The sequence below is a fragment of the Streptomyces corchorusii genome, assembly GCF_001514055.1.
Lineage (GTDB): Bacteria > Actinomycetota > Actinomycetes > Streptomycetales > Streptomycetaceae > Streptomyces > Streptomyces olivaceoviridis.
In genome coordinates this window covers 1-57,671 of sequence record NZ_KQ948381.1, presented here as the reverse complement: position 1 = coordinate 57,671, position 57,671 = coordinate 1, and the positions used below count along the sequence as shown (strand labels likewise).

Annotated in this window: 46 protein-coding genes and 5 pseudogenes; 33 read left to right on the top strand and 18 right to left on the bottom strand. The window is 69.5% G+C overall.

Annotated features, from left to right (window positions below):
- Positions 1-184: 184 nt before the first annotated feature.
- The gene (locus AQJ11_RS43425; RefSeq protein ID WP_208616764.1) at positions 185-1,399 is read right to left on the bottom strand and encodes a cytochrome P450; all 1,215 of its coding nucleotides are present in this window, start codon (positions 1,397-1,399) and stop codon (positions 185-187) included.
- 972 nt (positions 1,400-2,371) lie between these two features.
- On the opposite strand from AQJ11_RS43425, the gene AQJ11_RS43420 reads away from it, so the two are divergent.
- Genes AQJ11_RS43420 through AQJ11_RS45185 form a run of 3 tightly spaced genes read left to right on the top strand, consistent with a single transcriptional unit; the run spans position 2,372 to position 5,051 of the window.
- Positions 2,372-3,583 (top strand): cytochrome P450, encoded by a 1,212-nt coding sequence (locus AQJ11_RS43420; protein ID WP_059267168.1) that lies wholly within the window; start codon positions 2,372-2,374, stop codon positions 3,581-3,583.
- A gap of 53 nt (positions 3,584-3,636) precedes the next feature.
- On the top strand, positions 3,637-3,831 hold the full coding sequence (locus tag AQJ11_RS43415) for a ferredoxin (RefSeq protein WP_059267167.1): 195 nt from the start codon (positions 3,637-3,639) through the stop codon (positions 3,829-3,831).
- Positions 3,828-5,051, top strand: coding sequence for an NAD(P)/FAD-dependent oxidoreductase (locus tag AQJ11_RS45185; protein ID WP_063807759.1), 1,224 nt, complete (start codon positions 3,828-3,830; stop codon positions 5,049-5,051). The genes AQJ11_RS43415 and AQJ11_RS45185 overlap by 4 nt, the downstream gene beginning before the upstream one ends.
- 103 nt (positions 5,052-5,154) lie before the next feature.
- Here the strand turns inward: AQJ11_RS45185 and AQJ11_RS43405 are convergent, their stop codons facing one another.
- Positions 5,155-5,934 carry an NAD(P)H-dependent oxidoreductase gene (locus AQJ11_RS43405; protein ID WP_058084445.1) on the bottom strand — a complete coding sequence of 260 codons (780 nt, stop codon included), beginning with the start codon at positions 5,932-5,934 and terminating at the stop codon, positions 5,155-5,157.
- Between the two features lie 138 nt (positions 5,935-6,072).
- Between AQJ11_RS43405 and AQJ11_RS43400 the strand changes: the two genes are divergently transcribed.
- A complete protein-coding gene (locus AQJ11_RS43400; RefSeq protein WP_059267166.1) occupies positions 6,073-6,921 on the top strand; it encodes a helix-turn-helix transcriptional regulator in 849 nt (282 codons plus the stop codon).
- Between the two features lie 165 nt (positions 6,922-7,086).
- Positions 7,087-7,212, top strand: a pseudogene (locus tag AQJ11_RS51985) (IS5/IS1182 family transposase); the annotation flags it as partial.
- A gap of 55 nt (positions 7,213-7,267) precedes the next feature.
- On the opposite strand, the gene AQJ11_RS43395 reads toward AQJ11_RS51985, so the two are convergent.
- Together AQJ11_RS43395 and AQJ11_RS43390 are read right to left on the bottom strand one after the other, a co-directional pair.
- Positions 7,268-8,017 carry an SDR family NAD(P)-dependent oxidoreductase gene (locus AQJ11_RS43395; protein WP_059267165.1) on the bottom strand — a complete coding sequence of 250 codons (750 nt, stop codon included), beginning with the start codon at positions 8,015-8,017 and terminating at the stop codon, positions 7,268-7,270.
- A gap of 147 nt (positions 8,018-8,164) precedes the next feature.
- Positions 8,165-8,686 (bottom strand): cupin domain-containing protein, encoded by a 522-nt coding sequence (locus AQJ11_RS43390; RefSeq protein ID WP_059267164.1) that lies wholly within the window; start codon positions 8,684-8,686, stop codon positions 8,165-8,167.
- A 284-nt stretch (positions 8,687-8,970) separates the two neighbouring features.
- Between AQJ11_RS43390 and AQJ11_RS43385 the strand changes: the two genes are divergently transcribed.
- Entirely contained in the window at positions 8,971-9,657 is a 687-nt protein-coding gene (locus AQJ11_RS43385; RefSeq protein ID WP_059267163.1) for a TetR/AcrR family transcriptional regulator, read from the top strand.
- A 36-nt stretch (positions 9,658-9,693) separates the two neighbouring features.
- Here the strand turns inward: AQJ11_RS43385 and AQJ11_RS43380 are convergent, their stop codons facing one another.
- From AQJ11_RS43380 to AQJ11_RS43370, 3 genes are all read right to left on the bottom strand, one after another.
- Positions 9,694-10,707, bottom strand: a complete 1,014-nt coding sequence (locus AQJ11_RS43380; RefSeq protein WP_059267162.1) for an alpha/beta hydrolase — start codon at positions 10,705-10,707, stop codon at positions 9,694-9,696.
- An 89-nt stretch (positions 10,708-10,796) separates the two neighbouring features.
- A complete protein-coding gene (locus AQJ11_RS43375) occupies positions 10,797-11,582 on the bottom strand; it encodes an SDR family oxidoreductase (RefSeq protein ID WP_079082697.1) in 786 nt (261 codons plus the stop codon).
- A gap of 38 nt (positions 11,583-11,620) precedes the next feature.
- Positions 11,621-11,983: a nuclear transport factor 2 family protein gene (locus tag AQJ11_RS43370; RefSeq protein WP_059267160.1), complete on the bottom strand. Its 363-nt coding sequence runs from the start codon at positions 11,981-11,983 to the stop codon at positions 11,621-11,623.
- 78 nt (positions 11,984-12,061) lie between these two features.
- Between AQJ11_RS43370 and AQJ11_RS43365 the strand changes: the two genes are divergently transcribed.
- From AQJ11_RS43365 to AQJ11_RS48915, 18 genes and pseudogenes are all read left to right on the top strand, one after another.
- The gene (locus tag AQJ11_RS43365) at positions 12,062-12,856 is read left to right on the top strand and encodes a MerR family transcriptional regulator (protein ID WP_059267159.1); all 795 of its coding nucleotides are present in this window, start codon (positions 12,062-12,064) and stop codon (positions 12,854-12,856) included.
- 176 nt (positions 12,857-13,032) lie between these two features.
- A pseudogene (locus AQJ11_RS43360) lies at positions 13,033-13,295 on the top strand (transposase); the annotation flags it as partial.
- A gap of 90 nt (positions 13,296-13,385) precedes the next feature.
- A complete protein-coding gene (locus tag AQJ11_RS51980) occupies positions 13,386-14,045 on the top strand; it encodes a cation transporting ATPase C-terminal domain-containing protein (RefSeq protein ID WP_244218655.1) in 660 nt (219 codons plus the stop codon).
- A 127-nt stretch (positions 14,046-14,172) separates the two neighbouring features.
- A complete protein-coding gene (locus AQJ11_RS49595) occupies positions 14,173-14,334 on the top strand; it encodes a hypothetical protein (protein ID WP_159061809.1) in 162 nt (53 codons plus the stop codon).
- An 81-nt stretch (positions 14,335-14,415) separates the two neighbouring features.
- Positions 14,416-15,387, top strand: a complete 972-nt coding sequence (locus AQJ11_RS43355; RefSeq protein ID WP_079082696.1) for an arginase family protein — start codon at positions 14,416-14,418, stop codon at positions 15,385-15,387.
- 5 nt (positions 15,388-15,392) lie between these two features.
- Positions 15,393-16,676: a tetratricopeptide repeat protein gene (locus AQJ11_RS43350; RefSeq protein ID WP_059267156.1), complete on the top strand. Its 1,284-nt coding sequence runs from the start codon at positions 15,393-15,395 to the stop codon at positions 16,674-16,676.
- 5 nt (positions 16,677-16,681) lie between these two features.
- Positions 16,682-18,046: an MATE family efflux transporter gene (locus tag AQJ11_RS49590; RefSeq protein WP_059267155.1), complete on the top strand. Its 1,365-nt coding sequence runs from the start codon at positions 16,682-16,684 to the stop codon at positions 18,044-18,046.
- Positions 18,036-19,256 carry an outer membrane protein assembly factor BamB family protein gene (locus tag AQJ11_RS43340; protein ID WP_059267154.1) on the top strand — a complete coding sequence of 407 codons (1,221 nt, stop codon included), beginning with the start codon at positions 18,036-18,038 and terminating at the stop codon, positions 19,254-19,256. Before AQJ11_RS49590 ends, AQJ11_RS43340 begins: the two co-directional genes overlap by 11 nt.
- Before the next feature lie 2 nt (positions 19,257-19,258).
- On the top strand, positions 19,259-21,094 hold the full coding sequence (locus tag AQJ11_RS43335; RefSeq protein ID WP_059267153.1) for a M3 family metallopeptidase: 1,836 nt from the start codon (positions 19,259-19,261) through the stop codon (positions 21,092-21,094).
- Positions 21,091-21,735: an O-methyltransferase gene (locus AQJ11_RS49585; RefSeq protein ID WP_059267152.1), complete on the top strand. Its 645-nt coding sequence runs from the start codon at positions 21,091-21,093 to the stop codon at positions 21,733-21,735. The genes AQJ11_RS43335 and AQJ11_RS49585 overlap by 4 nt, the downstream gene beginning before the upstream one ends.
- A gap of 2 nt (positions 21,736-21,737) precedes the next feature.
- Positions 21,738-22,490 (top strand): SDR family NAD(P)-dependent oxidoreductase, encoded by a 753-nt coding sequence (locus tag AQJ11_RS43325; protein WP_059267151.1) that lies wholly within the window; start codon positions 21,738-21,740, stop codon positions 22,488-22,490.
- Between the two features lie 23 nt (positions 22,491-22,513).
- Positions 22,514-23,593, top strand: coding sequence for an aldo/keto reductase (locus AQJ11_RS43320; protein ID WP_059267150.1), 1,080 nt, complete (start codon positions 22,514-22,516; stop codon positions 23,591-23,593).
- A 15-nt stretch (positions 23,594-23,608) separates the two neighbouring features.
- A complete protein-coding gene (locus AQJ11_RS43315) occupies positions 23,609-24,457 on the top strand; it encodes a JmjC domain-containing protein (protein WP_059267149.1) in 849 nt (282 codons plus the stop codon).
- A 138-nt stretch (positions 24,458-24,595) separates the two neighbouring features.
- Positions 24,596-25,054 (top strand): annotated as a pseudogene (locus AQJ11_RS53015) (transposase family protein); the annotation flags it as partial.
- A gap of 849 nt (positions 25,055-25,903) precedes the next feature.
- On the top strand, positions 25,904-27,172 hold the full coding sequence (locus AQJ11_RS43300; RefSeq protein ID WP_059267147.1) for a glycosyltransferase: 1,269 nt from the start codon (positions 25,904-25,906) through the stop codon (positions 27,170-27,172).
- Between the two features lie 132 nt (positions 27,173-27,304).
- The gene (locus AQJ11_RS43295) at positions 27,305-28,501 is read left to right on the top strand and encodes an MFS transporter (RefSeq protein ID WP_059267146.1); all 1,197 of its coding nucleotides are present in this window, start codon (positions 27,305-27,307) and stop codon (positions 28,499-28,501) included.
- Between the two features lie 1,159 nt (positions 28,502-29,660).
- Positions 29,661-31,496 (top strand): glycoside hydrolase family 15 protein, encoded by a 1,836-nt coding sequence (locus AQJ11_RS43290; protein ID WP_059267145.1) that lies wholly within the window; start codon positions 29,661-29,663, stop codon positions 31,494-31,496.
- Between the two features lie 500 nt (positions 31,497-31,996).
- A pseudogene (locus AQJ11_RS48915) lies at positions 31,997-32,146 on the top strand (IS256 family transposase); the annotation flags it as partial.
- A 128-nt stretch (positions 32,147-32,274) separates the two neighbouring features.
- Here AQJ11_RS48915 and AQJ11_RS43280 read toward each other — a convergent pair.
- On the bottom strand, positions 32,275-32,991 hold the full coding sequence (locus AQJ11_RS43280; RefSeq protein WP_244218654.1) for an HAD family hydrolase: 717 nt from the start codon (positions 32,989-32,991) through the stop codon (positions 32,275-32,277).
- Positions 32,992-33,103: 112 nt separating this feature from the next.
- On the bottom strand, positions 33,104-33,475 hold the full coding sequence (locus AQJ11_RS43275) for a hypothetical protein (RefSeq protein WP_341846324.1): 372 nt from the start codon (positions 33,473-33,475) through the stop codon (positions 33,104-33,106).
- An 84-nt stretch (positions 33,476-33,559) separates the two neighbouring features.
- On the opposite strand from AQJ11_RS43275, the gene AQJ11_RS43270 reads away from it, so the two are divergent.
- The gene (locus AQJ11_RS43270; RefSeq protein WP_059267171.1) at positions 33,560-34,330 is read left to right on the top strand and encodes an IS5/IS1182 family transposase; all 771 of its coding nucleotides are present in this window, start codon (positions 33,560-33,562) and stop codon (positions 34,328-34,330) included.
- Positions 34,331-34,515: 185 nt separating this feature from the next.
- Here the strand turns inward: AQJ11_RS43270 and AQJ11_RS43265 are convergent, their stop codons facing one another.
- The 4 genes from AQJ11_RS43265 to AQJ11_RS43250 form a co-directional block, all read right to left on the bottom strand.
- Positions 34,516-35,517: an MDR/zinc-dependent alcohol dehydrogenase-like family protein gene (locus AQJ11_RS43265; RefSeq protein WP_244218653.1), complete on the bottom strand. Its 1,002-nt coding sequence runs from the start codon at positions 35,515-35,517 to the stop codon at positions 34,516-34,518.
- A complete protein-coding gene (locus AQJ11_RS43260) occupies positions 35,514-36,788 on the bottom strand; it encodes an aspartate aminotransferase family protein (protein WP_059267140.1) in 1,275 nt (424 codons plus the stop codon). Before AQJ11_RS43260 ends, AQJ11_RS43265 begins: the two co-directional genes overlap by 4 nt.
- Before the next feature lie 23 nt (positions 36,789-36,811).
- On the bottom strand, positions 36,812-38,305 hold the full coding sequence (locus AQJ11_RS43255) for a trehalose-6-phosphate synthase (protein WP_059267139.1): 1,494 nt from the start codon (positions 38,303-38,305) through the stop codon (positions 36,812-36,814).
- An 89-nt stretch (positions 38,306-38,394) separates the two neighbouring features.
- Positions 38,395-39,279, bottom strand: coding sequence for an SDR family oxidoreductase (locus AQJ11_RS43250; RefSeq protein WP_244218652.1), 885 nt, complete (start codon positions 39,277-39,279; stop codon positions 38,395-38,397).
- A gap of 1,541 nt (positions 39,280-40,820) precedes the next feature.
- On the opposite strand from AQJ11_RS43250, the gene AQJ11_RS43245 reads away from it, so the two are divergent.
- From AQJ11_RS43245 to AQJ11_RS43225, 5 genes are all read left to right on the top strand, one after another.
- On the top strand, positions 40,821-42,059 hold the full coding sequence (locus tag AQJ11_RS43245) for a sedoheptulose 7-phosphate cyclase (RefSeq protein ID WP_244218651.1): 1,239 nt from the start codon (positions 40,821-40,823) through the stop codon (positions 42,057-42,059).
- Positions 42,060-42,063: 4 nt separating this feature from the next.
- Entirely contained in the window at positions 42,064-43,185 is a 1,122-nt protein-coding gene (locus AQJ11_RS43240; protein WP_059267136.1) for a sugar phosphate nucleotidyltransferase, read from the top strand.
- Positions 43,182-44,237, top strand: coding sequence for an ROK family protein (locus AQJ11_RS43235; RefSeq protein WP_059267135.1), 1,056 nt, complete (start codon positions 43,182-43,184; stop codon positions 44,235-44,237). The genes AQJ11_RS43240 and AQJ11_RS43235 overlap by 4 nt, the downstream gene beginning before the upstream one ends.
- A gap of 804 nt (positions 44,238-45,041) precedes the next feature.
- Positions 45,042-46,334 carry a VOC family protein gene (locus AQJ11_RS43230; RefSeq protein ID WP_244218650.1) on the top strand — a complete coding sequence of 431 codons (1,293 nt, stop codon included), beginning with the start codon at positions 45,042-45,044 and terminating at the stop codon, positions 46,332-46,334.
- Positions 46,335-46,778: 444 nt separating this feature from the next.
- A complete protein-coding gene (locus AQJ11_RS43225; RefSeq protein WP_107120974.1) occupies positions 46,779-47,876 on the top strand; it encodes an isopenicillin N synthase family dioxygenase in 1,098 nt (365 codons plus the stop codon).
- A gap of 397 nt (positions 47,877-48,273) precedes the next feature.
- On the opposite strand, the pseudogene AQJ11_RS48900 reads toward AQJ11_RS43225, so the two are convergent.
- A pseudogene (locus AQJ11_RS48900) lies at positions 48,274-48,357 on the bottom strand (IS5/IS1182 family transposase); the annotation flags it as partial.
- Between the two features lie 645 nt (positions 48,358-49,002).
- Here AQJ11_RS48900 and AQJ11_RS43215 point away from each other — a divergent pair.
- The 3 genes from AQJ11_RS43215 to AQJ11_RS52320 all read left to right on the top strand — a co-directional run bounded on the left by AQJ11_RS43215 (position 49,003) and on the right by AQJ11_RS52320 (position 51,554).
- Entirely contained in the window at positions 49,003-49,617 is a 615-nt protein-coding gene (locus AQJ11_RS43215; protein ID WP_059267134.1) for a DUF1326 domain-containing protein, read from the top strand.
- On the top strand, positions 49,614-50,387 hold the full coding sequence (locus AQJ11_RS43210; protein WP_244218649.1) for a DUF2182 domain-containing protein: 774 nt from the start codon (positions 49,614-49,616) through the stop codon (positions 50,385-50,387). The genes AQJ11_RS43215 and AQJ11_RS43210 overlap by 4 nt, the downstream gene beginning before the upstream one ends.
- Before the next feature lie 183 nt (positions 50,388-50,570).
- Entirely contained in the window at positions 50,571-51,554 is a 984-nt protein-coding gene (locus AQJ11_RS52320) for a prenyltransferase/squalene oxidase repeat-containing protein (RefSeq protein ID WP_059267132.1), read from the top strand.
- Positions 51,555-51,774: 220 nt separating this feature from the next.
- On the opposite strand, the gene AQJ11_RS43200 is transcribed toward AQJ11_RS52320, so the two are convergent.
- The 4 genes from AQJ11_RS43200 to AQJ11_RS43185 form a co-directional block, all read right to left on the bottom strand.
- Entirely contained in the window at positions 51,775-52,041 is a 267-nt protein-coding gene (locus tag AQJ11_RS43200) for a hypothetical protein (protein ID WP_059267131.1), read from the bottom strand.
- Positions 52,042-52,116: 75 nt separating this feature from the next.
- Positions 52,117-53,691 (bottom strand): long-chain-fatty-acid--CoA ligase, encoded by a 1,575-nt coding sequence (locus AQJ11_RS43195; protein ID WP_059267130.1) that lies wholly within the window; start codon positions 53,689-53,691, stop codon positions 52,117-52,119.
- Positions 53,692-53,699: 8 nt separating this feature from the next.
- Positions 53,700-56,807: a type I polyketide synthase gene (locus AQJ11_RS43190; protein ID WP_059267129.1), complete on the bottom strand. Its 3,108-nt coding sequence runs from the start codon at positions 56,805-56,807 to the stop codon at positions 53,700-53,702.
- Positions 56,808-56,896: 89 nt separating this feature from the next.
- The gene (locus AQJ11_RS43185) at positions 56,897-57,232 is read right to left on the bottom strand and encodes an acyl carrier protein (protein WP_208616763.1); all 336 of its coding nucleotides are present in this window, start codon (positions 57,230-57,232) and stop codon (positions 56,897-56,899) included.
- Between the last annotated feature and the right edge of the window lie 439 nt (positions 57,233-57,671).

Sequence of the window (57,671 nt, the reverse complement as noted above, 5' to 3'; positions counted from 1 at the left end):
GGGCTGCTGGGCCGGGGGTCCGCGGGGGAGTTGCGGCGGTCTGTCGTGGGTGGTCGGCCGGCATGGGGCAGGTGTTCATGGGTTCTTCCTGGACGGGTGCGGGCTGTGCGTCGGTACGTGCCGGGTGCGCGGGCCGCGAGGAGCATGGAGGTGGCGGGGCGCGCAGACGGCGGGGGGTTCCGGGTCACCAGGTCACGGGCAGTTCGTGTACGCCGTAGGCGATCATGTCGTGTTTGAAGCGGATGTCCTCGTCCGGGAGGGTGGTGCGCAGTCCGGGGAAGCGGCGCAACAGGGCCGGGTAGGCGAGTTGGAGTTCCTTGCGGGCCAGGTTCTGCCCCAGGCACTGGTGGACGCCGTAGCCGAACGCGAGGTGTCCGCGTACGTCCGGCCTGTCGATGTCGAACCGGTCGGGGTCGCGGAACACAGCCGCGTCGCGGTTGCCGGAGGCGTTCGGCACGATGACGCCCTCGCCCGCGCGTATGAGCCGGCCCGCGATCTCGACGTCCTCCGTGGCGACCCGGGAGAGCCCGTTCTGGGTGATGGACAGGTAGCGCAGCAGTTCCTCGACGGCCGACGCCACCCGGGCGGGATCGTCGCTGTCCCGGACGACGGCGAGCTGGTCGGGGTTGCGCAGCAGCACCAGTGTTCCGAGGGCGAGCTGGTTGGTGGTGGTCTCGTGCCCCGCGACCAGCAGCGTTATCGCGGTCTCGACGAGGAGCGCGGGAGTGAGTTCGCCGGTGCGCAGGCGTGTGACGACCAGGGAGCTGAGCAGGTCGTCGCCCGGATCGGCGTCCTTGCGCCGGATCAGGTCGCCGAGGAACCCGGCGAGTTCGTCGCGGGCGGCGGTGAACTCCCGCACGGTGCTCTCCCGGGAGATCATCGTGCCGGCCACGCGCTGGAAGAGGGCGTGGTCCTGCCGGGGGACGCCGAGCAGTTCGCTGATGACCAGGGAGGGCATGGGCAGCGCGAAGGCTTCGACCAGGTCGGTCGGCGGCCCGGCGGCCTCCATCCGGTCCAGCAGGTCGTCGATGATCTGCTCCAGCCGCGGAGTCATCGCGGCGATCTGTTTGACCGTGAAGCGCCCGATGAGCATGCGGCGTTGACGCGCGTGCTCCGGATCGTCCTGCATGCTCAGGGCCTGCACCTCCTGGCGGCCCTGGGCCGCGAAGCCCTCGGTCGGTGCGGGAAAGCCGGGTTTGCTCGGGTCGGCGCTGAAGCGCGGGTCGGCCAGCACGGCGCGCTGGTCCTCGTAACGGGTGACGAGCCAGGGTGTCTGTCCGTCCCAGATCCGCACCCGGACGAGCGGGGCCTGCGCGCGCAGGGCGGCGTAGTGCGGCGGTGGGTCGAAAGGGCAGCCGGGAGCGCGGTCCAGGGGGAAGTCGGGAGTGGTCTGCGGCACCGGTGTCTCTCCTCATGACTCGGAGTGTGATGGGGGGAAGCGGCCGACTGCGGTGGCCAACGCCGGCCCTGTTGGGACGCTTGGTGGACCGCAGCGGGCGGGCGGACAGGATCGCCTCCGGCAGCCGAGGCCGACCGGGGCAGACCCGCACGCAGAGCAACAGGTTCGAAAGTTCAAAGGCGGAGGGGCGCCCCACGGCACCGCACGACGTGCGAGTCCGGTCGTGTTCCGTGAGGGACCGATCGATACTGCGAGGCGCGGCTGACGCGGTACGGAAAGGAGCGGCTTCCACGAGAGGACCGATGGCCACGAGAGGACCGAGGCCATGAGAGGACCGAGGCCACACTCACGGCCCGGAAAGAGGGTGACGGCACGCACGGAAGCGGCCCCGCGCCAAGACGCGCGGTACAGCACGCTCACCACACTCGGTGAACACGCACCCGGAGTACGCCGCCTTCGAAGCGGCTACAGTCTGTCAACCTCGATGAACACGCAGGCATGGTAGCACCGCCCCGCACGGCACCCGCCCGCATCCGCCCGCCGTCGCCCCTCGGGTCGGCGCGTCTCCACCCAGGTCTCGCCACCTCCGTACGCGCTCACACGTATCGATGCCGGGTCGCCACACATGCCTGCAAGCCACCGAGTCGTCCCGTACCCGAAAGGCGACAATCAGCCGTTCCGGTGACCCGGCACCCTCGGGCCGCGCATCCGCCCTGACCGGCGCGGGCACCCCGTGCACACGCCCTCGGCCCTGAGGTGACGGACCACTCCGCTGACAAAAAACATGCGGTGTACACACATCTGCTCTTCCGGGAAGGGCGCCCACGTCGTAGCGTGCGTCTCGGTTCGCTCCCGGCACGGCAGGCGGCGCCGGAAGCCGAGCACCACGCGTCCGCCCTCCCCTCCCCCACACCCGCCCACCGCGCGCCGACGCCCTGACGCCCCGACGCCGAACCGTCCGAAGGATCAGGTATGCCACAGCCCTCCCCCACCGCCCTGTCCTGGCCCGCGGAGCGCACCCCGGGCTGCCCGTTCGACCCGCCACCCGCCGTGACCGGTCTGCTGACCACCGCCCCCGTCCAGCGCGTCGCCCTGTGGGACGGGACCGCCTGGCTGGTCACCCGGCACGCCGACCAGGTCGCCCTGTTGCGGGACAGCCGCGTCAGCGCCGACACCAGCCACCCCGGTTACCCCGCCCTCAGCGCCGGCAGCCGGGCGATGCGCTCCCACAGCCGGTCGTTCATCGCCATGGACGACCCCGAACACGCCGACCGCCGCCGCGTCTACACGGCCGACTTCACCGTCAAGCGCACGCGCCGGCTCGCCCCGCGCGTCAAGAGCCTCATCGATGATCTGCTCGACGCCATGGAGCGCAAGGGCCCGCCCGCCGACCTCGTCGCCGACTTCGCCCTGCCCCTGCCGTCCCTGGTCATCTGCGAACTGCTCGGCGTGCCCTACGCCGACCACGACTTCTTCCAGCGGGCCGGCGCCGTCATCGTCGACACCCGAAGCACCCCCGAGGAAGCCCTGGAGGCGTCCCGCCGGCTCATCGACTACCTCGGCGACCTCATCGAGCACAAGGTGGACCACCCCGGCGACGACCTGCTCAGCCGGGTGGCGGCCGAGCAGCTCGCCACCGGACTCGGCACCCGGGAGCAGTGCGCCGACGAGGCCCGTCTGCTGCTGATCGCCGGGCACGAGACCACCGCCAACATGATCGCCCTGGGCACCTGCGCCTTCCTCCAGCACCCCGAGCAGCTCGCCGCCGTGCGCGACGGCTCCCCCGAGCGGGTCGAGGGCGCCGTCGAGGAGATGCTCCGCTACCTCACCATCGCCCACATGGGGCGCCGCCGGGTGGCCCTGGAGGACATCGAGATCGGCGGCGTACGCATCGCGGCGGGCGACGGGATCATCTTCGCCAACGACGCCGCCAACCGCGATCCGGAGGTCTTCGAGCATCCGGAGCGGCTGGACATCGACCGGTCGGCCCGGCGGCACCTGGCCTTCGGCTCCGGTCCCCACCAGTGCCTCGGCCAGAACCTCGCCCGGGTGGAGCTGCAACTGGCCTACCCGGCGCTCTTCCGCCGCTTCCCCGGCCTGCGCCTCGACCGCCCGCTGGAGGAGATCCCGTTCCGAACGGCGATGGCGGTCTACGGCGTCCACGAACTCCCGGTGTCCTGGTGACACCCGTCCCCCACCACCCCGAACGGCAGACGACACACAGGAGCACGAGCACGATGCACATCACCGTCGACGAAGAGAAGTGCTGCGGGGCCGGCCAGTGCGTCCTCCTCGCCCCGGACGTCTTCGACCAGCGCGACGAGGACGGCATCGTGGTGCTCCTCACCCCGCGGGTGCCCGCCGGCCAGGAGGTCGCCGTGCACGAGGCCGCGGCGGTCTGTCCCGCCGCGGCCATCGAGGTCCGGGCGTGACCACCTCCCCCGGCGTGGTCGTCGTCGGCGCCTCGGCGGCGGGCCTGTCCGCCGCCGAGGGCCTGCGGCGGTCCGGGTACGACGGGCCCGTGACCCTGGTCGGCGACGAGCCGCACCTGCCGTACGACCGGCCGCCGCTGTCCAAGCAGCTGCTGGCCGGCGAGTGGCCGCCGGAGAGACTGTCGCTGCGCTCCGCGCGGGACTTCACCGACCTGGACCTGCGGCTGCGGCTCGGCGTCCCGGCCGTGTCGCTGCGTACCTCCGCACACCTGCTGCACCTGGCGGACGGCAGCCGTCTGCCGTACGACACGCTCGTCGTCGCCACCGGCGTCCGGGCCCGGACGCCGGACGGCGCGGCGGCCGGCGCCGGAACGCACGTACTGCGCACCCTGGAGGACGCCCTCGCGCTGCGGGAGGAGCTGAGCGGACACCCCCGCCTGGTGATCGTCGGAGGCGGTTTCGTCGGCGTCGAGGCCGCCGCCGTGGCCCGCGCGCTCGACTGCGAGGTGACGCTCGTGACCGGCGGGGACGCGCCCCTCACCGACGTCCTCGGGGAGACCGTCGCCCAGGTGCTGGCCGAGGTGCACCGCGAGCACGGCGTACGCCTCGTCACCGGGTCACGGGCGGTCGAGGTGCTGCGCGAGCGGGGCCGTACCGTCGGCGTCCGTCTCGCCACCGGCCGGGTGGTCCCCGCCGACGCGGTGCTGGCGGGAGTCGGCGCCCGCCCGAACACCGAGTGGCTCGCCGGCAGCGGTGTTCCCGTCGGCGACGGTGTCGACTGCGACGTGTGCCTGTACGCCGGGGACGACGTGTGGGCCGCCGGGGACGTGGCGTCCTGGCCGGACGCGGTCTCCGGAGAGCGGCTGCGCGTCGAACACCGCATCAACGCCACCGAGCAGGGCCAGGCCGTCGCCCGGAACATCCTCGCCGGCCGGGCCTCGGCGACCGCCTTCCGTACCGTGCCCTACTTCTGGTCGGACCAGTACGGCCTTCGGGTCCAGGTGTACGGGCGTACGCGCGGCGCCGACGCCGTCCACGTCGTCGACGGCAGCACGCGGCAGCGGAGGTTCACCGCCGTGTACGTCCGCGACGGGCATGTCGTCGGTGCCCTGGGCATCGGCATGTTCCGCCCGCTGCGCGCCCTGCGGGAGCTGGTGGCCGCCCACGCGCCCTGGCCCGCCCCGCACGCGGAAGCGGCCGTCCTCGACCGGCGGGGGTGACTACGCGGCCGAGGTGACGCGTCGGCCGGGTCGCCCCGCGTGCCGGGCCGCGACCGCAAGCCGCTCGGGTTCGCGCCCCGGCTCGTCGTGTCCGCCGCCGGCGTCAGCCGCGCACGTGCAGCCCGAAGCCCGTGCGGCCCGCGGGCTCCAGCCCCTCCTTCAGGTGCAGCGAGGGGATCTCGTAGTCGCCGAAGTTCTGCCGCCGGAACGGGATCGGCTCGGCCGACTCCAGGGTGAGCAGGCGCTGTTCCCAGGCCTTGGCGACGTCCGGGTAGTCCTCGTCGGTCATCCGGTCGGCACCGTACAGCACGAACGGGGGCAGCACCTCGATGCCCGGGTAGTAGAGGATGCCGTGGTGGATCGGGAACAGCAGGTCGTCGATGGGGCCGTTGATCCCGCGAGCGGCGTAGTGGGGCTCCGGGCCGCCGACGGTCACCGACAGCAGGGCCCTCCTGCCCATGAGGGTGCCTTCGCCGAAGCGCTCGCCGTACTTGGTGTCGCTGTGCTCGCCGACGCCGTAGGCGAAGTGGAAGGTGAACACCCGGTCCACCCAGCCCTTGAGGATCGCGGGCATCGAGTACCACCACAGCGGGAACTGGAAGATGACCGTGTCGGCCCACAGCAGCTTCTCCTGCTCGGCCAGGACGTCCGGTGTGAGCGCTCCGGCGTCGAAGGCCCGGCCCGAGTCCCGGGCGACCTTCAACGGACGTGAGGCGTGGGGGCCGTAGTCCGCGGCGTCCACGACCGCCTTCCAGTCCATCGCGTACAGATCGCTCACCCGTACCTCGTGCCCGGCGCTCTCCAGCGTGGACACCGCGAGGTCCTTCAGCGAGCCGTTGAGCGACCTCGGTTCCGGGTGGGCGTAGACGATCAGCGTCTTCATGGGAACTCCTTCGGATCGGACGCCTTCGATCCTGGACGCCGCGGCGCCCGGCGTTCAGGGACGCCTCTTCCGTCGGACGGGACTTCCTGGTATCGGCAGGGCCACCTTCACGGGCACGACCGAGGCGATACTGGGGGCATGGACGATCTCGCGGGCTTTCTGCGGACCCGGCGTTCCCGGGTCGACCCGGCCGCCGTCGGTATCCCCACCGACAGCCGCCGCCGGGTCGAAGGGCTGCGCCGCGAGGAGGTCGCGCACCTGTCCGGAGTCAGCGTCGACTACTACGTACGCCTGGAGCAGGGCCGTGCGACCCAGCCCTCCGAGCAGGTCCTCGACGCGCTCGCCCACGTCTTCGGCCTCGACGAGACCGAACGCGAGCACCTCTACCGGCTCGCGCGGCAGCGCCGCCGCCGCGCGAAGGCGCCGGGCGGGCGGGTGCGGCCCGAGTTGCTGCGCGTCCTCGACCTGGTCACCGACGCACCCGCGCTCCTCATGGACCACCGCCTGGACGTGCTCGCCGGGAACCGTCTCGCCGGGCTCCTCTACGGCCGGCCGATGCCGGGTCTGAACACCGCCCGGCACATCTTCCTGGAGGAGACCGAGCGCGGCCTGTACGCGGACTGGGAGAAGTGCACCCTCGACGTGGTCGGGCACCTCCGCCTGGCCGCCGGCAAATACCCCGACGACCCCCGTCTGGCCTCGCTCATCGGGGAACTGGCGATGGGCAGCGAGCGCTTCCGCCGTCTGTGGGCCCGTGCGGACGTGCGGGCCCGCACCCATGGACGCAAGGCGTACCGGCACCCGCTCGTCGGACTGCTGGAACTGCACCAGGAGAACTTCGCGCTGCCGGACGAATCAGGCATGGAGCTCCTGGTGCTGTCCGCGCCCCCCGGCAGCCCCGCCGAGGACGGACTGCGCCTGCTCGCGGGCCTGGGCGCGGACAGCGGCGACGCGCCGTCCACGGTGGACGCCCAGATCCGCCGGTGACGCAACGCCGCCCGCGCATCGCCGGAACGTCTCGGCGCTGACGGTTTCGCGGTCCCCGGGCTGTGTCGCGGCTGGTGCCGCGTTCCTCACCGGCACACGTGCCAGGTGGCGCGGTGGGCCGGCTCTGCTGCCGGCAGGGGCGCCTCGGCCGGTGATGCCTCCCGTCCTCGCTGGGTCGTGGAACGTGCCTTCGCCCACCTGCACTGGTTCCGCCGCCTGCGCATCCGCTGGGGGATCCGCGACGACATCCACGAAGCCTTCCTCACCCTGGGATGCGCACTCATCTGCTGGCGACGCCTGAAGTCATTCCATAGGAGTTCTTACTGCGGGAGGCCCTGGGGAGTTCTTACTGCGGGAGGCCCTGGTAATTGGCCTGCCCGGCGCTCTGACCGCCGTCACCGGCCACATCGCTGCCGGTGACGAACTGAGAGTCGTCGCTGGCGAGGAACAGTACGATGCGGGCGATGTCGTCCGGTTGGCCGACCCGTCCGAGGGCGATGTTGCTGGTATCGAAGACGACGCCCTCGGTCATGGGGGAGTTGATTTGGCCCGGGTGCACCGCGTTCACTCGGATCCCATACACGCCCAGTTCCAGAGCAGCGGCTTTGGTCAGTCCGCGAAGGCCCCATTTGGAGACGACGTAGCCGGACATCCTCGGCACTCCTTGCAGGGCGCCCACCGAGCCGATGTTGATGATGGAGCCGCCGCCGGCCCGCTTCATCGCCGGGACGACGGCCTGGATGCCGTTGAAAACGCCGATCAGGTTCACGTCCAGAGTGTGTTGTAACCGTGTGGTGTCCCACTCCTCCAGGGGGGCCGGATCGGCGATGCCCGCATTGTTTACGAGGATGTCTACGGAACCGAATCGTTCCTCGGCGTGCCGGACGACGTCGGCCCATTCCTGCTCCGACCGGACATCGAGCCGTTCGACGGAGGCAGCCTTTCCAAGGTCCTTGGCGAGGGCCTGCGCGGACTCCACGTTCACGTCCGCGATGACCACGTTGGCGCCTTCGGCGGCCAACCGGCGGACCGTTGCGGCTCCCATGCCCATCGCGCCACCCGTGACCACGGCTGTCTTTCTTTCCACTCGCGCCATCGTGAGCTCCTTCCCGCCCGGAACACAGGTCCGGGACGATCAACTTGTCGTGCCTCTTGTGGCCTGCTCGCGGTTCGGTTCAGTCGTCGATGTCGGTGCACCAAGCCCACCGGGGATAAACGTCAGGCTCAGGGGGAGAGGGAATGCCTAGTGCCAGTCGCCCGCCGGGAGCAGCACCATGTTGTGAGCGTCCAGGATGTCCACCATCTCGTTGAGCTTCTCGGTCGGCCAGGGCTCGGGGCGGCGGCCCTGGGCGTCGCCGTGTTCGAGAAAGAAGTTCTCCGGACCGGCGGGTGTGTAGAAGACGAGGAGCCGGGACGGCTCCGGGCTGGTGTTCTTGAAGGCGTGGCGCGTGCCCTTGGGGACGTAGATGAAGTCTCCGGCCTGGGCAGTGATTCTCTTGCTGCCGTTGAGGAACTCGAACTCTCCGGAGACCACGTAGAAGGCCTCATCCTCCTTGGTGTGGATGTGCGGGACGTTGCCGTGGTCGGGCTCGATGAGGCCGTCCATGAAGGCGAGTGCGCCGTCGGTCTGCTCGCCGGTCACCTTGACCGCGAACGTTTCGTGACCGGTGAGCCGTACGACACCTCCGTCCTTGCGCACGACGAAGCCGTGGGCTGATGTCCAGACCGGGTCGTCCTTGTCGGGGAGCGGCAGTTCGAAAGTCATGGCGTGACTCCTACTCGTGTGGTCTCCCGTGCGGTGCTATGGGTTCGGCTCGCCGCATCACGGGGGGAACCGTTAGGCGCCCCTGGTCGGCATCTCCCGCGACAGCGGAGCCGGCGCAGCCGGGGCGTCATCGGTCTGCGCGTGCCCGGCTCACCGGCTCGGCCCCCTCGCTGACTGTAGGTCATTGAACGGCAATCAACAAGAGGGAGTCGGGGTGTGACCGGTGTCAGACCCTCGCCTAACCTGGTGAGAGTCCGACACCGGTAGGTGAGGAAGGTTCAGACGTGCCTCAATCCATCACGGGCAAGCCGCCGACCAAACGGCAACTGGCTGCCGAGCAGACACGTCAAAAGCTGCTCCGTTCCGCGATCGAGAACTTCTCCCGGCGGCCTTACGCGGCAGTGACCGTCAGCGACATCGTCCGGTCGGCCGGAGTCGCTCACGGTCTTCTGTCTCATCACTTCAACGGCAAGGAGAACCTTTACGCGGAGGTGGTGCTTGAGATCAGCCGCCGGCTTCGCGCAGCGACGACCATCACCTCCGATGGAGCGACCAGCGAACGCCTGCGCAGGCACTTCGCCGCACATCTGAACTTCCTCGCCGACCACGAGGATGCCGCCTTGAACATCATCCTGCGCAGAGGCGAAGCCACGGACCTCGCCTGGGAGACCTTCGAAGCGGTCCGGTACGAGGGACGCAAGAGCATCTGCGCGTTGCTCGACCTCGACGCCGACGCCCCCGAACTGCGGCTGCCTGTGCGGGGATTCAGTGCCGCCTGTGACGAAATGACCCGCCAGTGGCTGAGAGACGGCCGCCCGATACCGGTCGAAGCACTCGTCGAGAGTTTCATGGCTTTCCTGGCAGGCGCCATCCAAGCTGCCCACGGACTTGCGCCCGCACCCGCCCTACGCCGGGCGCTCAAGGTGCTCAGAGACGGGGACCCCCACCCGCGGAACACGCTGCAGGCTTGAACGTACAAGTACCGATTACCCGGCCGAGGCTGCGTGTCAGACCAGGAGCTGACGGCGCAGCCATGCCACTCGGGCGGCGATGGCGTCCTGCGAAATCACGGCATGCGGGGCCACGACGTCGAACCCGTGGAACCCACCGGGCCAGACGTGCAGTTCGAGGCGGCCGCCCGCTTGCCATATGCGGCTTGCGTAGGCGACGTCCTCGTCCCGGAACGTTTCGGCCGACCCGACGTCGAGGAACGTGGACGGCAGGCCGGAGAGGTCTGCCGCACGGGAAGGCGCAGCGTACGGGGACACGTCCGGTCCTCCGCGAACGCCGTCGCCGAGGAGCGCGTTCCACCCGGTCTCGTTCGAGGAGCTGTCCCAGATACCGGCGCCGCGCATCTGCTGGGCAGAGGGCGAGTCGTTGTGGTCATCGAGCATCGGCGACAGGAGCAGCTGGGCCAGGATCGCCGGGCCGTTGCGGTCGCGTGCCATCAAGGTGACACCTGCCGCGAGGCCACCGCCGGCGCTCGCACCGCCGATGACGATGCGTTCAGGGTCGATGTTGAGTTCGTGGGCGTGATCCGACACCCACACCAGGCCCGCGTAGCAATCCTCGACGGGGCCCGGGTGGCGTGTCTCGGGTGCGAGCCGGTACTCGACCGAGACCACGGCCATGCCCATCGGCTCGGCCAGGTTCAGCATCTCGACCAGGCCGAACCGGTTGTCTCCGATGATCATGCCGCCGCCGTGAATGTGGTACATCGCCGGGGCCGGGGTCGCCGCCTGCTTCGGGAGACAGATCAGCAGCGAGATATCCGGTTCCCCGTCCGGCCCTGGCACCGCCCACTCCCCCACGCTGTAGGTGCCACCGCGCGAGAGGACCTCGTCGGTCGGGGTCTCCACCCCGGGGACGGGCCTGCGCATCTCAACGATGTTGTCCAAACGGTACGCGTCGGGGGAGCGCAGGCCGGTCAGGACCTCGATGACGGGAGCGAGCTCCGGGTCGAAGGGCGGGGGCGGTCCGACCGGTGGGGCGGATGGCCGGTCTGTGATGTGTGTGGTCATGTGTTCTCCCTGGCAAGCGCGTCGACGGCGCCGTCGACGCGCTTCTCGGTGTTGCCGAGGCGAGTGGCTGCTCGGAGCCGGTGCCTGGCTCATACGGTCGGGACGGTCCCGCCGTCGATCACGTACTCGGCTCCTACGATCGCCGAGGCGCGGTCCGAGACCAGGAACCCGACCAGGTCCGCGATCTCCTCGGTGTTCGCGAATCGTCCCAGGGGTACTCCTCCGAGGGAGTCGTAGATGGTCTGCTTGGCTGCTTCACGTGTGAGTCCGTTGCCCTCGGCGATCCGGTCCACGAATCTCTCGTAGGCTTCGGTCTCGATTCCGCCGGGGCTGATTGCGTTGACCCGTACGCCGCGCGGCGCGAGCTCATTGGCAAGTCCCTTGCTGTATGTGCGCAGCGCGGCCTTCGCCGCCGCGTAAGCCAAGGACGCGTCATACAGGGGCAGCTCACGCTGGATCGAGGTGAAGTGCAGCACCACGCCCGCCCCGGACGCGATCATTGCCGGGAGAAGAGCTCGATCCAGCCGTACGGCTCCCAGGAGGTTGAGGTTCAGCTCGGTGAGCCACTGGTCGTCGGTGATGACCGCGAATCCGCCAGGCGGCGTCGACGCCCCTCCGACGACGTGCACCAGGATGTCGAGTGCGCCGGCCTCTGCGATTCGAGCGGCCACGGCGTTGGTGCCTTCTGTCGTCAACACGTCCGCTTCGATGAATCGGTCAGGGTGCTCGTACCCGTCGGGCATCGTTCGCGCCGTCACGTAGACGTCGGCACCCATCTCTCGCAGCCTCTCTGCGACGGCCTTGCCCGAGCCCTTCGAACCGCCCGTGACCAGCGCCCGGCGACCGTCGAGGCGATCACGATCTGAACTAGACATTCTTCTCTCCACTGAAGATCGAGATGGCGCGGGTTCGGTCAGGCCGGGTGGTTGGCGATGACGAGTTCGGTGACGAGGTCATCCCGCAGCGCGAACCGGTAGTCGAGCTCGGCGACGCCACCCGGGAAGGTGCCCTCCAGCCGCACGGTGACCACCCAGTGGGCGTCATCGACGCGGTGAGCGCCGATCTGCTCGGTCGTGTATTCGAACTCGGACCCGGCGTCCCGCAGGAACGCGTGGGCCTCCTGTCGGCCGCGGAAGGTCTCGCCCTGGTCGACGACCACCGCATCCTCGGCGAGGAACGACGAGGCGGTGTCGGCGTCGCGGACGACATGGGCGGCAAAGAACTCGCGCACGGTGGCCGGGAGCAGATCGGACGGGAGATCGGTGTGCTGTGTCATGAGCCCACCGTGTGACCTCACGGCGCGGGAGGGTCAAGCCGTGGACTCTCCCCCAGGGAGAGCGTTCAGAATGAGGGGATGCTGACCATCGGGGAGTTCTCGCGTCTGACCCACTTGAGCGTACGGACCCTGCGCCGGTATCACGAGGCGGCCTTGCTGGAACCCGCCGTGGTGGACGAGACCACCGGTTACCGCTACTACGGCGTCGACCAAATCCCAACCGCGCAGGTCATCCACCGGCTCCGCGAGCTCGACGTCCCCCTGAGCGATGTGCGGCGGATCCTGCGGACCCCCGACCCCGATGTCCGGGCGGCCCTGGTCACGGACCACCTGCAACGCCTTGAGGACGTGCTCGACCGCACCCGGGCCGCGGTCGTGTCGCTGCGCCGCCTGCTCCGGCCCGACCCCGCGCCGATCGACGTCGAGCTGCGTGCGGAGCCCGCCCGGACGGTCGCGGCGGTGGAGGCCGTGGTCGGGCATCGCGACGTCGCGACCTGGTACGCAGGCGCGATGGCCGAATTGGAGGCGGCCGTCGGCGCAGCCGTGACCGGACCGCCGGGCGGTAGCTACGACAACGCCCTTTTCGAGCAGGAGCGCGGTCGCGCGGTCGTCTACCTGCCGACCGCTGCGCCGCCTCGCACCGGGCGCGTGCACCCCGCGATTCTGCCGGCCGCGGAACTGGCCGTCACCACCCATGTCGGCGAGCACGACGGCATCGAGGTCACGTACGGCGAACTCGGGACCTGGGTGGTGGAGAACGCAATGTCGGTGGCCGGGCCGGTGCGGGAGGTCTACGTTGTCGGCCCTCGCGACACAAGCGATCCCGCTGCGTGGCGCACCGAGATCGGCTGGCCGGTCTTCCGTGTCACCTGAAGCGGTCAGTGCGGTGCGGAGTCCTGGAACGACGGGGCGCATGCCTTAGAGGACGTCTGGTTCACGCGACAAGGCCCGGGGGGCTCACGGCCGCAGCGCGGAGCCCACCGCGGCCGTAGTGGACGCGCAGAGCGTGAAGACCTCGGCAAACGTCGTCGCCGAGACCAGCCAGGGCATTGCTCGTCTGCGACGGCCTCAAAGGACTGCCGGACGCGGTCGAGACCGTCTGGCCCCGCACGGTGGTGCGGACCTGCGTGGTCCACCTGCTGCGGAATTCCTTCCGCATGCCGCCCGCCAGGACTGGGACAAGATCGCCAAGCTCCTCAAGCCCGGCTGCACCGCGTCGACCGAGGAGGCCGCACTCAAGCGGTTCGCCGAGTTCGCCGACATCTGGGGCAAGAAGTATCCGGTGATCGTGAAGCTGTGGGAGAACGCGTGGAAACCGCCCTGAACGCCTTCGACATCACCTTCGACGGCCGACTCTCCGCAGCCCGTCAGTAATCCCAACCACCCTCGTTACAGTGTCCGGTTGGCAAACCCCGTCATGGACGGGCCATCCGACATGGCCCTGGCTGTGGACCCGGTCCGTGACGACCTCATGCGCCGTCCACCACGCGACCCGCAGAAACGGATCCTCAACGCCCGCAGGCTCCTGGCCGTCCTCCGGGCAGAAGCCGTGATGGCGGGCGGAACCGTGGTCCTGCTCGCCGTAATCCTGTCGTCGCTCGGCCACGCCACGGCCGTGACCATGAGCGTTCACCTGAGCGCCGAGGACGCTGCGTTGTTCGGCCGCCACCAAATCCGCAACCGCGTCCTGTGGTGGTGCCTCGGGGGCGTGCTGGCCGTACAGGTGGCTGCGGTATCTGCCCTGGGCCCGTTCTGTGTTCGGCACCGTCCCACTGGAACCGGGCCAGTGAGCCGTCTGCCTCGGGACCGCGTCAACGGTGCTGCTGGCCGAACTGGCCGCGTACGGCGGACGAGGGGCGGCTTCCCGGCCGTAGTGGCCAGGCCGACGAGCGAGCGGATCGGGCCCACTTGCGCCGGGGCGCCGATCGTCGCCCGCGTGAGCCGGAAGACGGCCCGTGCCGAGGTGCAGGTCTTCGATTTGAGACAATCGCACCCTTTCAGTATGGCGAAAAATAGACGCTTGAAGTGGCGGCAAACAGCCCGGCCGGTTCGTGATCCTTGACGGCCGGACAGGTGATCGCCAACGCTTTCTTCGTCGCATCCGCGGCAAGTACGTGCAGCACATGGGCCGCCGATCGCCGATCGGCAAGGCCTTTTCCTCTGTTTGCCCGACAGTAAGGAGTGCAGCCATGTCGAAGTACACCCTGGAAAAGAAGCCCGCCTTCTTCCGCGCCGCCAACGCGGAGGTCTTCTTCGAGGCGGAGGCCATGGAGACCGAGGCCGTGATCAGCAGCCTCGGCGAGGAGCTGGAGGTCGACGCCGAGCTGGACGCGATCCTCGGCGAGCGCTGACCAAGGCACCCAGGAGGGAGCGGCTCCGGCCGCTCCCTCCGTCCGCGAACTGCTCCGGATTCCCGAAGGAATTGTGCTGACGTGCCAAGACTGCGGACGAAAACCGCGTTCGCCGGGCTGAGAACGGTCGCGCCCGACGCAGTGCCGCTGGACGCCGCCGCGGCGGTCGTCGGTTCCGGCTATTCCCTCGGCAGCGCCCACCAAGGGGCCGAAAACGGCCCCTTCTTTCTCCGGACGCTTTCCAAAGCGCATACCTGGGGTACGGAACAGCCCGGAATCGTCCAACTGCGCAACGGGCGCGTCCCCCTGGAACGCGCGGTCGACATCGGCGACGTGCTCTTCGACGGCATGACGCTCGCCGACGCCCAGGAGGCACTCGCCCAGGTGATCGCCGCACTGCCCGCCGGCACCGTCCCCGCGGTGATCGGCGGCGATCACACGGTCACCCTGCCGGTCGTCCAGGCGCTGTGGAAGCGGCGCCGGCGCCCCTTCACGGTCGTCCAGTTCGACCATCACCTGGACCTCCAGATCTGGGACGGCGCACCGACCCGGGACGTCCCCCGGGACCCGGTCTTCAACACCAACGTGATGTCCCACGTGTCCGACCTGGTCGGACCCGAGCGTCTCTTCCAGGTCGGGGTGGCGCCGTACGCCACGGTGGAGGCCGACAGCGCCGACGGCCTGGACGGCTACCTCCACGGCGTCGGACTGCAACTGCCGCTGCTGGCCCCGGAACTCGACGACCTCGAAGCCTTCCGGGCCGCCCTCGGCACCGGCACCGACGTCTACCTCACCGTCGACATCGACGTCCTGGACCGTTCGGTGATGTCCTCCACCGGCTATCCGGCGGAGGCCGGCCTGGGCACCCGGGACCTGTTGCGCCTCATCGACTGGGTGCTCCGGGACAACCGGCTCGTCGGCTTCGACCTGGTGGAGTTCGCCGCCCCCGCCGACGCCCGCGACGCCACCACGCTCTCGGATGCCGGCCGCGCCGTACTGGTGTTCCTGCATCTTCTCAACTGGGCGTGCCGCCAAGCGGCAGAGAGGGCGTGACGACGATGAGCGGAGCAACCCCGGACCGGATCGCGTTCGAGACGGTCGAGGTCCAGGCCAACACCTTCCAGGAAACCCTGCTCGGGCTGGAGTACACCACCGGCCCCGGCCGGCCGGCCGACCTGTTCTCCCGGGCCTGTGCGGAGCAGTACGCCGACCTGCGGCTCGATCGCTTCGGCTACCTGCTCGCCCAGGTCTTCGAACCCAACGTCCTGCACGAGGCCGCCCTCCTCGCCGGCCTGTCCTACGACTCCCTGGCCGACCTGAGCCACCGGCCGACGGAACCGGTCGAACGGCTGGCCGCACTCGTCCGCGACGCGGCCGACCTCCCGGTGACCGCCCTGGTCAACACCGCGGCCGCGCTGATCAGCGTCTCCCGCTTCGACCCCGCCGAACGCCTGCTCGCCGACGCCTACGCCAGGGCCGCCACACCGCGCGAGCGGTTCGAAGCCTCCATGCTCGCCTTCGTCGTCACCAACCGGCGCGACGACGGCGCCGACTCGCCCCGCCAGTTCGACCGCATGCGCGAGGCCGCCGAGACCGGCGAGGTGCCCGAGGACCGCGTCCTGGACGCCTGCTCACAGGCCGTCGTCTGGTACCTCAAGCGCAAGGAGCTGCCGGAGGCGGAGTACGAGTGGTTCCACGCCACCGGTGCCCGGCTGGCCGAGACACACGACCGGCTCGACCCCGGAGCGATCTCCTCCTGGTACCGCGCCCTCGCCATGGTCCCGGCCGCCGTCGGCGAGGCGGAGACCACCCGCCGCTACATGGAGTACGCGCGGGAGGCCGCCGAGGACACCATGGCGCGCCGCCCCCGCGCCTACGAGACGCACTTCCTGAAGACGTACCACGAGTCCTCGCTCAAGGAGCACATGTACCTCACGCGCGACCTCGACCGGGCCGAGGAGGCGGGGCGGGCCTTGATCGCCCTCGACCCGGCCTGGGCCCCCAGCTACGGCGAACTCGCCGAGGCCTACGCCGCCTTCGGCCGACCCGAGCAGGCAGCCGAGCTGTACGAGCAGGCGGTCGCGGCCGGTCCCCCGTACGTCGGCCACCACATGCTGCGCGCGGCAGGCTGCCACCGGAAGGCCGGCGCCGCCGACCGCGCCCTCGCCCTCCACCGGGACCTGGCCCGCCTCGCCCCCGACGACGAGCAGGTACTGCGCGACGGCCTCGACCTGGCCGACGGCTTGGGCGACGACACCTCCCGCCACCAGTTCCAGGCCGCGCTGGAGCGGCTGGGCCACGACGGCACCCGCGGCGCCGGCCCACAGGCGGGGGACCGGTAGCCGCCATGGAGCACACCCGGTTCACCGTACGGAACTACACCGGCTACACCTCGGTCGTCTTCGGTCTGGGCGTGGTCTCGGTGGGGTTCGGCGCCCTCGACCTCATCATGGTCGCGCCGAAGGGCCTGGACCAGGCGGCGGCCGTCGGCCAGGCGGATGTGCTGATCTCGGCCATCTACGCCGTCTTCATCGGCGTCGTCGACGTCTTCAGCAGCCGGCTCGCCATGGCCGAGGGCGAGCAGCGGACCAGCCACCGCCTGCCGGTGCTTGGCACCGCCCTGCTGCTGTTGCTGATCCCCTGCCAGCTCCTCGGCATCGCCCTCGGCCTGGGCATCGAGCCGCTGATGCGGGCCACCGGGCAGAAGGCCGAACTGATCCCACTGGTCGGCGACTACGTTCAGGTCCGCACCTACGGCATCGCCCTGGTCCTCGGCTACATCGTCATCAGCGAGTCGCTGAAGATCTGCGGCCTGAAGAACCTGTCGGCCGTCAACCTGGTCTTCGGCCTCGCGGTGAACGCCCTGTTCAACTGGGTCTTCCTGGACACCGGTGCGGCCCGCCTGTTCGCCTCCCCGGCCCAGGCCGTCGCCGCGTCCACCCTGGTCGCTCAGGCGGCCATGGCCACCACCGGCGGCATCGTCCTGGTCCGTCGGCTGCGCACCCGACCAGACCGCTTCGTACGTCCCCGACGCCTGGAGGTCCTCACCGAGTTCCGCTCGATGGCCCGCACCGCACCCGGCATCGGACTGCGCCACTTCAACGACTACCTGGGCACGACCATCCCACTGCTGTTCATCGGCACGCTTGGCGTGGTTCAGTTGGCCGCCGCCGCCGTGGCCACCAAGATCTACACCCTGTTCTGCCGGGTCCCGCAGGCCTGCTTCGCCGGGTCCTTCGTCTTCTACGGCTACGCCCTGGGCCGCGGCGCGGACGACCTCACCCGCACGGTGCGCAAGATGCGCCTGTACGCCGCCGTACCCACCGCGGTGGCGACCGCCGTCACCGCGCTGGCCGCGCCCTGGCTGGTCGACGCCTTCGCCAGCCCCGGCCTCGACCGGGACCTCGCGCGCAACCTGCTCCTCGCCTATCTGCTGTACGTCCCCGCCTACTTCTTCGAGCAGATCTTCGGCGAAATGCTCACGGTCCAGCAGCGCGGCGGGCTGCTGTTCGTCTCCTCGACCGCGGTGACGTACCTGCTGACCATCCCCCTCGCCTGGTACTCGGTGTTCGCCCTGGACTCCACCTTCCTCGCCGTCGCCTGCAAGGGCATCCCCACCGCCGTCCTCGCGTTCGTCTTCTGGCGTGCGCTGCGCCGCACCGGCCGGCCCGGTGCGGACCGAGCGGAAAGCGAGATGAGCCTTGCCCAGTAGCCTCCCGGCCGGCTCGCCCGGCCTGCCGGCCGACTCGTCTCCTCTCCCTGCCTTCCGGCACGACCCGGTCAAGTCGGTGCTGCCCGGCCGCGGCGGCGGCGCCTTCCACTGGGACCGGGAGCCCGCCGTCTGCGCACACCGGCGCCTCACCCACGACAGCGCCCACCTCGGTCAGACCGTCCCCGTTCCGGTCAGCTCCACGCCCGCCGTTGTCGCCGGCGTCGGCGTGGTGGTCGCCAGTGACGACGGGCGGCTGCGGTTCTTCGACACCGGCCTCGGCAAGGTCTACTGGGAACGCCGCCTGGACCGCTCGGTGTACGCCTCCCTCGTCGTCGACCAGGCGCGCCGCCATGTCATCGTCGCCACGACCAGCGGGCTGATCACCTGCTTCGATCTGCGCGGCACCCTGGTGTGGTCGCGCAAGGCCGAGTCCCCCGTCTTCGCCACGCCCACCGTGCTGCCGGGCGCCGACCTGCTCGTGGTGGCGGCCTTCCACAGCCGCTGCCTGGGCCTCGCCCTCGGCACCGGCGAGCTCGTGTACGACCGCCCGCTGCCCCGCCCCTGGTCGGCGGCCCACGGCGGCGTCGCCGCCTACCGCGACCCCTACGCCAGCCCCGTCCCCGCCGCCGACGACACCGCCGTACTGTGCAGCGGGGAACACGTCGTCGCCCTGGCCGCGGACGGCACCGAGGTGTGGCGGCAAGAGATCGGCCACCCCGTCAAGGCGTCGCCCGCGCTGCTGCACGAGACCGGCCGGCTGGCCGTCTGCCCGGTCGACGGGCGCTGCGTCCTCCTCGACGCCAAGACCGGCCGCCCCGAGGCGGAGGTCCGCCTCGGAGCCAAGATCACCGGCAGTCCGGCGGTCTCCGGGGACGTCCTGGCCGTCGGCACCCAGCTCGGCACGGTCACCGGTCTGACCTCCTCGGGCGAGATGCGGTGGACCTCACCCCAGGGCGCGCCCCGCTCGTACACCTCGCTCACGGTGCTGCCCGACGGGAACTTCGTGGCGACGGCCGAACGCGGCAACATCGTGTGCCTCGCTCGCGAAGACGGCCGGTTCCTGTGGGAGAGCAGCCAGGTGCTCGGCCTGCCCGACCACGAACCGGCCCTGGACATCACCCCGATCGCGGCCGCCTCGGGCAGCATGTACGCCGCGTCGTACGGGGGCGACCTCTACCAGTTCCTGTTCCAGCCGTGCGACGAGGAGTGACCATGTCCGTAGACCCCGTTCTGGCGCCGGACCGGGAGAGCCTCACCGCCATGGAGGGGGCCTTGGAGGCGATGATGAGCCGGCTCCGGGAGATCGTGGCCGAGCCGCGGCTGACCCAGGAGACCCTGGTCGAGATCACCTCGATCTACAACAACGTCGCCTACATCTTCCTCTACCTGGAGGCCAACGACGAGTTCGTCGACTTCGAGCGCCTGCTGCCCTGGCGTGACGCCTTCCACAAGGACCCGGAGCTGGACCGGCGGATCCTGGAGAAGCTGTTGCTGTTGCGCTGCCCGGACCCGGAGGCGGAGGAGTCCCGACTCGCCTACGTCGCCCAGCTGAGCGCCAAGCAGGAGCCCGCGGACATTGCCATCGAGGAGGAGCTCGACGGCCTGCTCACCGAGGCCAAGGGCGTCCTCGACGACGTCCAACGCGACCAGGCCCGGCTGCTGGAGCGCCTGGGCACACCCGCCGGATCGGGCACCCCGTCGGCCGTGTTCTACAAGCTCTCCAGCCAGGTCGGCAGCCCCGCCACCCGCGGCAAGCTCGCCCGGGCCTGGCAGGGCGCGCGCGACGCGCATCTGCCGCGGCTGCTCGGCCTGGTCGACGGGATGATCGAGGCGCGGCGCCGGCAGAGCGCCGCGCAGGGCCACCCCAGCGTGCTCGCGCGGACGTTCACCAAGTGCGCCGTCGAGGAGGCCGACGTGGCCGCCTTCCTGGAGCGCCACCTGGCACGTGCGTTGACCGCCCACACCGAACTGGAGAAGGAGATAAGGCAGTTGTGCCCCGATGCGGGCGACGAGCCGTTCGCCCACTTCGCGCACAGCGTCCGTACGGCGACCGGCGGGGCCAAGCCGCCGATGTTCGACCTCGACGACTGCCTCGACTACATCTTCACCGTCGCCCGGCACGTCTTCGGCCTCACCCTCACCCGGCAGGCGACCGGCGCCGCCCAGGTCGTCACCGTCGCCGTCCGCTCCGAGCACGGCGAGGTCGGCTACATCAACTTCGATCTGTGGGACACCGGGAACAAGACGATCGGGGCCAACCACACCAAGGGCATCCGCAACCGCACCGACTGGAGCGGCGTGGTGCAGCGGCCGGTCGCCTACGTCTCCTGCCGGTTCCGGCCGGGAGCCGACGGCGGGGGACGGATCACCTTCCAGAACATGCACAGCCTCTTCCACGAGTTCGGGCACGCCCTGAACCACCTGCTGATCCGCAAGCGGATCTCCAACCGGTCCGGCCTGGAGTACCTGCCCCTGGAACGGCTGGAGCACCTCAGCATGTGGTGCGAGAAGTGGGCCTACCACCCCGACCTGGCCCGGTACCTCTCCCTCACCCCGGCCGCGGAGGACGGACTGGCCCTGTGCCGCCGCATCAAGATGATCGAGTACCGGCGCACCTACCTGGAGCGCGCCGTGCTGGCCCTGCTGGACTTCGACGTCCACCGGCGCGCCGACGGCGGCCTCGCGGACTCCTTCCGGCGCCTGGACGAGCGGTTCGGCATCGGCCGCCACTGCACCCTGGGCGACTTCCCCGGCTACTTCACCTGGCCCATGTTCACCGCCAACCCCGGCGCCAACTTCGCCTATCTCTTCGGCGCCGCGGACAGCGCCCAGAAGTTCGCCCCCTTCCACCGCACACCCCTCGCGGACGTCACGCCCGACCAGGCACCCGAACTATTCCTGCCCTGCTTCGACTTCGAGGCACCCACCACCCGGCCGGACAGCGAGGCCCTGTTCGCCTTCTACGACGCCGCCCGCCTCCACGACGGCACCGCGCCCTCGGCGCCGGCCGGGACCCGCGGCGCCCAGCACCCGGGAGCAGACGCGTGACGACGATCCCGCACGGCTACATCCGCGCCGTCCTCGGCCCCCGCGAGGAGGTGCTCGACGGCATCCTGCGGCGCTCCCTGCTCGACGACCGGCTGCCGACCATCCAGGTCGACGACAACGCGGGCCGCGTCCTGCAACTGCTCACCCTGCTGCGCCGGCCCCGGCAGGTGTTGGAGATCGGGACGCTGTTCGGCTACTCCACCATCCACCTGGCCCGCGGCCTGCCCGAGGGCGGGCGGGTGACCACGCTGGAGATCGACCCGCGGGCCGCCGAGGCCGCCCGCCGCAATCTGCGCACCGCCGGGGTCGAGGACCGGGTGGACATCGTCGTCGGCGACGCCTGCGCCTACCTGGAGACCGTGCCGCCCGGGAGCGTCGGCCTGGTCTTCATCGACGCCGACAAGAAGTCGTACCCCGACTACCTCCGGCTGTGCTACCCGCTGCTGGAACCCGGCGGCGTGCTGATCGCCGACGACGCCTTCGCCCAGGGCGACTTCACCGCCGAACGCACCGAGGGGTCCGAGGAGGACCGCGAGGCGAAGGCCATCCACCGCTACAACCGCGCGGTCGGGCGCAGCACCCGGCTGTTCTCCGCATTCGTCGGGACCCAGAGCGGTCTCCTGGTGAGCGTCAAGGAATAGACATGGCCCAGCACGCCCTCGTCACCGGAAGCAGCCACGGTCTCGGCGCCCACCTGGCCGCCCGGCTCGCCGCCGACGGCTGGAAGGTGACCGGTCTCGGACGCCGCCCCGCGTCGGAGACCCCCGCCACACCCGGCGTCGACCACCTCCAGGCCGATCTGTCCCGGCCCGAGACCCTCAAGTGGATCACGGACCGGCTCGGTGAGGCACCCGACCTCATCGTCCACAACGCCGTCAGCTACCCGCCCCGCCCCGCTCACGAACTGTCCCTGGCCGAGTTGGAGGACGTCTTCCGGGTCAACGCCCTCGCCCCCTACCGGCTGACCCTGGACCTGCTGGCCGCCACCCCCGACACCCGGTTCACCTCGGTCGTCGTCATCAACTCGGAGTCCATGTTCCACGCCGACCGCGACTCCGGCGCGTACGCGGCGAGCAAGGCCGCGCTACGCGTACTCACCGGCTCCCTCGCCGACGCCTGCCGCTCCCGCAACACGGCCGTCGCCACCCTGCTGCTGGGCCCGCTGGCCGATCCGGACAAGGTGGCGCAGCTCCAGCGGGTCGCCGCCCGCCGCGGCGTCGACGAGGCCGAGATCACCCGGGTGTTCCTGCGCAAGTCCAACCCGGACCTGGTCATCGAGGAGCTGATCGACTTCGACGCGTGCTACCGCAGCGTCCAGTACCTCGCGGGCCTCGGGCGGGCGGCCAACGGCATGCTGTGCCGGCTCGACGGCGGCTCCGCCGGCTCGCTGATCTGAGCCGGGGGGGCGAGGAGCGCCGTATGACCAAGATGACGTACCGTCTGCTGGGCCGCACCGGGCTGAAGGTGTCGAACATCGCTCTCGGCGTGGCCACCTTCGGCTCGCAATGGGGGCCGCGCTGGACCATGCCGGCCGCGGAGGCGGACACGCTGCTCGGCGTCGCCCTCGACCACGGCATCAACTTCTTCGACACCGCGAACGTCTACAACCGCGGCGAGAGCGAGACCTGGCTCGGCCAGGCGCTGCGCCGCCGGTCCGCGCGGGACCAGGTGGTGATCGCCACCAAGTGCGGGTACCGCACCGACCCGAGGGACGTGAACTCCGGCGGATGCAGCCGCCGCAACGTGGTCGCGTCCGTGGAGCGGTCGCTGCGCCGCCTCGGCACCGACCACATCGACCTGCTCTACCTGCATCTGTGGGACGGCGTCACCCCGGTCGAGGAGAGCCTGGCCGCGGCAGCGGACCTGGTCTCCGCCGGGAAGATCCGCTACGTCGGGCTGAGCAACGTGCCGGGCTGGTACGCCGGTCAGGCCGAGGCCGTCGCCCGGTGGCGGGGCTGGCCCGTCCCGGCGGCGGTCCAGCTCAACTACAACGCGCTGGAGCGGACGATCGAGCACGAGTTCTTCCCGTTCACCGAGGCCACCGGCGTCGGCCTGGTCGCGTGGGGGCCGCTCGCCAACGGCCTGCTGACCGGCCGGTACCGGGTCGACCTGGAGGAGCGGCGGATCACCGGCGACGGGCGGATGACGCAGACCTTCACCACCGGCGACGTCGACCCCTTCCGCCCGGTCGTGCCCCGCGTCATCGCGTGCCTTACCGACCTGGCGGCGCGGACGGGGCGTACGCCCGGACAGCTGGCCCTGGCCTGGATCCTGAGCAAGCCGGAGATCACCAGCGTTGCCGTGGGCGTCTCCTCCGGCGACCAACTCCTGGAGAACCTGGCCGCGCTGGAGATCTCGCTGCCGCCGGAGGACCTCGCCCGGATCGACGAGGCGAGCGCGCAGCCGACCCCGTACCCGTACACGTTCCTCGCCGACGGCATCCAGGCACTGGTCCATGGTCCCGAACAGCTGAGGGCAGTGCGGCCCACGACTCCGTAGCGAAGGGAAGCCGGTATGACGTCAGACGTCCCGTTCGAACAGCCGTCCTTCGACTTCGACCTCTTCTTCTCTGCCTACTGGCGCAAACGGCCCCTGTACGTCCCCGGCGGGGCGAAGGAGCTGCTGGGCCGCGTGTGGACCGACGACGACTTCGACGCCGCTCTGGCCCGGGCGCGCGCCGACGGCACGGAGGTCAAGGAGCGGCCCGGTGAGGTGACGTTCATCGAACAGGTCTCCCGCTTCGACACCGACCTGCGCGACCGCGCGGACCGGCTCGCGGGCGTCTTCGGCGCGCCGCAGGCCTGGTTCGACGCGATCCGCACGTGCGCGCGCAGCGGCATCGGCGCCCACTTCGACCACAGCGACAACTTCGTGCTCCAGCAGAACGGCACGAAGGAGTGGACGCTCGCCTCCTCCCAGCACCTGGACCGCCAGGACGTCGTACGGCGCATGATGAACCACCCCGGTGTGGGGGCCCACGAACTGCCCGTCGACGACAGCGTCCGCTTCACCGTCGGCCCCGGCGACCTGCTCTACATCCCGCTGCTGTGGCTGCACTCCGGCGTCTCCCGCGGCGACTCGCTCAGCGTGTCCCTGGTCTGCCCCGCCGTCTCCCTCCAGGCCGCCGTCCTCCCGCTCCTCGCCCAGGTGCTGCGCGCCCGCGGCGTCGGCCACCAGCCGGTCCCGGCCCTCCACACCGGACTGTCCCCTCAGCAGCGCGCCGAAGCCACGGCCGCCCTGGCCCGCGCGACCCGCGCCTTTCTGGAGCGGATGAGCGACGACGTGCTCGCGGACGCGGTCCTCGCGCTCCAGCACCGGCGCCTGACGGAGGAGAGCGCCCGCCCGGCGTCCGACACCGCCTGAGGCGTCGACCGCCGCCCGGCACCACTCAGAGCCGGGCATTCGAGCGCGGCTACTGCTTCTGCGAGGTGGCCGACGAACTCTGCCGGCCGCGCGCGCCCCGCGGAAAGCACCGAGCGGCGCACCGGGGCCGAGAACCGCAAGAACTACTCGGGCAGGAACAACTGCCACGGCCTGCTCGTGATCGCGCTCACCGACAGCCGGGGCCGGCTGCTGCGGGTCTCGGCGGCCGGCCCGGGCGGACCTCGGAGATCACCGCTTGCCGCCACGACCAACTCACCGCCCATCTCCGCGCGGCCAGCCTCGGGGCCATCGCCGACCTGGTTCGTCGGGCTCGGCGGCAGCGGACCGGACACCGACCCGGCAGCGATTACCGGTTACAAGGCCGCCCGGCACCGGCCCCTGCCCCGTGGCCAGAAGCTGTCCGACAAGACACTGGCCGCAGTGCGTGCCCCGGTCGAGCACGGCTTCGCACACCTGAGGAACTGGCGTGTCCTGGGCAAGGCCCGCACGGATCCGAGGTGGGCGACCGCGCTGGTGCGTGCCCTGCTGGTCCTCTCAACCTTCCGCCCCCTTGTGGATACCTCATGCGGTCGGTAGTAACTACGGCTACCTACACCCCGGCAAGCCGGTGGCCATCATGGAGGTCGGCTGCTGCACCTTCGGCGGGGCGGCCGACTGCGGCGGCTCGGACTGGTACGTGGCCATGGAGCCGGACGGTGTCACCCCCAAGCCGCACCTGGTGCGTGACGAGAGCGAACAGGTCCGCTACCTCGACGAGCTCATAACCGTCTTCGGAGACGAAGGTGTCGACTGTCTTCTGGTTCGGCTTCGCCGGCTACGGCACTCCCCACCGTCTGTCCGGACCGTCCCGACCGGCCTGGGGTTCCTGGTGGTCTTCTGGTGTCCGCCGAGCCATGGCCTGGGCTACGCACACACCTTCGTTCGCCGGACTCTCGTTCACACAATCGTCACAGACCGAACCCTCCTGCCCTGACGGACTGCGGGTTCAGAGTGTTCTCGCGGTGCTGGAGGAACCCGCCGGGGAGAACTCCGTTTACACCTCCGTCGTGGGTTGAGAAGGCTCCTACGTGCCGTCCTGAATCGCACTCCTGACGGCCGGTGGGGCGACCTGTCTCTTGGGCAACTGGCGTGCCTCGCACACTCTTTCGGCCATGACGGGGGACGAACACGGTCGCGACACACAAACCAGGACTGCACCCCTTCACGAGAGGTCGCCAAGGGAAGTTTCATGCTTCAGGTATCCAGGATCGAGGGTAGACTCAGCGCGAGCGGAACGGGTCCCGCGACCAGAGCCGATCTGGTGGTGAGCCACCTCGTCGTCCGACATCTTCAGTGGAAGGTGTCGATATACCCGGCCGCCCCTCCCCCTGGCGTGTATGCGTAACTCGACCCCAAGTCCATCCGATCAATGCAAAGGTGGCCCCCATGCCCGGTGCGACATCCCATGTGCCACTGCTCTCGATCGTCATCCCGACATACAACCGAGACGCCCTCCTCGACCGGACGTTAGGCACGCTGGCCCGTCAGACGACGGCGCCCGAGGACTTCGAGGTCGTGGTGTCCGACGATGGCTCGACAGACACCACCCGCGACGTGGTGCGGTCCTACGAGGACCGGCTGCGCATCAAGTACGTCTTCCAGGAAGACCTCGGATACCGAGTCGCCAGCGCGCGCAACGGTGGGGCACGCCTGGCCTCCGCGCCACTCCTGGCCTTCCTCGACACCGGTGTCCTGGCGGGGCCGCAGTACGTCCAGTCGGTCCTCGCCGCCCACGCCGGGCCGGCGCCCGCCAAGGTGGTCCTCGGCTGCTGCTACGGCTACGATCCGCGGAATCCCCACCCCGAACTCCACTCCCTTGTCGAGGAGTTCCCCCCGGAGGAGGCCGTGAGAAGGGTCGGGGACGCCCCCTGGTTCCAGGACATGCGGCTTCCGGAGTTCACCGCGGTCGACTTCGACCTAAGCCGTATGCACATGCCCTGGCTGTGGTTCTGGACGCTCAACGTGTCGCTGCCGGCAGCCGACTTCTGGCGGGTCGGCGGGTTCGACGAGGACTTCACCGGCTGGGGCGGGGAGGACATCGAACTCGGCTACCGGCTGCACGCACACGGCATCCCCATGACGGTCTCGCCTGAGAGCTGGGGGATCGAAGCGCCGCACGAGCGCACTCATGAGGCGAACGTCTCCTCCCTCATGCTGAATTGCGACCGGTTCGTCCGCAAGCACCCCTCCCTGCTCCCCGAGCTGTTCTGGGCCGTGACCAACAGGGGCATCTTCGGCTCCGTCGAGACTGAGCGGCTTCGCTTCGAGGAATGGGCAAGCCAGGCCCGCGGGCAACAGGTCCTGGACGAGATCGCCATCGGGTTGGACACCCTGCCCCCGTCGCAGGACACCCAGCGGGTGGCGGTGTTCGGAAGCGGCACGGAGGGGCTTCCCACCGCTCCGCGGCAGAATGTCGAACTCTTCCTGTGTGATTACGATGAGGGGGTGCTCGCACGGCAAGAGAGCCGCGACGATGCCGCCGTCTCGACCTGGCATCTGTCCGGGCTGCGTACCCCCTGGCCCGACCAGCACTTCGACCTGGTCATCATCACCTCGCGCATGGACGGGCCCCGGCAGGCATGGGGCGAGGCGTTCACCAAGGAGGCGCACCGGATCGCGAGCTCAGTCGTCGAGCCGTCTCTTCGCGGTGACTGACGACCGCAATCATGGCGGTCGCCGCACCGCAAAACTCGTGGCGTGCTGTCCCCCTGCGGTGGCTGTGCGCCCCTGCCGGCCACCCGGGTCAGCGGCGCAGCACCGCAAGAGCGAGAAGGGCTAATCATCACCATGACCGATCGCGTGTCGCTTCGATCGCGTCGTCGGGTATCCGTCGTCTTCGCCGGACACGGCGCGGTCGTGGGGGCGTTCGCCACTCGAATCCCCTGGCTGCAGCAGCACCTCGGCCTCAGCGACAGCACTCTTGGTGTGGCGCTCCTTGCCCCGGCTCTCGGCTCGTTCGTGGCGATGCCCTTCACCAGCCGCCTGGTCCATCGCTTGGGCAACTCCCGTGCACTGAGGTGCCTGTTTCCGCTGTGGTGTGGCTCGCTGGTCCTGCCGGCGCTTGCGCCGAACCTGCCCGCCCTGTGCCTGGCCCTGGGGATATTCGGCGCGACCTCGGGTATGACGGATGTCCTGATGAACGCGCAGGGGGTGCTGGTCGAGCAGCGTCTGCGACGCCCCGTCATTCCCAGCCTGCACGGCATGTGGGCCGTAGGAGGGCTGGTCTCCTCGGGCTGCGGTGCGCTCGCCGCCGGCGCCGGCATCGATGCCCGCTTGCATTTCGCTGTGACCTCCGCGGTCCTGGCGGGCATCGGGCTACTGGCCACCAGGCATCTGCTGGAGGCGGATCCGACCGAGGCCCGACAGCCACCGCCTCGTTTCGCGCTTCCCCCGCTGTCCACCCTCCCCCTCGGCATTCTCGGCTTCTGCGCCGTGTTCGCCGAGGGAGCCAGCGGAAACTGGAGCGCGGTGTACCTGACCTCGACCGCGAACGCGCCCGAGGGAATCGCTGCACTCAGTTACACCGGGCTCAGCTTCACTCTGGCGCTGGCCAGGCTCGCCAGCGGCTTCGTGGTCACACGCCTGGGACCGGTCCGTACGGTGCGACTGGGCGGCGGAATCGCGGCGTTAGGCGGCACGCTGGTCGTGTTGGGCCGCACCCCACCAGTCGTTATCGCCGGATTCGCACTGATCGGCACCGGCGTCGCCGCCGTGCTGCCCCTCACCTTCAGTGCTGCCGGTGGGCATGGGGGCGACCCGAGCCGGAACATCGCCGGCGTCGCCACCATCACCTACACCTCGAACCTTCTCGCCCCCGCTGTGACGGGCGCCGTCGCTGATGCCACCTCCTTGCCGGCGGCCTTCGCACTGGTGACCGCGTTCGCGACGTGCCCGCTGTTCCTCGCGAGCACGCTCGCGAAACCTGCCCAGTCGCCCGGTGGGGAGAGACAGAGCGCGCCACAGCGCGCAGATCTCTCCTCCTGACCCGGCACCAGAAGCCTGCCGGACAACGCACCACCACGGTAATCTTTCGTTCGGTCGCCGCGCGGTTCGGTCCCCGGGTCAGGTCACTGATTCCTGAGGGAGCGCACGGCACACGGGCGATCGGTATCATCATCGGGGTCGACACCAGCAACCTGGCTGCCCCCACTTCGCCAGTGTCCGACTTCTTCAGGCCCCGCCGGTTTCCGTCCCTCATCGCGGTCAACGCCTGTGGCCAGACACCCTCATACAGTGCCGGCCACCCACGCATGGCTCTGTAACCCGCCCCGAGAACGACCTGACGCGGGTCGGCGCCCGGGAAGCGAAGCGCATGCCGGCACGGCGCGTTCATCGCGCTGATCGACCACCACCTCTGCCCCACCATCTCTGAACAGAAGAAGCCCCATGCCCTTACCGGCCACATTGCCCAGCTGCCCTATCAGGCTGCACAATGACCTGGTTCTTGACGATCCGTACCCTACGTGCGGGGTGCGGCGGTTTCTGGGCGCCGCGGTTCCCTTCGACGAACACGACGCCTGGGCTCTGCCGCGCTGCGCGCAGGGCGCGGGCCGCGCTGGAGGACCCGGCCACCTCCAGCACAGTCAGCGAGGTCCCGCCGACGTGGCCGGCCCCTGGGGTCTCCCCGGGACGAAGCCCGCTTCCGACGACGAGCAGCTCTCCCGAGGGCCGCACCGGGTTGCTGTTCCCGCACCTCTCACCTCGGGCCGCCGCAGATCCCCGGCGGCGGAACGGATGCCGCGGGCGGCGCACGGGCGAACCTTCACACGTGTGGGGCACTGCCAGGTGACATCGCCGCGGCGATGACCGATGCCCGCCGTCGCCGTGAAGAGCACGGTCGAGGCCTGTGTCCGGCTTCGCGGCCATGCCTTCGCCCTGCCACACGCCGCGGCGCTCAACGGTCATCCGGGGAAGGGTTGGTGAACCGGAAGAGCTTCTGGTGCCGGCCGCCCTCGCCGTCGCCATCGCGGCGGTAGGACAACCGCTCAACCTCGCCCCCATCGTGACTTGTTCGACCGGGGCAGTGCCCTGCCGCTGCCACCCTGATCGACATCTGTGGTCGCACCGCCACGCGGGCGGCCGAATCAGGAATCCCTACAGTGCGGTGGCCCGACGCCGGGTCACCTTTGAAGGATGGACATCTATGGCTAGGCCTATCGAGGACTACGCGCTCATCGGCGACTTGGAGACGGCAGCGCTGGTCGGCCGTGACGGGACGATCGACTGGTTGTGCCTGCCCAGGCTCGACTCCCAGGCTGTTTTCGCCGCGCTCCTCGGCACCGAGGACAACGGCTTCTGGAACATCGGCCCGGCGGGGGCCGACGGCCAGAGCCCGCCAGCCGACCGTCGCACCTACCGCGGCGACTCGCTGCTCCTGGAATCGGAGTGGGACACCCCGACCGGCACCCTGCGCGTCACCGACTTCATGCCGCCGCGTGAGGGCGGGGTGCCACGTCTGATCCGGATCGTCGAAGCCGCCCGTGGCACCGTCACCGCCGCGTCGACCCTGCGCCTGCGGTTCAATTACGGCAAGGTCGTCCCCTGGGTCCACAGGACCGACGACGACCGGGTCCGCGCGGTGGCGGGCCCCCACGCAGTGTGGCTGGACACCGAAGCGGAGACGCACGGTGAAGCGCTCACCACCTGCTCCCACGTCACGCTCTCCGAGGGGGAGCGCATGGCGTTCACCCTGAGCTGGCAGCCGTCGTACGTCGGCCCGCCCGACAGCCTCGACACCGATCAGGTCCTCCAGGTGCTGGAGGAGACGGAGAAGTTCTGGGCGGACTGGGCCTCCCACTGCACCTACAACGGTCCCTACCGCGACGCTGTGGTCCGCTCCCTGATCACGCTGAAGGCCCTGACGAACCCTCTGACCGGAGGGATCGCCGCCGCAGCCACCACCTCTCTGCCCGAGGAGATCGGTGGCATACGCAACTGGGATTACCGCTACGTCTGGCTCAGGGACGCCGCGATCACCATGTCGTGCCTCCTGCGGGCGGGCTACCGCGATGAAGCCCGCGCCTGGCGGGACTGGCTCCTGCGCGCGGTCGCCGGCGACCCCGAGAACCTCCAGATCATGTACGGGATCGCCGGGGAACGGGAGATGCCCGAGATCACGCTGCCCTGGCTGACCGGCTACGAGAACTCGACCCCGGTACGCATCGGCAACGGCGCCGCAGGCCAGCGCCAACTCGATGTGTACGGTGAAGTGATCGAGGCCCTGCTCCTGGCGGCGCACCTCGGCCTGGAACGCGACGAGACCAGCAACACGCTGCTGATCAAACTCGTCCAGTTCGTCGAAGCTCACTGGCATGAGCCCGACAAGGGTATCTGGGAATCCCGCGGCCCCGACCGGCACTTCGTGCACTCCAAGGTCATGGCCTGGGTAGCGGTCGACTGCGCTATCAAGCTGGTCGAAGGCGGCCACGCGGACGGCCCCGTGGATCACTGGAGGACCCTGCGTGACGCGATCCACCGGGACGTGTGTGACAACGGGTACGACCCCGGCCGCAACACCTTCACCCAGTACTACGGCAGCCAGGAGTTGGACGCCGCTCTGCTGCTGATACCCCAGGTCGGTTTCCTCCCGGCCGACGACGAGCGGGTCATCGGCACCATCGAGGCGGTTCAACGGGAGCTCTCCACCCCCGACGGGTTTCTCCTGCGCTACCCGACCGAGGGGAGCAACGCCGGCGGCGACGGTCTGACCGGAGATGAGGGTGCGTTCCTCGTCTGCGCGTTCTGGCTGGCCGACGACCTGGCGATGATCGGCCGTGTCGCTGAGTCGCGTGACCTGTTCGAGCGTCTGCTCGCCCTACGCAACGACGTCGGTCTGCTGGCCGAAGAGTGGGACCCGCACCAGCAGCGACAGGTCGGTAACTACCCGCAGGCCTACTCCCACATCGGCATCGTTGATGCCGCGCTCTCTCTGGAGAGCCCGGTTCAGCGACGTCCGCTCGCCCTCAGGATCACGCCGTGATGCCCCTCCCGCCGACCGCAGTTCACCGGAAGCTGCTCGCGTTGGCCGAGCATGCTCCTGTCCTTGGCCGCATGCAGCAGGGCTCAAGCGGGCGCAGGAGGGCAGGAGTACGGGCATGAGCCAGTAGGACTCCGTTAGGTCTGCTTCGATCTCGGGGTCCTGCTTGGGTCCTGCTTGGCAGGGTCATGGAGGGTGTCGACGAGCAGGTCGGACCACCGAAAGCGGGTCGGTTTGTCCTCACCCTCGGGTCATTCGGCCAGGAGGCGCACGCGGGGCGGGACGAATCTGGCCGCGGGAGCCTTCGCGCCAGGTCACCTCCTCGAAGGCGTTCCGTCCGGCGACCACCGCCGAATCCGCCATCGTCACCGGCGGCTGCCGGTACCAAGGCACCGGCCGGCGGCCGGTGCCGGACCAGGTCGCGCATCGGGGTGTGCGTCATGCGGCTGGACGCCGACCACGTACGTGTGTTGCCGCTCGGCCAGGCCGGCGCGGAAGTCGGCGACGGCCACCGCGAGATCGTCGGCCTGGACGTCGCGACCGCCGAAGACGGCGTCGGCCGGCTCGTGGTCGATGCCATCGGCACCGTGCTGCCCGGCGTGTCCTGGCAGCGATGCCGCACGCACCACGCCCGCAATGGAACAAATTGGCCGCTGCCGCGAGGAGCACCCCACCCTGAGCTTTGCGGATCACAGCGTGCCCACCGGGCAGCGGACGAGGTGTGCCACGGGGAGCGGGTGTGGTCGAACCACCGAACGGTCACGCGACGTCGTGATCCGTTTCAGGAAGGACCAATATGCGGCCAGCGCACCTCAGTCAAATCCTTGAGGAGTACATCCGCTTCCGCGAGGGCCTCGGCGTCATGTGTGGTCGTCAGGCCGACACAGAAAATTCCCGCACGTTTAGCCGCGAGGATGCCGGCTGGCGCGTCCTCGAATACTATTGCCTGACTCGGCTTGACGTTCAATGCCGAACAGGCGGCACTGTAGCCTTCCGGGTCCGGTTTCCCTCGGGAGACGTCGTCAGCCGTAATCAGCACATCCAGTAGGTGCAGCGCCCCGAGGGTCGCAAGCGCACTCTCGGCGTAGTCGCGTGGGCCTGAAGTAACCACTCCGAGAGGCACCCCCATTTGCTGCAACTGGTACAGCAGTTCCATTGCGCCGTCAACCGTGACGGCGGCTGGCATATCAGGGAGCGCGGCGTATGCCGCCACCTCGGCACACAATTCGTCTACGCTATGTCCGGCAAAGGATGCGACGTGGTCCGCCATGGCCTCCTTCGCTGGGCGGCCGGTGAAGCTGCGCAGTACAGAGTCGTCGTACGGAACGCCATGCCGGCGAAAGAGGCGCGCCCAAGCTTCTCGATTCTTGTGTTCCGAGTTGATTAATGTGCCGTCCAGGTCGAAAAGTGCAACCTTGTACATCAATCGAACCTCACCATTACTCTCGCATGGAAACGCTGAATCCTGCCGAAATCGGGTTTCTTTGACAGCGTTCATTGATCGTTTGGTGCGCAAATTGAGGGTAGTTCACATACTCCTCTCACGCAACGACGCCCTAAAAGATGTCCCGTAACGCAGGTCGGATCCGACAGGGGACCGCTTGCGACAGTCAGCCGAAGAGGAGATCAACGCCTTTGCCCAGGCAGTACTTCATGACGGTGACCAGTTGGCGGGCGTCGTCGACACGTCGCTGGAGAACGAGGTCGCTGTCCTCGGGGCGGAGCTGATCGATGATCGCCTCCAGTCTGGGCAGCATGGCTGCGCATTGAGCGGCTGTCAGGGACCCGTCATCGTCTGGGTGGTCGAGCAGTGGTGTCAGTGTGGTTGAGACACTGCTCCACTCGCGGTCTCCACCGAACCCGCGCATCTCAGCAAGGGTGAAGCCCTCTATGTCGGCCAGCCACTGCCTGAACATGTGGAAGCCGGTGTAGGACCAGGAGACGTCAGGGCTGGTCACGTCGCTGTCTCCGGGGAAAAGCATGAGCCCCACCGTGTCCCCCTTCGCTTGCCTGGTGCCCAGGATCAGTCGCAGGGCGAGTTGTGGGCAACTGAAATGATCTGCCGCATGGCTGGTGTGATCACGGCGTCGGAGCCCTCCTGGATAGCCCCGTTCACCGGGTTGAGCCCGCGCCAGTTCAACAAGCTGATCACCGCAATGCGGCGCGAGGGCGCTGACCCGGTCCGCAAAGGCCGGCCGTGGTCGCTGCCGTTGGAGGACCGGGTCCTGCTGGTCGCCGCGTACTGGCGCACGAACCTCACCCTGCGGCAACTGGCGCCGCTGTTCGGGGTGTCGAAGTCGGCCGCGGACCGGATCATCGACCACCTCGGTCCCCTGCTCGCCTTCCATCCCCGGCAGCGGTTCCGCAAGGGCACGGTGCTGATCGTGGACGGAACCCTGGTGCCCACCCGCGACCACACCATCGCCGAGCAGTCCAAGAACTATCGATACTCCACCAACCACCAGGTCGTCATCGACGCCGACACCAGACCCGTCGTCGCTGTCGGCCGACCGGTCACCGGCAACCGCAACGACTGCAAGGCATGGGGACTCTCCGGGGCCAAGGACGCCGTCGGCCGCACCACGGTGATCGCGGACGGTGGCTATCGCGGCACCGGCTTGGTCATCCCGCACCGCCGTGACCCCGGACAGACTGAACTCCCGGACTGGAAGGAAGAGCACAACGCCTCTCACCGCAAGATCCGCGCCCGCGTCGAGCACGCCTTCGCCCGCATGAAGACCTGGAAGATCCTCCACGACTGCCGCCTCAAAGGCGACGGCGTCCACCACGCCATGCTCGGCATCGCCCGCCTGCACAACCTCATCCTCGCCGGATGACCGGGAAAGAACGCTGATCAACTGGCATGTCATAGATCACTACGGGACAACGCCTCCTCTGGTAGGGGATCAATTCCCACCCTCCATCCGGCCGGACGGAGGGTGAAGAAGAATTGAGCGTTCGTGGTCCGGGTCGACGCCGTTCGTGCCGTGACACCCAGGCCGTCGGAGTCATGGGCGTCGCGTCAGGAGGGCTCGGGGTGGACAACGATCTTGCCGGGTCCAAGGGCGTCCGGGGTCCGCAGCAGTCCGAGCAAGCCTGGCAGGTCCACTTCAGCAGCCACCAGGGCTTCAGCGCGCAGAGGTGACGCCGCGTCAGTGAGGTCACCGATCGCGGCAGCGAAATCCTCCGCGGTCGTGCCGTAGCTGCCGGCCACATGGAGTGAGTGGCCCTGCCAGGTGCAGGCGGCGACGGTCTCGGTGCGCCGCACTTGATCGAGGTCACATTCCAGCCCGGGGTGCCGGTCACCTGGTGCGGTGCCACCGTAGAGCAGCACCAGACCACCTGGCGCGACCAGGCGTAGCGCCTCGTCCAGCACGGTGGGCGTCACGAAGCTGGTGGCGACCACCACCACGTCGGCCCTGTCTCCGGCCAGTTCACCGAAGAGCAGTGTGGGTACATCGAGCAGGTCCGCCTTGCGGGCCGCGTCCATCCGAGCGCGGCTCCGATTGCAGACCGACACCTGGGCGCCCGCACGCTCGGCGAGCGCCGCGATGAAGAGCCCGGCGGTCCCGGCACCGAGCACCACGACTTGTGCACCCCGCAGGCCGCCGACCTGCCTCTTGATGGCGCTCAGACAGTGCTGGGCGCAGGCGATCGGCTCGGCGAAGACCAGGCGACGGGCGGCCGGGCCGTGCGGTACCGGTTGCAGGGCGTGCCGCAGCAGGTCGTCCGGGCCCGCCGCCCACATGTGATCGGCGAACCCGGTGCCCCGCTCCACCTTCACGTTCGGGTCCAGGACGACGCGAGTGCCTTCGGCGAACGCAGAGGTGGTGGACTCGCGGACGACACCGACGAGTTCGTGCCCGAACTGGCTGGGGCCGTGACGGGTGCCGGCTACCTCCTTGAGATCGGAGCGGCACAGCGCGGCCAGTTCGATGCCGACGAGTACGGCGGGATCTTCACGCGGGCGCGGCGGCGGCGAGCGGTGCAGACGGGGCCCGCCCTCCTCCAGAGTCACTCTCACGCGATGCCCTCCAGCGCCTCGCCGAAGCGGTCGGCGACCATGTGGGCGTCTGCGGGCGTCAGGATGAGAGGGGGGCGCAGCTCGATCGTACTGCCCTCTCCGTGCTCGGAGACGCGCGTGAGGATGCCATGGTCCTGGAGCGACCGCTGGTAGGCGTGGGCGCGGGCGACGGCCTTGGAACCGTCGGGCTCCACCAGTTCCACCCCGAGCATCAGCCCGACCCCTCGGACGTCGCCGATCACGGGGTTGTCCTTCTGGAGGTCTCGCAGTCGGTCGAGGAGCACATCGCCGCTGGCTCGTACGTTCTCCAGGAAGCCAGGTCGCTGGACGATCTCCAGCGTGGCCAGGGCGGCCGCGGCCGACAGGGTGTGGCTGCCATAGGTGAAACTGTGCAGGCTACGGTCCCAGTCGGCCATACGTTCTTCGGTGAGGATGGCGGCCATCGGAAGGCCACTGCCGGTGAGTCCCTTGGCGAGGGTCATCATGTGTGGCTGCACACCGAAGTGGTCGGCAGCGAACATCTGTCCAGTGCGGCCCAGCCCGGTCTGGATCTCGTCGAAGATGAGGACGATCTCACGCTCGTCGCAGAACCGGCGCAGCTCCTGAAGGTAACCGTCGGGTGGGACGATGTTACCGCCGGCACCGCTGATCGGCTCGATCACTACGCAGGCCACGCTGCCGGAGCTGGCATAGGTGATGAAGTCCTCGATGCGGTCGACACAGAGCATCCCGCAGGTCTCGGGAGTCTGGCGGTAGAAGCAGCGGAAGCAGTAAGGGCCTGGCACGTGAAGGCCGCCGGGATAGCGGTGCGGGAAGGGTGCGCGCATCTTCGTGGTGCCGTTGAGGCTGGCCGTGGCGAGGCTCTGACCGAGGTGGGCACGGAACGGCACGATGACATCGCGGCGACCGGTATGGAGCTGGGCCATCTTGATGGCGCCTTCGTTGGCGGTGGAGCCACCGGAGCTGCGCAGGTTGACCCGCGTGAGGTTGGGCGGGCTGATGGCGGCCAGTTCTTGGATGACCCGGTTGGTGGGTTCGGTCTGGAAGGACGAGCTGGCGAAGACGAGCCGCTCGGTCTGTTCCCGGACGGCGGCCATCACCTCTGGGTGGTTGTGTCCGAGCAGTAGGTTGAAGGTGCCCGAGACGCAGTCGAGAAACTCTCGCCCCTCGGCATCCCAGGCACGGATGCCTTCGCCGCGCACCAGCGTGATATCGCCGAGCTGGTACTGAGCCGCGTCCTGCGGCGCAGGGAGGCGTTTCGTCGTTGCCATAGAGCGCTCCTTGGTCATGGCGGTCAGAGGTCTGCTCGTGTCGAGACTGCCGGTGCGGTGTCGAAGCGCTCAGCGGTTGCCGTGCGGGCGGCGTGGTCCGCAGCGAGTCCGTCCAGTTGTGCCTGCACCCAGGCTTCGAGCGTCCAGGGGCGGGCAGCGTCGCGACGGCGGGCAGCGGCTTCTGCCCGCTGCCGCGGCCCGGCCGCGAGCGCGGCGGAGATGGCCTTGGCCTGCTCCACGAGGTCGAAGGGGTTGACGCTGCGGCAGTACTCGCCCAGGACCTCGGCGGCACCGCAGGTCTCCGAAAGGATGACGTCGGCGTCGCGTTCGTTGACCAGGGGCGCTTCGAACGTGCTCAGGTTTTGACCGTCGACAGTTGAGTTGAAGATGAGCAGATCGGCCCGGCGGAAGCACGCGATGGTGTGGTTCACGTCGTTGTCGTTGTCTATGCGCACGGTGTCGGAGCCCAGCTCGGCGTTGGCTTCGGCTACGGCGGTCTCCACCCGGTGTACGTAGTCGGCGTTGGCCGGCACGTACAGTCGGTTGGGATTCATCCGCACCAGCATGCGGGTCTTCTCCAGCCCGCCGCCCCGGGCGGCCAGGACGAAGGCGCGCACCGCACGTTCGGCGTTCTTGATCGGGTCGGTGCGCCCGCTGTGCACCACCAGCCGATGGCCGTCCGCCCACTCCTCGATCCCTTCGGGCAGTTGCGGGTTGCGGCCGTCGAGGGTGAGCGGGCTGTAGCCGAGCGGCATGGTGCGCAGCCGGGTGCGGTGGCCGCGCCACTCGACGGTCATCGCCTCGCGGTCGATCCGGGCGTCGGGCAGGAGATCGGCCACGCTTTCGAGGAAGTTGCGGCACCAGCGGTCGGCGAAGAAGCCGATCGTGGTGGCGGGGAGCATGCCGTGGAGGATGCCGGTGCGGATCTCCTTGGGCAGGATCCTCCAGTAGTCGGCCGACGGCCACGGGATGTGGACGAAGAGCAGGATCGGCGCGTCCGGCCGCTGTTCGCGCAGCAGCGCGGGGACCCCGACCAGCTGGTAGTCGTGGACGAGGTAGACAGGGTCTGCCGACTGGGCCGAGCTCTTGAGGATCGCGTCGGCGAAGTCGCGCGTGAAGCGGCCGAAGTCCGCCCAGCCTTCGCGGGCGTCGGAGCCGAACGACGGCTGGGTCCAGCGGTCCCAGCCGTAGTTGTTCGCCGCCCACATCAGGTTGGCGGTCATGAAGTTCTGCACGTTGCGGAAGACAGCGGGGTCGTGCCTGATGAGCCGGACCAGTATCTCCCGGCCGGAGTGCAGTTCCATGGTCACGCCGTCAGGGTTCAGCGCCGAAGCGCGACGGTCGTCCTCGGAGTCGGCACTGGCGATCCACGAGATGTTGAGGACGCCGGCCTGTTCGGCGACGACGTTGCCGGTACCGCCAGGAGCCAGCCAGGCGCGCGGTTCGCCGGTGGCGGGGTCGGTGTCGTAGGTGATCGCCGCGCGCTTGCTGGCGAGGAAGATCTCAGATCCGGTCACGGGTGCCCCAATCTTGGGTTGAGGGCCGGAAGCGGGCCGGCCGGTGTGGGCGGACGGTGCGTGGTCGGTTCAGAAGGGTGCGAGTGGCGTCAGGAGATGAGGGCATGGGTGGTTTCTAGGACGTCGGCCGGGCGGTGGTGCTGCAGTTCGGGCAACTGCGCGGCCACCTCGCTGTGTAGACAGGCGTTGCGCGGCCGGCAGGCGTAGGCGGTGCCGATACGCGGCGTCGGCACGATGAGCATGGGGTCCACGCCGAGCTGCTCGGCGATGTGTCTGGCCCAGTCGACTCGGCCGATGCGGCGCGGCCCGCCGAGGTGCAGCGTTCCGGTGCGGCCGGAACTCATCAGTGTCGTCGCCCACGCGGCCACGTCCTCGACGTGAACGGGGGTGTTCCAGTGGTCGTCGGGGATCCGTAGCTGCTCCTTGCGCATCAGCGAACGAACCACACTGGTCAGGAAGTTGGGCCGCGGACCCCGATCCTCCCAGCCGTAGACCAGGCTCACACGCAGGACAAGAGCGGAGGAGGTGTCGAGCAGCTCCCGCTCGGCCGCGAGCTTCGCCCGGCCGTAGGCGTTGACCGGGAAGGTCTGTGCTGACTCCCCGTAGCTCTCGTCCTCGCCGGAGAAAACGTTGTCGGTCGACACCAGCAGGACGGGGCGGCCGTCCAGTGCGGCTGCGATGTTGCGGGCACCACCGTGGTGGGTGGCGTATGCCTCCTCGGGATGCGACTCGCACCACGTGATGTCGGAGGGGCCGTGCACGGCCACGACGACATCGGGCTCGACGGCATCCATCAAGGCAGCCACCTGCGGGCCCGAGGTGACATCGACCTGCTTCCAGCGCACACCTCGGCTCTCGGGGAGGACTGGGGCACGCCGGGAGCTGAGCACTGTCTCGGCGCCGAGCCGGGTGAGGCGGGCGGCGATGTGCCCGGCAAGGTAGCCGGAACCGAGGATCAGGATGCGGCCAGGCACGGCAGGCGCCGCCGTGCCTGGCCGGAGTACGAGTGGCGACGAGCGAAGGTCAGACATGTGTTTCCTCCGGCTGATGTGGCGGGCTGACATGGCGGAAACGTGTGCCGATCGGGTGAACGGGCGTCCAGTGCAGTCGCACACGTGGGTTCCCCGGCCGGTGCCGCCGTTGAGCGCGCCTGATGGTTCGTGATGCCATGCCACAGTCACGGGTGCGGTACTGGTGACGGCGAAGGTTCGGCCCCGGCTGGATTCGGTCCGATGCTCGGGCGGGTCCCGTGCGGCTTGGCGATGCCGGCGAACCTTTCGGCGAACGCCGGGTTGCTTCGAGAATGAGACCATATTGCCCTCGCGCCCAATTAGGGCGATCGGCCGATGGTCTTGTCCGTCTCCGCCGCTTCTTCAACAGTTCCGTCGGGCCGGACGGGTTATGGCGTGAATCCGCTACTCGTGGACACGATCGCAACAGCACGGTACGGCGACGCAGGAGACCCGTATTCTGTCGATGCCGCTCCACTCAACGCCAGTGAAGCCGGCGGCTTATCGCGGCAGGGGCTCACGCACGGCCCGACGGGCCGAAATCCTGGGTACGCCTGGGTGATTTTCTCTCAAGTCGGCGCCCGAGCAGCGATAGTGCATGCTACTGCCGCTCTCGCGCCACCCTTGACGGCTGTTGAATGCATCGATGCGGGTCTGGCAGTGCTGAGGAATGTCGCAGAAGTCAGCATTTCCGCTCCGAGTGGTCGGCACTGCGGAGTTTGTTCCTGTGCCCAGTCAAATTCAAACCGCCACACGTACACAACCAGCCGGGCAGCCGTTGCGCGCTTCAGGCACTGCAAGAGCATTTTCATCCCCGCGTTACCGTGGGTGACTCATGAGCTTACATCTTGCCCATTACAAGCAGCTGGTAACTCGTTGTCAAGTACACGGTTTTTTTGGCTCGATCAGCCCTGTGGTGCTCCATGTACGCGCACAACCTCAATTGACATGCCCTCTATGATCCGTTTTGCACCGCGCATCGACGGCCAGAAACGGCCTTGGCGACAGCCGCGATCGAGCATTCGCGCACGAGACGGACATACGGGACTGCGTGTCCCTTGACAAGGTCATGTGCACGGACTTACATCTACGATCTATAGATCACTCACCAGTGAGTGATCCGAAGCCGCCGAGGGATTGCCGTACCGGCAGTTCACCGCTTGACCGCTTGACGCAGGCGCGGCGCGCGAAGAGCCAGATCAGGCAGTGGCGTCGCGTCTGTGGCTGAACGCCTCCATCACCGCAATCGAACCCCCGTCTTCCACCCGACGCCGCTGTGCCCTCTCCTGTCACCTGCTGTGGGACGCACAACGCCGCCGGCTCGCCACCGGTCGAGCCGCCGTCGCGCCGTCACCTCGTCACCTCGTCACCACGACCATCGCACGCGCCCAGTGCACATGCGAGTGACGCAACGCGCGCGCCACGGCAGTAACCGGTGGCCTGCTCCAGCGGCTGCCTCCCCCGTCCCCACCAGTGCTCCTCTTCACCACGTGAGGTCGATGACCATGACCAAGCAGAGTTCCTTATCCCCCGGTAGCCGCCTGCACGACTACACCACGCAGGACGGCGCGGCCTGGCGGGTGAGCGCGCTCAAGGAGGTGAGCTACGACGTCATGGTGCAGCCGCGGCTGCTCGATCCGGCGAATCCGGCGCTCGCCGACGCCCTCTCGTCCGGGACGACGCCTGCGCGCCGGCTCATCGTGATAGACGCTACGGTGCGCTCCCTCTACGGCGAGCAGCTTGCCGCCTACCTGGCGGGCCACGACGTGGAGTTCCACCTGTGCGTCATCGACGCACACGAGTCGGCAAAGGTCATGGAGACCGTCTTCGAAGTCGTGGACGCGATGGACGCCTTCGGTGTGCCACGGCGCCACGCACCGGTGCTCGCCATGGGTGGCGGGGTGCTCACGGACATCGTCGGTCTTGCGGCGAGCCTGTACCGCAGGGCCACGCCGTACGTCCGCATACCCACGACCCTGATCGGGATGATCGACGCGGGCATCGGCGCCAAGACAGGTGTCAACTTCCGTGAGCACAAGAATCGGTTGGGCACGTATCACCCCTCCTCGCTGACCCTCATCGATCCCGGCTTCCTCGCCACACTCGATGCCCGACACCTGCGCAACGGTCTGGCGGAAATCCTGAAGGTGGCCCTGGTCAAGGATGCCGAACTGTTCGATCTGCTGGAGGGGCACGGCGCGAGCCTGGTCGAGCAGCGGATGCAACCGGGCGAGGGCGGGACGGGCGGTGCGGCGCTCACAGTGCTGCGCCGGGCGGTCCAGGGCATGCTGGAGGAGCTCCAGCCCAATCTCTGGGAGCACCAGCTGCGGCGCCTGGTGGACTTCGGCCACTCCTTCTCACCCAGCGTGGAGATGGCGGCGCTGCCCGAGTTGCTGCACGGTGAGGCCGTCTGCATCGACATGGCGCTCAGCTCGGTGCTCGCCCATCACCGTGGGCTACTGACCGAGGCCGACCTCGGCCGTGTCCTCGATGTCATGCGTCTGCTCCACCTGCCTGTGCTCCACCCGGTGTGCACGCCGGACCTCATGCGCGCGGCGCTCGCTGACACGGTCAAACACCGGGACGGCTGGCAACACATGCCCCTTCCACGCGGGATCGGCGACGCCGTGTTCGTGAACGACGTCACTCAACGGGAGATCGAGGCCGCGCTTCTCACACTCGCCGAGCGGGACCGGGTGCCGCGGTGGCGGGCGCTGCACGGTGCCGTGGACATGGGGGTGTGAGCGCATGGACGGAGTGCGTGCCGTACTGCTGGCGGGGGGCGAAGGCCGGCGCATGGGGCCGCTGGGACGCGGCAGGCTCAAGCCGCTGGTGCCGTTCGGCGGCACCTCCCGGCTCATCGATTTCAGCATCGCCAACGTTCACCGGTCGGGCCTGCGGGACGTCCTGCTGCTGTCGCAGTACGAGGAGCGCCGCCTCATGGACGATCTGCACCTGGTCTGGAACGGGCGCCACCGCGGCTTCCGGATAGATTTCGGCCCCTATGACGCGGTGTACCGGCGCTCACCGGGCAAGCTGCCCGAGCAACTGCCGGAGCGTACCTGGCCGTTGGAACGCGGCACAGCCGACGCGCTGCTCACCAAGGCCGAGTACGTCTTCAGGCAGGGTGACGCAGAGGCCTCGGAGATCCTCGTGCTCCACGCGGACCACGTCTACCGTTTCGACTACGGCGACATGATCCGCGAGCACCGCGCGTCCAAGGCCGCGCTGACAGTGTCGTACCAGCGCATCGAGCGGCGGTACGTGCACCTTTTCGGCATGGTCGAGTTCGACGGGGACGGCCTGCTCACAGCGTTCGAGGAGAAGCCTGACGACCCCACGAGCGACCTGGTGTTCGCCGCCTTCTGCCTCTTCGACGCGGCGACCCTGCGGCGTTACCTGGAGCAACTGCGCGGCACGGATTGGCAGCACGACATCAGCAGGGACGTCATCCCGGCGATGCTGGCGGGCGGCGAACTCATCCGCGGGTATGAGGTCAAGAGCTACTGGGAGGACATCGGCACCGTGGACCGCTACCACCGCGCCCATCGCGGACTGCTGCGGGCTGATCCGACGCTCGCGTTGAGCGACATGCCGCTGACCGTCGCCCCCGAGGTGCCACGGCACCTCGTCCCGGGAGGGCCCGGCCGGCGTGCCAGCGTCGTGGCGGCCGACGTGACGAACGAGGGCGAGATCGTGAACAGTGTGGTGTACCCGGGCGCACGCATCGGTGTTGACGCACACGTGGTCGACTGCGTCGTGCTGCCAGGCGCCCGGGTACCGGACGGAACACACCTGGCGTCGGCCATCGTGCTGGAGGACGGCTCCGTCCAGCAGTGCGAGGCGGAGCGGGAAGAGGTGGCGCTGTGACAGCACTTACCCCCGCGCCGTGTGACCTCGTAGTGGCCGACCTCGGTGGCACGACCCTGCGCGTGGGCCGCATCACGGCGGGCACGTCCGAAGTGCACGACGTGAAGCGAGTGCCCACCAACGGGCTCGGTCGGTACGGCGCACTCGCCCCGCAGGAGCTCCAGGACCGCGTCATGGAACAGCTGACGCGGGAGATCGCGGCCCACCTGAACCGTCCGGGTCAAGCACCCGCTCAGGCTGTCGCCGTGTCCTTCGCCGGGCCGATGACAGCCGACGGAGTCGTCCTCGCCGGCCCGACACTGTGGGGAGGACCCGCGGCACCACTGCCCGTCGCCGACGTGTTGACCCAACGGCTGGGTCTGCCCGTGTTCGCGGCCAACGACGTGACCGCGGCGGCCTGGCGATACGCCGCTGCCGAGCCCGAGCCGTTCTGCCTGACCACCGTGAGCTCGGGCATCGGAAACAAGGTCTTCCGCCATGGCGAGATCGTCATCGACCAGCTCGGGTACGGAGGCGAGATCGGCCACTGGCTCGTCGATCACGCTGAGGACGCCGCGCCGTGCGAGTGCGGAGGGCGCGGCCACCTCGGGGCGATCGCGTCGGGACGCGGCGCCCTGTTCGCGGTGCGCGCGGCGGCGGCAGCCGACGCCAGTGCCTTCGCGCGCTCCGCGCTGGCCGGGCCGTCGGGCGGCGTGCCCGAGGCCATCACCAACGAGGCGTTCGCGGCCGCGGCCCGAGCAGGCGACACGTTCGCGCGGGAGTCGCTGCGCCGCTCGCTGCGGCCCCTCGCGTCCGCGGTGAGCTTGCTGTTCACCGCGATCGGAGTGCGCCGTTACCTGTTCGTAGGGGGCTTCGCCCTCGCCTTGGGCGACACCTTCCTGACGTTGCTCGGTGACGAGTTGGTGCGGGTCGGCTGCTTCGGCTTGGACGAGTACGCGACGCGCGCCATGCTCGCGCTCGGTGAGGATGACGACGACCACTGCCTCATCGGCATCGGTCAGTTGGCGGCGGCCCGCCTCGGCGCTCCCCGGGCCGTCGAGGTGACGGCATGACGCTGCTCCTGGGCAGCGACTCCGTCGGCGGTGCGCCGGCCACGGCACTGGCGTGGGCGAGGGAAGCAGTCGCGGGCACCTTCGGGACCCGCCCGAGGGCTGGCACACTCGCCGCCGGCGTCCGGTGGGGACGGCTCGACATGACGCGGCCCGGGGGCCTCCCGCTGGTGCCGGCCGGCCGCGGAGCCGGGCGGGCCGTCCTCGCGCACGGCCCGCCAGACGTCCTGGTGCGAGTGGCAACCGCCGGAAGCCGTGACGGGGCATGTCGTGGCGGCGCGGCAGGTGGCGATGGTCCGGCGGCCTGTGATGCCGACCTCCACGGACAACGTCCTCGACGCAGTGGTCTGCGCGCTGTCCGGCACATGACGCGTACGACACCGGCGAACCCGTACGCCGGTACGAAACCAGCGGCGGAACAGTAGTCGTCAGGCCAGCCGGCCCTGCCCGTACCGCGAGTCCGCCTCGTCCGCAGTCCGACGGATCCGGCGCCCGCTGACTGGTTGCGTGTTTCCCCCCGGTGCACACACGCACCGGTCGCTGGTAGCGGGGCGCACACCCCACTGCCAGTGCACGATTCCGCTCCTGGTGGACGAAGTCGCAGCCGCCGTCACGCCCGCGCTCCTGCCGGTACGCGGGCAAGGCGGTACGCGAGCAGGGCCGCGCACAGCCGCCTGGCCGCGCACTCGGCCTCGCGCCCTGCGGGTCCGCGGGGTTCGCGAGGCGCCCGCCACCCGTCGCGCGCCCGCGGTCCGCAAGGGACGGCTCGCAGCGAGCGGTCCATCACCTAGCCTGAGGAGGCAGCCCGTGCTCTTCTCCGACCGCCCGAACACACGTGAAGGAGCCTCGCCCGGTTCCGCCGAAGCCGGCGTGTCCTCGTGTGGCGACGGCCAGGAACCGCGCCCGCCCGGGGTGCCCGGCGCCCAACGAGTCGACCATCTGGCGTTCACCGTGTCCGACCTGGACGCCGCGATCGACTTCGCCGTCATGGCACTCGGTGGCGAACTCGTCTACCGTCTGCCGCCCTTGGCGCACACCGATGGCTGGATGCGCACACACCTCGACGTACACCCCCGAGCCAGCGCCGAGATCGCCCTCGTCCGCCTGGGCCCCGACACCAACCTCGAACTGTTCGCCTACAAGTCGCCGGATCACACCGCCGCGCCACGAGCACCACACGACACCGGGCACGTGCACCTGGCGCTGCACGTGACGGACGTGGCACGGGCGGCCGCCGAGCTCACGCGTCGCGCGGGGGTGAGCCCGCTCGGCCCCGTCCTCCGTGTCCCCGACGGACAGCCCGACGCGGGCACACACTGGGTCAGGCTTTCCTCGCCCTTCGACGCGCCCCTCGAACTGCGGTCGGTACCGGACGTGTTGCCGTACGAGGCCGCCGGCGGCACACCACGCCGCCGCCCGCCGGGGCCATGGCGCAACCGGGACGACGGTACGGGAAGCCGGCACGGCCTTCCCGGCGCGCTCGGTGTCGACCACTTCGCCAGGACCGTCGCGGACCTCGACTCGGCCGAGCGGTTCTTCGTGGAGGTCCTGGGCGCCGAGCCTCTGTACCGAAGCAAGTACGGGGCCCTTCCCGAGGATGTGGCGGCGGCCCTCGGCGTGCCACCGGGCGGTGCGATGCGGCGGGCCGTACTGGGCATGGGCCCGACCGATACCATCGAACTGGCAAGCTACCAAGGGAAGTCGGCCGGCAACCCACGCCCTCCACGCAACAGCGACGTCGGCGGCAGCCATATCGCCCTGCACGTCCGTGACGTGGACGCCGCTGCCGCCTACCTGGCCGCGCACGGCTGCACCGTGCTCGGCCGGCCGGAGACGATCGACGAAGGGCCGCTTACCGGCGACCGGTGGGTGTACACACGCGCCCCGTGCGGCCTCTATGTGGAAGTGGTGCGCATGCCGGACGGCGCACTGCCCTACGAACGCGGTACCGCTGCCCGGCGCAAGGCCGCACATGGGCTGTCATGGACCGACCGTACGCCACCCCGGCCCGTTCGGGGCACCGTGCCTGACAGCCCGGGGACGGACACATCGAGCCCCCAGCGGCACCCCCAGGGGAGAGGAACCTCGTGCCGTCCGTGACATCCGTCGATCCCGCCGTACGGATCACAGTCACCACCCCTGTCGTGCCTGGAGTTGCGCGGGCCGCAAGGTGCGCGTCCTTTGCCGGGAACACGGACGGTCCCAGCGGCGGGCCACGCTGGATCCGGCTCGGCACGTGCCGAAACCGCGGGTCTCCAAGACGATCGGGAACCTGCTGAGGGCGCCGGCCGATTCGCGCGACCATCACGCGGGGCGCGAGTGCTCACCATATCGCCCGTCGTCCGCCGTACCGTGAGAGAACGGAGCCGGACAAGGCCCACATTTCCATGCTCATGTGGTGTCCCCCCGTGGCCGCCGCTCGCCACCCCCGCCTTCGCGACGGGGGACCGGCAGAACCGCGCCGCCGTCGGCTGCCTCCCCGCTACACCACCGCGCCATGCCACCGCATGAACCGCGCCATGCCCACGCATGAAAGGAAACCCCATGACCGGAAGTGTTCCCATCGTCGACCTGGAGGCATGGCGGGCAGCCGACGAGGAGAACCGGGCGTCCCTGGCCGAGATCATCGACGGCGCCCTGCACACCGTGGGCACCTTCCTGTTGGCGGGCCACGGCGTGCCTGCGGAGCTGACCGCGCGCATGCGCACAGCAGGGCGCTCCTTCTTCGACCTGCCGTGGGAGAAGAAGGAGCCTCACGCCGTACAGCGCCCGCACGACAATGGCTGGCGCGGCCTCGTGAAGCACCGGACAGACACAACCGAGGGCACGAGAGGTGCCCCCGATCTGCACGAGGCGTTCCACATGGGCCCGACCCACCGCACCGGAGACGACGCCTTCGACGCCCTGTACTACCCCGCCAACAAGTGGCCGGCGGAACTGCCTGAGCTTCGAGAGACGGCCCTCGCCTACACGGCCCACATGACACGGGTCGCAGGCGCGGTCATGGAGATGCTGGCCGGGGTACTGGGCCTCGAACCCGCCTTCTTCACGTCCCGGTGCGAGCATGCCACCTGGACCCAAAGCGTCAACTGGTACCCGTCGCTGGACACTGTCGGCCAGACGGCCGAGGGACAGATGCGAGTCGGACCGCACACCGACTTCGGCACCATCACTCTTCTGGACCGCCAGCAGGGCGTCTCCGGGCTTGAGGTGTGGAGCGAGGAAGACGGCTGGTTCGCACCGCCGTTCGTGGAGGGAACCCTGCTGGTGAACCTGGGCGACCTGATGCACCAGTGGACGGACGGCCGATGGCGCTCGCTGCGGCACCGTGTGCTGGCCCCCAGCGCGAGCGCTCCGCAAGAGGAACTGGTTTCCCTCGTCTACTTCTTCGACGCGGACCCCGAAGCGGAGATCGTGCCGCTCGCCGCACCGGTCGGCGGCGGCGCGGGCATGCCCACCGTGAACGTCGGCGAGACGATCCTGAAGAAGAACATCCAGATGCTGACCGACCTCAAGGGCCACGGGCTCTTCCAGGGCGAACTGTCCCTGTCCCGTCCTGGCTCCGCCGACAGCCCTGGAAGCAGCCCGGCCGACGATCACCCATCGCGTCCCGGGCGTCACCCCGCTCAGGGTCCGCAGTGAATCAACATGCTGATCCGATCTCCGTGCGTCTGCTGTCCGCGAGGAACGCGGTGACGTCGGCGGGCGTCCGGAACCTGGCTGTCGAGGGGCGAAACGGTGTAGCGGCGGCTCGGTCATGCCCGGGGGCAAGGGGCCGACACCGCCCGGAGACGTGGGGCACGGCGCCGCCGTGGTGCTGCGCGGCGCCGGCAATCTGCGCGGCCCCGGCCGGATCGCACAGTCGCACCTCGCTCTTCCCTCCGTGCTGGCCGCCGCCGAGCCCCGCCCCGCTGAGGGCGGCACTGGATGCGGTGTGGCACGCCGTGAACACGTACGGCGAGCACTACCCGGAGCTGCTGGAGGAGATCCGGTCGGTGTGCGCCGGGCAGGTGGGGAGTAGGCGACTGCGAGCCGTCTTCTTGTCGGCCCAGCAACGGATGTCGGCCCCGGCCAGGGAGTCGAGGATGCCGTGTTCGCGCGCCGCGCGAAGGTCGTGAACGGCAGCTCACACTCCCCGCCGGGCGGCCGGCAACGCCACCGCACGCTGGACCTCGGGACCCGCGGCATCAAGCGCGTGCACCAGGTCGCCGTCGAAGCGCAGCAGGCCGCGGACACTGCCGCCGACACCGCGCAGCCCCTCGCTCGGCAGCCGTCCGCCCCACTCCCACTGCTCGCGGTGCAGTCGCCGCTCCTCCGAGGCCCGTTCCTCCGCCTGGCGGGCCAGGCCCCGGAGAGTGCCAGGTCGACACGTCTTTCGTGCGAGGCGCCCCGAGGCGCCGGCTCCTCACGGACGGTCCGCGGCAGTGGCGGCGGGCGTGGGCCATGCTCCGTGGCGGGCAGCGCGTCGGATGGTGGGAAGGCACCGGGGGTCTCCTACCCGGGCGCGGCGCCGCGACGCGTGACGAGCCGCGTGACGAGCGGGGTGCTGGGGCGCGGACTAGCCTGGACAGCAGTCGGGCGGCCGTGTCGGCCGAGAGGTCATCCCGACACCGATCCTGCGGCCGGCGGACGCGTGGCGGTGTCCGCGGCCCCGAATTCCTCCTGAGCGCGGGCGCCGCACCAGGCCGACGCCCGCGCCGGGCCTCGCGCCCCGTCGGGTGGGTGTCCCTTCGTACCGCCGGCGGGTGGACCAGGCGGGAGTACGGAGATGGCATGGAACGTGACCGGTACCTACTTCGAAAGCTGCAACTGCGACACCGTCTGCCCCTGCACCACCTCGGGCCTGACCGCCCCTGCCGACAACGAGCGCTGTCAGGTGACGTTCGCGTTCCACGTCGCACAGGGTGAGGTCGACGGCGTGGACGTGTCCGACCGCAACGTGGTCGTCTTCGTCGACGCGCCGCGCGTGATGGCCGACGGCGGCTGGCAGGTGGCGCTGTACGTCGACGCCTCGGCCGACGACGGCCAGGCGGAGGCGCTGGGCAAGGTCTTCTCCGGGCAGGCGGGCGGACCGATGGCGGCGCTCGTGCCCCTCGTCGCCGAGGTGCTCGGCGTCGAACGCGCACCCATCGACTTCCACGACGACGGCCGCCGGCACACCGTGCGGGTGGCGGACGCCATCCACATCGAGATCGAGGACCAGGTCGCCCCGCAGTTCGGCGACGACGGTCCCGTGATGAAACTGTCCGGCATGTTCCACCCGGCGAACAGCACGCTGACCGTCGCCAGGTCGACACGGGCCGTCGGCCACGGCGTGCACGGCCGCTCCTGGGACTTCACCGGCCACAACGCCCACTCGGCGCCCTTCTCGTGGTCGGCGTGACGCGGCCCGCGACGGCGGCCCGCCGCCCGACGGCCCGCACTGGAGCGGTCCTCCTCATGGCGGCCACGGCCGCGGCCTGGACGTGGACGGCACTGCGCCGGGGCGACATGGGAGCGGGGACCGCGGCCGGCGAGCTGCCCGCCTTCCTGGGCGCGTGGACGATCATGATGGCCGCGATGATGCTGCCGGCCACGGCACCGGTCGCCTCGCTGTACGCGCGGACCGCACCCGCGCACCGGACGCCGCGCCTGATCGCGTTCACCGCCGGCTACCTGCTGGTCTGGGCAGCCGCCGGGCTGCCGGCGTACGCCCTGGCCGCCGGGGCGGCACGGGTGGCGACCGCCCATCCCACCGCGGGGACGGCGGTGGCCGCCGCCGTCTTCGCCCTCAGCGGTGCCTACCAGCTCACCCCCCTCAAGGACGTCTGCCTCACCCGGTGCCGCTCACCGGTCGGTTCGCTGCTGCACTACGCGTCGTACCGCGGCCCCGCCCGCCACCTGCGGGCCGGGGCCCATCACGGAGCGTTCTGCCTGGGCTGCTGCTGGTCCTTGATGCTGCTGCTCACCGCGTTCGGGGTGATGAACCTCTGGGCCACGGTGGGCCTGGCCGCCGTCATCACCGCAGAGAAACGCCTGCCACGGGGCCGTCTCCTCGCCCGCGCCGTGGGACTCGCCTCGCTCGCCCTCGCGGTCGGCGTCTTCTGGCTGCCCCTGCTGGCGCCCAACCTCACGGGCGGCGGCATGACGGACATGGGCCTGCGAGGACCGTGACCCCGGTCGCCGCGTCGCCCGGCTGGGGGACGCCGGGATGCAGCGCGTGAGGCGTCCGTACGGCCGGTCGCAGGGCCGGGAGGTGCGGCCCTGCGCGCCCGGGCGGCTGCGGCAAGCTGGCCGGCCGAGCGCCGTACGTGCCCGGGAGCGGCAGAAGGCCGGCCAGGAGCTGGAAGGGTCGGCGTGTATTCGGGCCGTCCTGCACGGTTCCGAGCCCAGGCCGCCCGTCTCGACTACCGCGGCCAGGCCACCTGGGGAGAGCTCACCGGCTGCGCCATGAAGATCCTCGCCGCCCGCAGCCTCGGCCAGGAGCCCGCCCCGCAGGATCGCCGCTTCCTTACCCACCGGCTGAAGGCGAGCCGGCGGGAGGTGTGGGAAGGCAACGTCGGCGCACACACCCTGGCCCTGCTCGCCCTGCCCCAAAATCCCGACGGCGGCTGGGCCTTCACCGACCGCGTCACCCAGGGCGACACCGAGAGCACCGGCGCCGTTCTCGAAGCCCTCCACGCCATCGACCCCACCCGCTACGCACCTGCCCTCAACCGGGGCCGCGCCCACCTTGCCACCCTGGCCGGCGGCGACGGCGGCTTTCCCACCTACCTGCCCGGCCAGCCCTCCGAAGCCGTCATGACCGCCAACGCCATCTGCGCCCTGGCCCCCGACCCCGCGCGCTACACCCCGCTCCTGCGCCGCGCCACACTGCACCTGCTCGAAGCGCAACAGCCCGACGGCACCTTCGAACGCAGCTGGAGCCTGGCCCAGGCCCACGCCCTGCGCCGCGCCACCGCAGCCCTCACCTGTCTCCCACCCCCCATCACGGCCGTGCTGACCGAACGCATCCAGCAGGCTCTGCACCGGGCCGACACCTACCTGAGCAGCGCCCAGAACCCGGACGGCGGGGGCTTCGGCCACCAGGCGGGCGACGCCAGCGACGTCAGCAGCACCGCCCACGCCCTCAGCGCGGGCACCAGCCTGAACCGGCCCGTCTGGAGCAGCAAGGCCCTCGCCTACCTGCTGGCCCATCAGCAAGCCGACGGCGGCTTCACCTCCCGGCCCGAACAGGTCGCCCCCCGCCCCATCCCCTACGCCCACCCCAGCCACGCCTCCGTCTTCGCCCTCACCGCCCTGGGCGAACATCACCAGGGCGGTGCACAGCGACGGCCGTAAGCAGGCAAAGGGCACGCGCCGGACCGGGCGCTCTGGCCGGGCCGGTCCCGGATATACCGGGCGACCGCAGATGCGGCAAACCGCTGGTTACCGTGACTCCGGCCGAGGCCATGCTGCCCCCTGGACAGTGGTAACGCGCTGACCCTTGAGCTCTGGGGGCGCAACCCACGAAGCGCAGGGACCGGTCGGCCGGGCCCTGCGCTTCGTGCTGGCGTGGCGGCTACAGGCCGCCGACCTTCGCGGGGAACTTCTGCAGTACTGCGGCGATGTCGTCGGGCTTGGCCGGGTCGACGAACTCGACCGGGGCCTTTAGCTGGTACAGGTCGCCCCTCGGGGGGAACTGGGTGAGCCGGCCGATCAGCGCGGCTTCGCCCTTCGGGGTGAGCACGAGCGGGTCATTGCCGGGACGTTCGATCGTCAGGGTGCAGATGCTCAAGTCCAGGCGGTGCTCGTACCGGGGCGGGAACTGCTGCGTCTGCGTCAGCATGCCCTTCCCGTCGGCGTCGTGGTCGTGCTGTTCGAGCGTGACGGTGCCGCCCCCGGGGATCTCGGCCGGCGGTACTCAGCGGCCGACCCGCGGCGACTTCTCCGCGAGTTCGGCACGCACCATCCTGCGCAGGACCTTGCCGCTCGGATTTCTCGGCAGGGCCGTGGCGAAGTCGTAACTGGTGGGCACCTTGAAGTCCGCGATGCGGCCGCGCAGAGACAGCATCAGCTCGCGGGGGGTGACGCGCTGGCCCGGCTCAAGGACCACTCGGGCGTGCACCGATTCACCCCACCTGGGGTGCGGAATGCCCACGACCGCGACTTCGAGGACCGCTGGATGGGCGCACAGCGCGGCCTCGATCTCGGCGGGATATACGTTTTCTCCCGCCACGATGATCATGTCGTTGACGCGGTCGCTGACGAACAGGTAGCCGTCTTCGTCGAGGTAGCCCGCGTCGCCCATGCGGATCCATCCGTCGACCAGGGTCTCGGCCGTGGCGTCGGGGCGACGCCAGTACTCCAGCATCCGGGCGGGCGAGCGGACGCAGACCTCTCCGACCGTGCCAGGTGGCACCGGTTTGCCGTCCCGGTCGATGATCCGCAGCGTGATGCCCGGGTACGCCCGGCCGGCGGCCAGCAGCCGGGGGTTGCCCTGCCTGTGGTCCTCGGGTGGCAGACAAGCCGCGAAGTTACCTGTCTCGCTGCTCCCGTAGATCTGCAGGAAGTCGCAGTCGATCATCTTCATGCACTGCTCAAGCAGCGGCGCCGAGATGGGAGAGCCACCGTAGACGACTTTGCGCAACGACTGGAAGCACTCGGGGTTGGCATCCGGCTCGTTGAAGAGCAGTTGCAGCATGGCGGGCGCCACGATCGCGGTGGTAATCCGCAGTTCTCTGATGAGCCTGAGAGCTGACGAGCTGACGAACATGGGCATGGAGACGATCGTCACCCCGGCGTTGAAGCCCTGCATCGCGTAGGAGAAGCCGCCTATGTGAAAGCCCGGCAGGCCGATCAGACTGCGGTCGCCCGGCAGCCAGTCGAACCAGTCGAGACCGTGCTGCTCCATGGCCTCGGCCACGTTGAAGAAGCTGCGGTGCGGCAGCACGACACCCTTGGGCCGCCCGCTGGTGCCGCTCGTGTAGATCTGCACCACCGCGGTTTCCCGGTCGCCGCCCGATTGCGGGTCGGTGTCCGGGTGCGGTGCGGTCCAGCCCACCCAGCCCGCGCCCCCGTCTTCGGAGTCGTCAGCCAGAACAACGGTCTGCAGGCGGTCGAGCCGGTCGCGCACACCTTCCGCCACGGCTCGACAGCCTTCGTCGACCACCAGCAGCTCCGTGCCCGAGTCCGCCAGGATGTGATGGACCTCGTCAAGAGTCAGCCGCCAGTTGACGGGCACCAGCACCGCGCCAATCTTCGCGCAGGCGAAGGCGAGCTCCCAGTAGCGTTCCGACTCCTTGCCCAGGTACGCGACCCGGGAGTCGCGGCCGACCTGTGAGGCGAGCAACGCCTGTGCCACCCGGTTGCTCTCCTGGTGGAGCGCCTGGTAGGTGAGACTGCGGCCTTCGCACAGGATGGCCGGGTGATCCGGCTGGCGGGCCGCCTGGTATGCCAGAGCCGCGTGGAGCGTGTCGGTCTTCTTCGCGTCCATCATGGCGCCCTTCATCGCGACGACGGGATCAGCAGACTGCGGATGGAGCCGGCCAGGAGATCGATACGTGATTGCTCGAACGCCACAGCCGTCGGAAGTGAAACGGCGAACACCTGCTCAAGCCGATTCTTCAGACTGACGGCCGTGAGCGAATCAAGGCCCAAGGAGGCGAAATCCGCATCAGGTTCGATGTCCTCAACGTCCTGGTAGCGGAGAATCGCCACGAGCTCGCGGCGTATCGCTTCGTTGATCGCCCTGTTGCTCGCGTCCGCCGGCCACCCGGCCGACTCGGGCGCCACAGCCTTGCTCTCCTCTTCGAGGGCTGCGGCGGGCGGCGCCTCGGGCAGCGGACCGGGAGAGGCACTCGGTGCCGGACCGGTGCCGGACGGCAGCCAGTACCGCTTTCGGTCGAACGTGTACGTCGGCAAGTCCACGCGCCGGTGGGTAGTCCCCCGGTGGTACGCGGACCAGTCGACGGACAGCCCGGCCATGTACAGGCTGGCGACAGCCTGGTCGATGGTCGCACCGTCCTCGTCGCCCGCACGGCTGCTGGCGGCCCACAAGTGGTCGTTCCTGGTGACGCACCGGCGTGCGAGCGAGATCAGAGAGGCCGAGGGGCCGATCTCCACGAACGCGTGCGTACCGCGGCGCTCGACCGCTTGTACCGCGCCCAGGAAATCGACGGGTTCGAGCAGATGGCGCACCCAGAAGGCCGGATCGGCGAATTCCGAGGCCCGGACCACCTTTCCGGTCAGTGCCGACACCACGGGCAAGCGCGGGGCACGGCAGCGGATGCCTTCGAACAGGGCGCGGAACTCGTCGGCCACCTCCGCCATCAGCGGTGAGTGGAAGGCGTGCGAGACGGGGAGCCGCTTGACGCGAATGTCCCGTCGGCGCGCATCCTCCAGCAGGGCTTCCAGCGAACGCGAACCGCCCGAGACGACGCACTGGTCGGGAGCGTTGATCGCCGCCAGAGCGAGATCGTCGTACGGGCCGAGCAGCGGGCCGATCTCCTCCGCCGCCACCGCCACGGCCGCCATGGCGCCCGGGGTGCTGACCGACTGCATGAGCCGGCCGCGTTCCGCGGCGATCCGGGCACCGTCCTCCAGGGAGAAGACGCCGGCCACCGTCGCCGCGACAAGCTCACCGATGCTGTGCCCGACCAGCACGCTGGGCCGCACTCCCCAGTCCGTCCACAGCTCCGCCAGCGCGTACTCCAGACAGAACAGGGCCGGTTGGCTGTACCGGGTCTCATGGATGTCGTCGCCGTGGTCGTCGGTGCCGACCAGCATGTCCCTCATCGAACGCCCTGTCAGGGGGCGCAGTATCCGGTCGCATGCGTCGACGCGCTCCCTGAAGACAGGAAAGCGCCGGTAGAGCGCCGCCGCCATTCCCGAGAACTGCGAACCCTGCCCCGAGAAGAGGAAGGCCGCTTTGCGCGCGCCGCCGACGGGCAACGCTCCGGCGGAGTGCAGGCGCCGATCCAGCAGCTGCGCCAGCTCTTCCCGGCTGGCGACTGCTCCTGCCAGACGCACCTTGTGGTGAGCCCGCCCGGTGTTGGAAGTGAAGCAGATGTCGGCCAGGGACGGCGGTGCGTCGGCGGTGAGGAACTGCTGGTACCGCCGGATCTGCGAGCGCAAGGAGCGGTCGTTCTTCGCCGACAGGGTGAAGACATGGCCCCGCTTCCCGTCGGTCCCCGGATGACGATCCGACGACTCGGCGTGCCCGTCCAGGGCGGGTCCGGCACAGTGAGCCGGAGCTTGTTCGAGCACGGCCGTGGCGATCGTCCCGGCGAAGCCGAAACCGTTCACCAGCGCTCGGCGAGGGGTGCCCTCCCACGTGAGCTCGCCCGTGGGCACCGTGACCGGGTATCTTTCCCAGGGTATGCGCCCCGAGGGGCGCTCAAAATTGAGGTGCGGGTAGAACTTGCCGGCCTGCAACTGAAGAACGGTCTTGACCAGACCGGCCATTCCCGCGGCACCCTCCAGGTGCCCGATGTTGGTCTTCACAGAACCGACCGTCACCGGTGCGGCTTTGTCGTGCGATGCCGCGAAGAGTGCGGCGATCGAGCCCATCTCGATCGGGTCGCCCAATGGCGTGCCGGTGCCGTGCGCCTCGACGTACTGGATGTGCCCCGGTTCGAGACCGGCCGCGGCCAGCGCGGCTCCCATCACCTGCTCCTGGGCCTGTCCGTTGGGCACGGTCAGGCCCGCGCTCTCACCGTCCTGGCGCACCGCGGTGCCACGCACGAGCGCGAGAACGGAGTCCCCGTCGCGTTCGGCGTCCGACAGACGCTTCAGGACGAGCACGCCGCATCCCTCGCCGCGGGCGTACCCGTCAGCCGAGTCGTCGAAGGTTTTGCACCGGCCGTCGGGAGACAACATGTTGGCCGCCCGTAACGCACCGTTGCTCACCACGTTGTGTATCAGGTTCACGCCGCCGCACAGGGCGATGCCGCACTCCTTGTTGCGCAGTCCCTGCACGGCCAGGTGCAGCGCGACCAGTGAGGAGGAGCACGCGGTGTCGACACTGATGCTCGGCCCCCGCCAGCCCAGTAGGTAACTGAGCCGGCCCGGCACGCTGCTGTGCGACAAACCGGTGCCTATGTAGCTGTCCACCTCCTCTGCGCGCACGCCCGCGGTGTCCAGTGCGTAGTCGAAGGAGCTGACACCCATGTAGACACCGCCTTCACGGTGCCGCCACGCCCCCGGAGGTATGGAGGCGTTCTCCAGCGCCTGCCACGCGGTCTCCAGGACCATCCGCTGTTGCGGGTCGAGGTAGGCCGCCTCACGGGGAGAGATGTTGAAGAAGGCAGCGTCGAAACGGTCGATCTCGTCCAGGAAGCCGCCGATGACCGGCTGTGTGTCCTCGGGATCCGAGCCGGTGAGCATGTGCCGTCGGCTCTCCGGCAGGGGGCGGATGCCTGACTGGCCCTTGGCGAGGAACTCGTCGAAATCCCGCAGGCTTTCGTTACCACCGGGAAACCTGAGTCCGGCTCCCACGATGGCGATCGGTTCGTGTTTCTCCAGCAACAGCTCACGGATCAAGGCGTCCTGCTCGTCGATCTTCCGCAGCAGGTCGCGCGGGGTCGCTTCGGAAAGCTCAGAGTGTTTTGACAACGTCCCGTCTCCGTGTCGGGTTGGGCTACGCCCCGTGGGGCTCTTTGGTCAGGGCGTCCAGAGATCGCGTGTGGGCTGACGGCGACGCTTCAACGGTGAAGGTCCTCATCAGGATCGGCGAAAGCCTCGGCGATGACATGCTCGGACAGATAAGAGACGAGCTGCTCGATCGTCGGCCTGTTGAAAAGCTGTGCGACCTCGATTTCGCATCCGAGCACCTTGTCCAGAGTGTATTTGATCTCGGACAACTGCAGGGATGTCAGACCCAGTTCGAAAAAAACGGAGTCGGGCGCAAGGTAATCGTCGTCTTCCATCAGCAAGGCTGACTTCAGTTCGTGTGTCACCAGCTCTTCCAGAGCTTCGCGCCGGTCGTAGACCGGAATCTCCAGTAGATCACTTATTTCCGTGATACGTTGATCTGCCACCACGAGATGGGACCACACCGAGCTGACCTGCCGCTGACACGCACCTGACACCCGCCGGAGTCCGCCGGGCGTGAAGGGCGGGGATGCCACGTGGGGCGGGACTGGAGCCAGGCCCCGTGCCCGCGCCATAGGTGGCCACGTTGTGCGGCACTCTCCTGGCCTGCTCGCCAGAGCGGCGGGTGTACTGGTCGCAGGTGGCGGACGAGCGAGTGGACACCCTGAACCTAGGCCCTGTCGTCAAACTCCCGTCTGCCGCGCGACGCCATGCACGCTCCCCCACTGCCTGAACGGCGTGGGAGGTGCCCCCACTCGCCGCACCGGGCCCCGACCCAAGTACATCCAGTACGAGGGCCAGGGCCCGGCACGCCGAGAGCACGCACCTGACGCCGCGCGGCCCGCCCTCCGGGCGGACGACGGGAGTTTGACGACAGGACCTAGA

Bases quoted from the DNA above. Each gene is read 5' to 3' on its own strand.
- AQJ11_RS43420 (WP_059267168.1), top strand. From the start codon at position 2,372: ATGCCACAGCCCTCCCCCACCGCCCTGTCCTGGCCCGCGGAGCGCACC.
- AQJ11_RS43415 (WP_059267167.1), top strand. From the start codon at position 3,637: ATGCACATCACCGTCGACGAAGAGAAGTGCTGCGGGGCCGGCCAGTGC.
- AQJ11_RS43405 (WP_058084445.1), bottom strand. From the start codon at position 5,934: ATGAAGACGCTGATCGTCTACGCCCACCCGGAACCGAGGTCGCTCAAC.
- AQJ11_RS43400 (WP_059267166.1), top strand. From the start codon at position 6,073: ATGGACGATCTCGCGGGCTTTCTGCGGACCCGGCGTTCCCGGGTCGAC.
- AQJ11_RS43395 (WP_059267165.1), bottom strand. From the start codon at position 8,017: ATGGCGCGAGTGGAAAGAAAGACAGCCGTGGTCACGGGTGGCGCGATG.
- AQJ11_RS43390 (WP_059267164.1), bottom strand. From the start codon at position 8,686: ATGACTTTCGAACTGCCGCTCCCCGACAAGGACGACCCGGTCTGGACA.
- AQJ11_RS43380 (WP_059267162.1), bottom strand. From the start codon at position 10,707: ATGACCACACACATCACAGACCGGCCATCCGCCCCACCGGTCGGACCG.
- AQJ11_RS43375 (WP_079082697.1), bottom strand. From the start codon at position 11,582: ATGTCTAGTTCAGATCGTGATCGCCTCGACGGTCGCCGGGCGCTGGTC.
- AQJ11_RS43370 (WP_059267160.1), bottom strand. From the start codon at position 11,983: ATGACACAGCACACCGATCTCCCGTCCGATCTGCTCCCGGCCACCGTG.
- AQJ11_RS43365 (WP_059267159.1), top strand. From the start codon at position 12,062: ATGCTGACCATCGGGGAGTTCTCGCGTCTGACCCACTTGAGCGTACGG.
- AQJ11_RS49595 (WP_159061809.1), top strand. From the start codon at position 14,173: ATGTCGAAGTACACCCTGGAAAAGAAGCCCGCCTTCTTCCGCGCCGCC.
- AQJ11_RS43350 (WP_059267156.1), top strand. From the start codon at position 15,393: ATGAGCGGAGCAACCCCGGACCGGATCGCGTTCGAGACGGTCGAGGTC.
- AQJ11_RS49590 (WP_059267155.1), top strand. From the start codon at position 16,682: ATGGAGCACACCCGGTTCACCGTACGGAACTACACCGGCTACACCTCG.
- AQJ11_RS43335 (WP_059267153.1), top strand. From the start codon at position 19,259: ATGTCCGTAGACCCCGTTCTGGCGCCGGACCGGGAGAGCCTCACCGCC.
- AQJ11_RS43325 (WP_059267151.1), top strand. From the start codon at position 21,738: ATGGCCCAGCACGCCCTCGTCACCGGAAGCAGCCACGGTCTCGGCGCC.
- AQJ11_RS43320 (WP_059267150.1), top strand. From the start codon at position 22,514: ATGACCAAGATGACGTACCGTCTGCTGGGCCGCACCGGGCTGAAGGTG.
- AQJ11_RS43315 (WP_059267149.1), top strand. From the start codon at position 23,609: ATGACGTCAGACGTCCCGTTCGAACAGCCGTCCTTCGACTTCGACCTC.
- AQJ11_RS43300 (WP_059267147.1), top strand. From the start codon at position 25,904: ATGCCCGGTGCGACATCCCATGTGCCACTGCTCTCGATCGTCATCCCG.
- AQJ11_RS43295 (WP_059267146.1), top strand. From the start codon at position 27,305: ATGACCGATCGCGTGTCGCTTCGATCGCGTCGTCGGGTATCCGTCGTC.
- AQJ11_RS43290 (WP_059267145.1), top strand. From the start codon at position 29,661: ATGGCTAGGCCTATCGAGGACTACGCGCTCATCGGCGACTTGGAGACG.
- AQJ11_RS43280 (WP_244218654.1), bottom strand. From the start codon at position 32,991: ATGAACGCTGTCAAAGAAACCCGATTTCGGCAGGATTCAGCGTTTCCA.
- AQJ11_RS43275 (WP_341846324.1), bottom strand. From the start codon at position 33,475: ATGCTTTTCCCCGGAGACAGCGACGTGACCAGCCCTGACGTCTCCTGG.
- AQJ11_RS43270 (WP_059267171.1), top strand. From the start codon at position 33,560: ATGGCTGGTGTGATCACGGCGTCGGAGCCCTCCTGGATAGCCCCGTTC.
- AQJ11_RS43260 (WP_059267140.1), bottom strand. From the start codon at position 36,788: ATGGCAACGACGAAACGCCTCCCTGCGCCGCAGGACGCGGCTCAGTAC.
- AQJ11_RS43245 (WP_244218651.1), top strand. From the start codon at position 40,821: ATGACCAAGCAGAGTTCCTTATCCCCCGGTAGCCGCCTGCACGACTAC.
- AQJ11_RS43240 (WP_059267136.1), top strand. From the start codon at position 42,064: ATGGACGGAGTGCGTGCCGTACTGCTGGCGGGGGGCGAAGGCCGGCGC.
- AQJ11_RS43225 (WP_107120974.1), top strand. From the start codon at position 46,779: ATGACCGGAAGTGTTCCCATCGTCGACCTGGAGGCATGGCGGGCAGCC.
- AQJ11_RS43215 (WP_059267134.1), top strand. From the start codon at position 49,003: ATGGCATGGAACGTGACCGGTACCTACTTCGAAAGCTGCAACTGCGAC.
- AQJ11_RS43200 (WP_059267131.1), bottom strand. From the start codon at position 52,041: ATGCTGACGCAGACGCAGCAGTTCCCGCCCCGGTACGAGCACCGCCTG.
- AQJ11_RS43195 (WP_059267130.1), bottom strand. From the start codon at position 53,691: ATGATGGACGCGAAGAAGACCGACACGCTCCACGCGGCTCTGGCATAC.